This is a genomic window from Muricauda sp. MAR_2010_75 (assembly GCF_000745185.1).
Classification (GTDB): Bacteria; Bacteroidota; Bacteroidia; order Flavobacteriales; family Flavobacteriaceae; genus Flagellimonas.
This window is the reverse complement of record NZ_JQNJ01000001.1, coordinates 4384116-4424696: the sequence shown is the minus strand read 5'-3', so window position 1 is coordinate 4424696 and position 40581 is coordinate 4384116. Positions and strand designations below refer to the sequence as shown.

Genomic DNA, 40581 nt, shown 5'->3' with positions numbered 1-40581 from the left:
CCAATTTCTTCGGCATGAAAGAGGTGGAACAAAACAGTCTTGGTATGAAAGACATCAAGGACTCGCTAAACATACGTCATATGATGTTGCAAAACTTGGAGCAGGCAGCCATAACCTGTGATGATGAAGAACGCGATGCGCTGACCAATTTTGTGATTGTGGGCGGTGGCCCGGCCGGTGTCGAAATGGCAGGTGCCTTGGCGGAATTCTGTAAGTACATCCTTCCAAAAGACTATCCCGAGTATCCGAATAGCATAATGAACATCTACCTGATCGAAGCATCGGACGAACTATTAGCCTCAATGTCCAACAAAGCCTCGACAAAACACTTCGGTATCTAAAAAATCTAAATGTGCAAGTGTTGTTGAACGAGGCCGTGAGCGGTTACGACGGTAATGTGGTATCTACCAAAAGTGGAAGGAAAATCATGGCGAAAAACCTGATTTGGACGGCAGGTGTAACAGGCCAGGTTCCAGCGGGCATCAATCAAAAACATATAATTAATGGGAACCGTCTAAAAACGGATACCCATCTAAAAGTGGAAGGCATGGATAATGTTTTTGCCATTGGGGACATTGCCGGGGTAATCACCGACGAGACCCCTAAGGGCCATCCACAGGTAGCCCAAACCGCCATTCAACAGGGCGGTCATTTGGCCAAAGTGCTATTGAACACCGTTCAATCAATGCCTTCCAAACCATTTAGGTATAAAGATAAAGGTTCATTGGCCACAGTTGGTAAAAGAAAAGCGGTCGCTGATTTAGGAAAGCTCCACTTCGGCGGGTATGCTGCCTGGCTTTTATGGTCCGTGGTTCACTTGCTTTCCATCAGCGGGTTTCGAAACAAATTTTTGGTGGCTTCAATTGGGCCATCAGTTATTTTACCTACGAAAAAGCAACCGGGTAATCATAAGAAGTTTCAAACGTGATGCTTATATGAAAGCCTCCTTAAAATATAGTTCCAATAATGAATGGGAAAAGGATGTAAATCCCAAAAAATCCAGGCATTGATGCCTAGCCATTATTCAAATAACAGTATTATGAAATTCTTCGGCAGCTCGATCAAAAGACTGCACAACTATGGCATTGTGCTCTTTATCACTGTTGTTATTGCTATGGTGTGGGCCAACTCGCCATGGAAGGGATATTATGTCGGCCTAATGCAAACCGAATTTGCCTTTAGTGTGGGTACATTTCAGCTATCTGAGTCGCTACTGTTATGGATCAACGATGGCTTAATGGCACTATTTTTTATGCAAGTCGGTCTAGAGCTGAAACGTGAAATAATCGGTGGTAAACTGTCGTCCCCAAAGGATGCAATACTGCCCATCGGTGCAGCAATAGGTGGTATGGTGCTCCCTGCCCTTATTTATTTTATGTTCAACAACTCGGGCGAGGCTTCCAATGGTTGGGCATTCCCATGGCCACGGATATTGCATTTTCATTAGGGGTTCTGGCCCTTGTCGGAAAAAGACTTCCTTCGACCTTGAGGGTTTTTCTTATTACACTGGCTATTGTGGATGATCTAGGTGGTGTCTTGGTCATTGCCCTCTTTTATACCTCAGGTATCTCGCAGATGGATCTACTCCATGGACTATTGTTCTTCGCGGCTTTGATAATTGGTAATTATGCGGGAGTAAGAAGCACATGGTTCTATGCCATTATTGGCATCGGTGGTGTTTGGTTGACCTTCTTTTTTTCAGGGGTACATCCAACCATTGCCGGGATTCTGACCGCATTTGCCATTCCTGGTAGGGGTAAAAATTAAGGAGACTACCTTTTTAGAGCGTTTAGACCGTTTACATAAGAGATTTCAAGAAACCAAGTCCATAAAGGGGACGCTTATCTCAAAAACGCAATTGGAGATATTGGAGGATATAAAGACTGCAAGTTCCGAGGCCGAAACTCCACTCCAAAAATTGGAAAGGACTTTAAACCCAATAGTGGGCTTTGTAATTCTTCCCTTGTTCGCTTTGGCAAATGCAGGAATACATCTTCATGGAGATTTGCTGAAAGTACTATCCAGCCCGGTTAGCTTGGGGATTGGTCTAGGTCTCATTTTTGGCAAGTTTATCGGTATTACTGCTTTTTCAAGACTACTCGTTGCATTTAAACTCGCCAAGCTTCCGGAAAACGTGAATTGGAAAATGATTTATGGTATAGGTTTTCTTGGCGGTATCGGTTTTACCATGTCGTTGTTTATAACCGAACTGGCTTTTACGGACGAGTCCCTAATATTTACGGCCAAGGTAAGCATCCTATTCGCTTCATTGACAGCGGGGGTAATGGGTGCTCTATTATTATACAGAAACAGAAAACAATTAAGAACAGTTAAACATAAAAGAACATGAAAAACATTGCAGTAGTAGGATACGGAGTTATCGGGAAAAGAGTGGCCGATGCCATTAATGTACAAGATGATATGAGCCTTATTGGGGTTTGTGATGTCATCAGCGATTGGCGCATACAAAATGCGGTGCGAAAAGGGTATGCAGTTTATGCGGCCACACCCGAAGCCGAAAAAGAAATGAAAGCAGCCAATATTGCCATTGAAGGAAGTATGCAAGACATTTTAGAAAAAGTAGATCTTGTAGTGGACTGTACGCCAAAGAACATCGCCGCGAAAAATGTGGAAATATACAAAGGGCAAGGGATCAAGTTTATCGTACAGGGAGGTGAAAAACACAAGACCACAGGCCACTCCTTTAGTGCCGAGAACAATTATAGCACTGCGGTAAATCTAGATGCTACCCGGGTGGTTTCCTGTAACACCACATCTATCTTAAGGACATTGACCGCTTTAAAAAAGGCAGATCTATTGGATTATGCACGGGGAACATTATTAAGAAGGGCGACCGACCCATGGGAAAGCCACTTGGGCGGCATCATGAACACCATGGTGCCGGAAAAGGACATCCCGAGCCATCAAGGTCCCGACGCGCAAAGTGTCGATCCGGATTTGGATGTCATTACTTCTGCGGTCAAAGTTCCCGAGACTTTGAGCCATATGCATTACTGGAACGTTAAGCTACGAAAAAAAGCCTCAAAGGAAGAGGTGTTGAACGCCCTCAAAACCTCAAGTAGAATCAAGTTCATTCACTATGATCAAGGCTTGGTCTCCAACAATACCATCAAAGAAATGTTTTTGGATATGGGTAGGCCTTGGGGCGATATGTACGAGGTGGCCCTATGGGAAGACATGCTCAAGGTTGTGGGCGATGAACTTTTTTATGCCTACGTGGTCGATAACCAAGCGATTGTAATCCCTGAGACCATTGATGCCATTCGGCCCTCACGGGTATTGAGACCGATGCACACAGATCCATCGAAAAAACCAATGCAAGTTTAGGAATCGGATAAAATTTCATTATGAAAACTTATGATAACATAGTCGCGCATTTAGGGACAAAGCATCTTCTATTTAGATCATGTAAGCCAGAAGGTCACAAAGATGAACTGCAGTTGCCGATAAGAATATTGTGGACACGTATTCGTCAATAGTAATCGAATCAACAAGTACTCCGAAGCCTTTCGCAATTATATGGCCATGGTAATCTGGGAGGTACGGGGTATCTCAGCATTTTACCGGTAGATCAGGGAATCGAGCACAGTGCCCTTTTTCGGCCCTCACGTACCCCGAATACGTTGTCCACAATATTCTTATCGGGCAACTGCAGTTCATCTTTGGTGACCTTCTGGCTTACATGATCTAAATAGAAAGATGCTTTGTCCCCTAAATGCGCGACTATGTTATCATAAGTTTTCATAATGAAATTTTATCCGATTCCTAAACTTGCATTGGTTTTTTCGATGGATCTGTGTGCATCGGTCTCAATACCCGTGAGGGCCCGAATGGCATCAATGGTCTCAGGGATTACAATCGCTTGGTTATCGACCACGTAGGCATAAAAAAGTTCATCGCCCACAACCTTGAGCATGTCTTCCCATAGGGCCACCTCGTACATATCGCCCCAAGGCCTACCCATATCCAAAAACATTTCTTTGATGGTATTGTTGGAGACCAAGCCTTGATCATAGTGAATGAACTTGATTCTACTTGAGGTTTTGAGGGCGTTCAACACCTCTTCCTTTGAGGCTTTTTTTCGTAGCTTAACGTTCCAGTAATGCATATGGCTCAAAGTCTCGGGAACTTTGACCGCAGAAGTAATGACATCCAAATCCGGATCGACACTTTGCGCGTCGGGACCTTGATGGCTCGGGATGTCCTTTTCCGGCACCATGGTGTTCATGATGCCGCCCAAGTGGCTTTCCCATGGGTCGGTCGCCCTTCTTAATAATGTTCCCCGTGCATAATCCAATAGATCTGCCTTTTTTAAAGCGGTCAATGTCCTTAAGATAGATGTGGTGTTACAGGAAACCACCCGGGTAGCATCTAGATTTACCGCAGTGCTATAATTGTTCTCGGCACTAAAGGAGTGGCCTGTGGTCTTGTGTTTTTCACCTCCCTGTACGATAAACTTGATCCCTTGCCCTTTGTATATTTCCACATTTTTCGCGGCGATGTTCTTTGGCGTACAGTCCACTACAAGATCTACTTTTTCTAAAATGTCTTGCATACTTCCTTCAATGGCAATATTGGCTGCTTTCATTTCTTTTTCGGCTTCGGGTGTGGCCGCATAAACTGCATACCCTTTTCGCACCGCATTTTGTATGCGCCAATCGCTGATGACATCACAAACCCCAATAAGGCTCATATCATCTTGTACATTAATGGCATCGGCCACTCTTTTCCCGATAACTCCGTATCCTACTACTGCAATGTTTTTCATGTTCTTTTATGTTTAACTGTTCTTAATTGTTTTCTGTTTCTGTATAATAATAGAGCACCCATTACCCCCGCTGTCAATGAAGCGAATAGGATGCTTACCTTGGCCGTAAATATTAGGGACTCGTCCGTAAAAGCCAGTTCGGTTATAAACAACGACATGGTAAAACCGATACCGCCAAGAAAACCTATACCATAAATCATTTTCCAATTCACGTTTTCCGGAAGCTTGGCGAGTTTAAATGCAACGAGTAGTCTTGAAAAAGCAGTAATACCGATAAACTTGCCAAAAATGAGACCTAGACCAATCCCCAAGCTAACCGGGCTGGATAGTACTTTCAGCAAATCTCCATGAAGATGTATTCCTGCATTTGCCAAAGCGAACAAGGGAAGAATTACAAAGCCCACTATTGGGTTTAAAGTCCTTTCCAATTTTTGGAGTGGAGTTTCGGCCTCGGAACTTGCAGTCTTTATATCCTCCAATATCTCCAATTGCGTTTTTGAGATAAGCGTCCCCTTTATGGACTTGGTTTCTTGAAATCTCTTATGTAAACGGTCTAAACGCTCTAAAAAGGTAGTCTCCTTAATTTTTACCCTACCAGGAATGGCAAATGCGGTCAGAATCCCGGCAATGGTTGGATGTACCCCTGAAAAAAAGAAGGTCAACCAAACACCACCGATGCCAATAATGGCATAGAACCATGTGCTTCTTACTCCCGCATAATTACCAATTATCAAAGCCGCGAAGAACAATAGTCCATGGAGTAGATCCATCTGCGAGATACCTGAGGTATAAAAGAGGGCAATGACCAAGACACCACCTAGATCATCCACAATAGCCAGTGTAATAAGAAAAACCCTCAAGGTCGAAGGAAGTCTTTTTCCGACAAGGGCCAGAACCCCTAATGAAAATGCAATATCCGTGGCCATGGGAATGCCCCAACCATTGGAAGCCTCGCCCGAGTTGTTGAACATAAAATAAATAAGGGCAGGGAGCACCATACCACCTATTGCTGCACCGATGGGCAGTATTGCATCCTTTGGGGACGACAGTTTACCACCGATTATTTCACGTTTCAGCTCTAGACCGACTTGCATAAAAAATAGTGCCATTAAGCCATCGTTGATCCATAACAGTAGCGACTCAGATAGCTGAAATGTACCCACACTAAAGGCAAATTCGGTTTGCATTAGGCCGACATAATATCCCTTCCATGGCGAGTTGGCCCACACCATAGCAATAACAACAGTGATAAAGAGCACAATGCCATAGTTGTGCAGTCTTTTGATCGAGCTGCCGAAGAATTTCATAATACTGTTATTTGAATAATGGCTAGGCATCAATGCTGGATTTTTTGGGATTTACATCCTTTTCCCATTCATTATTGGAACTATATTTTAAGGAGGCTTTCATATAAGCATCACGTTTGAAACTTCTTATGATTACCCGGTTGCTTTTTTCGTAGGTAAAATAACTGATGGCCCAATTGAAGCCCACCAAAAATTTGTTTCGAAACCCGCTGATGGAAAGCAAGTGAACCACGGACCATAAAAGCCAGGCAGCATACCCGCCGAAGTGGAGCTTTCCTAAATCAGCGACCGCTTTTCTTTTACCAACTGTGGCCAATGAACCTTTATCTTTATACCTAAATGGTTTGGAAGGCATTGATTGAACGGTGTTCAATAGCACTTTGGCCAAATGACCGCCCTGTTGAATGGCGGTTTGGGCTACCTGTGGATGGCCCTTAGGGGTCTCGTCGGTGATTACCCCGGCAATGTCCCCAATGGCAAAAACATTATCCATGCCTTCCACTTTTAGATGGGTATCCGTTTTTAGACGGTTCCCATTAATTATATGTTTTTGATTGATGCCCGCTGGAACCTGGCCTGTTACACCTGCCGTCCAAATCAGGTTTTTCGCCATGATTTTCCTTCCACTTTTGGTAGATACCACATTACCGTCGTAACCGCTCACGGCCTCGTTCAACAACACTTGCACATTTAGATTTTTTAGATACCGAAGTGTTTTTGTCGAGGCTTTGTTGGACATTGAGGCTAATAGTTCGTCCGATGCTTCGATCAGGTAGATGTTCATTATGCTATTCGGATACTCGGGATAGTCTTTTGGAAGGATGTACTTACAGAATTCCGCCAAGGCACCTGCCATTTCGACACCGGCCGGGCCACCGCCCACAATCACAAAATTGGTCAGCGCATCGCGTTCTTCATCATCACAGGTTATGGCTGCCTGCTCCAAGTTTTGCAACATCATATGACGTATGTTTAGCGAGTCCTTGATGTCTTTCATACCAAGACTGTTTTGTTCCACCTCTTTCATGCCGAAGAAATTGGTCTTGGTTCCGGTGGCCAAGACCAGATAATCGTAGGTGAGCTTGCCTTTGTCTGTTACAACTGTGTTGGAAGCGGGTTCGATTTGCGTCACTTCGGCAAACCTAAAGCTCACATTACCATAGCCCTTGAACTGTTTTCTGAAGGGAAATACGATACTGTCCGGTTCAAGACCGCTGGTGGCCACTTGATAGAACAAGGGCTGAAATTGATGGAAGTTGTTACGGTCTATCAGCACGACCTGTACCTCCTTGTTTTTAAGGCCTTCTACCAGGGCCAGCCCTGCAAAGCCACCACCCACAACCACTATACGCGGCAAAAATGTTTTGGGCAAACAAACAGACTCCATCACTTCACAGTTGGCATCGGTATTGTTCTTTGATATGCAGGTATTCTGATTTCCCATGATCTGCTCTTTTATTTTTCTACGGACAAAATTTATCCTGTCACATTGTAAGTGGCCATATTTTATTTTTGATGTTTTTTTCTGACAATCAAAACAGAACAATGCGCGTGCATGGCAATGGATTGGGCGACCGAACCAAGCAAAAAGCGCGAGAATGCGCCATGGCCTTGTGATCCCAATACGATAAGATCCACCTCCAAATCAGTTGCCTTTTCCAAGATTGCATTTTTGGGAAACCCTTCTACAATATTGGTCGTTATCGACAACTTGCCGTTCTTTTGTTTTAACGACTTTGCAGCATTGTTAACGATGGTTTCAGCCGATTTTTTCGCATTTGACATGGCTTCTTCTTTATAATGGCCGATACCACTTAAGGGGAAAGCCCCTGGTACAGTTAACATTGGATTTTCATAAACATTTAGAACATGTATTTTAACTAATTTTGGCAGCGACATTGCCGCTAGTTCATCGATGGCATCTTTGCTGAATTCAGAGCCGTCAATTGCGAGTAATACTTTCATCTTCTTCGTTTTTATTTATAGACTTAACTTAAAAATTTTGATTCAAAACAATTGGGTTGATTAATTTTCTCCAATACAAATGCTCATAGAGGCCTGACCAATACATGCCAAAAGTGAAAGCGAACAAAAGCTCTTCGATTGGTATGCCGGCCACTAGAATATCACTCAGGTTTTCCAGATTCCAAAACAATGTTACGTAGTCGGGGTAAAACGGGAGAATACTTCCAAAATAAACAAAGTACAATGCCGTGAACAGAAATCCACTTATCCAGATTTTGGTCTTAAGGTCTGGGCGGCAGTACAGCGTGGCCATTCCACCCAAGAACATGGCCAATATTCCACAGTAAATATGGTTCATGGGAGTGAAAAGGGCCAATATCAAAAACACGACCGCCGGTACGAAAAGGATATATAGATGCAACCTATGTCTATAATGGTTACGCTCGGTATGCGGTATTTTAACATACCTTCGCTTGAAAATAAGATTGTAAAGTACGGTGCCAATACCCCCGATGGCAAAAGAGAAAATGATGCTTTCAATATCGAACCCGGTCTTTATCGCCAAATCGAAGAGCGATGGCGGGTGCCAATATTCGGGAACGAACAGCGGCTCGGTTAGCCCAAAGGGCATGGTTATCCAACTCATCCTCAACATTTCTTTACGGGAATCCTTCTTCAAAAGATAGACCACGCCCCAAAGGGCCAGTATGATAAGGGACCATATAAACCAAACGTATTGCATAAGATTATAATTTTCTGGTTTCTAAATAATCAACCGCTTCCTTGACCGTCAAGGGGTAGGTGGCATTCCCCGTTCTGACATAAAAGGTTGTATTTTCGGTATCGCTGACATAGATTGGTTTTTTAGAAGGTTCGACAGCTATTACGCACACATCTTCACCATTTAATTTGTAAAATGAAATGTGATTGCTAAAACAAGCCTCGTGACCTAACTGTGTTGAAATTATCCTGAAAATTTCACGCTCATATCCATCTTTGTTCTTGTGCTTTAGGGTCTTGAAATCTTTTTCAAGGCCCACAATGTTGCCATCATCGTCAACGCCAATGATCAATTTTCCACCTTTTGCATTCATAAAACCAGTGATGGTCTTGGCAATGACCAGTTCCAGTTCGCGGTTCGTGGTTTTCCTAAAATAATCGTAACGAATAGATGACTTGAATTCTACCCGTTCATTCTCACCCGCCTCTATCAATTCTTCTAAATCACGCAGTAACAACTGCTGTTGTGTGCCTATAAGCTTGTTCTTTCGCCTGAGGGTTATGAAAAATAGACCGGAAACTATCCCTAGGAAAATGCCAAGGATTGTAAGCGAGACGCTCATCCCTCTCATATCAAAAGTGAAAGATTCTAAAAACTGCGACTTTAAGACGTCCCAAAACAGGGAAAATGAAAATGGTGTATTGCTAAATTCAAACCAATAGAGCACCATGGTAAAAGGATGGACAAGGAAATAGAAAATGCCCCCCATATTGCCGTTTGGGTGAAAATTGTTTTGATATTTCTTGCAGTACTATTCACTTATTCTACTTTATATGGTTGTACTCTAGGTTCAATTCCGGGATTCTATTGTCAATTGCTCAGTTCTTTGGCACTTTCCGCCAACAAATTGCCTGTGGTCGATGCGACACCGGTTCCTAAAAAGTCTCTCCGATCTTTTGTTCAGATTATCTACTCTTAATCTGTGTGTTGTAAAATGCTGCAATCAGGGCACCTGTGAGCCAAGCAATGATAAATGTCTGGACAATGCCAATAAGTGCCTCCCAAATTGGCACGTCTACCCGTATTATACTGGTAGTGTCCAAGCCGTGCAGCAGGCTGTTGAAAAAGGTTATGCTTCCTTCTTGTCCTGCTGTCGCCAAAACAATCATGCAGCCGGCGTAGAGGATTGCAGCGGTCAGCCCCATGGCAAAACCGAATTTTTTTACATTGATACGATTCATGATTCTTGTTTTAATGTTTATTGTTGTTATTATTCATTTATGAGTTTGTTCATGTGCAAAAACCAAAGTTGGAGTCAATGGTTGCGCTCAAGGCTCTTTTTGTATTCCATTTTATTGTGCATGGCCTTGGCGAGATCCTCGTGTTCTAACGTGTGATCACAAAAAGAATCGGTCAAAAGGCTGTCCGAAGCAATGACCGGCATAAAATGGTGGGTGGTCAGTAGCATAAGGTCAGGATATCTAGTAATCATATCGCTCAATTTGTTCGCTAGTATGGTATCCTTTGCTGCTGCTTTTACGAGTTCGTCCACCATCATTCCCATGGCATGGTCGTTATCCATCATGTTGGCAATGTATTTTTTGCCCAGATCGTGATTTTCGACAAGTGCGGACAATACCTCTTCTTGCTGAGAGTGGTCCTCGAGCATATCCTTTACAGAACTACCCTGTTTTTGTGAGCAGGCCGAAATGAGTAAAGTAGCCAATACCATTATGCCTGTCTTATAAACTTTTATCTTCATTTTGACTTTTTTTAGTAATTAATATTTGCCCTACATTCCTTAATTTGATTTCAAGATCTTTTTTGATTCTTCATATTCCTCCTTAGAGATTTCGCCATTGGCGAAGCGCTTTTTTAGAACTGAAAGTGGGTCTTCCTTCTTTGATTTTCTGTAAGGGATGTCATATGGCACCAAGAATATCCATATCAAGAGGATCAACCATATGACCCACCAGATGACGTGCATGCCGCCCCAATGTCCGTCGAAAAAATGCATAGTTTTAGTTTTAAAGGTTATACATTACTTGTTTTCGGACTATTTGTCCGATTGTAAAAGTTTCTTAGATTGCTCGTATTCTTCTTTGGAAATCTCGCCCTTCGCGAAGCGGATTTTGAGCAACATTAGTGGGTCATCTCCCTCAATCTCTTCATAGGAGGAACTGGTTGGGGCAAAGAAAATCCAGCCCAATGCCACAATCCAAATGGCCCACCAGATCAGGTGCATGCCCCAAAAAAATCCATCTTTGTAAAACATATTTTTAATTTGAAGGTTTTTATGATTTTAACTAATCTCTGCTATGGTATAGCCCTCAAGTTTGTTGAGTTGCCCTTGCAGTTCTTCTACCGTAAGCTTCTTGTTCATTGTTACAATGGTTGCGCCCATAGGCTGTAAAAAAACTTCTACTTGCTCTACTTCAGGATGTTCTTCCAAGGTCTTCTTGATTCTTGTGATACAGCCACCGCAGCTTATTCCGTTAATTTGATATCTGTACTTCATTTCGAAAGTATATTTTAATGGTGCCGATGCCCCCGGTGATCTTCTTGGGTCTCAGTGGAATCTTGCTCTTTGTCATGATCATGGTATTTACTGTTATCAGATTTTCCATGATCACCATGCCCGTGACCACCGTGAGGTATGAAAAGGTGTATCAAAAACATCACGATGATAAAGGAAAAAAGCCCATTGTACCCTGTAATGCCAAATGCAGGCGCAAAAAAAATCAACAATAGCGGGAGACCACAACCGATGACCATCCAAATCCAATGTCCTTTCATGATTTTTATTTTTTCGTTACCTATTATGTGTTAATGGTGCTCAGAATGGTCATCTCCTTTTGATTTCATTGTACCATCATCCATCATTCCCATTCCTTCCATATCCATTCCCTTTTCCTTCATCATATTCATGCACGACTCCATACAATCATTGCTCATCATCCCTTTGTCTTGCATCATTTGCATCATTTCGCCCATCATCTCGCCATCCTTTATCATTCCGTTCATCATGGAATGCATCATTTGTCTGTTGCCCATCATTTGGTTCATTATGGTGCTGTCGCCCATCATCATTTGCATGCCTTGTCCCTTCATCATGGTGCCCATCATTTTTTTGTTTCCCTGCATCATTTGCATGGCATGGTCGCTCCCTTGCATCTGTTCCATGAATTCCATCATATAATCATGGTTTTGTACCAGATCTTTAAGGATCTCGCTTCTGGTTTCCTCGTTTTGAAGCAAGGTTTGTACATCGGTTGATTGTTTGCAACCGTTCAAGGACAAAAGCCCTATCACAGAAAAAATAATTACTAAATTTCTCATTGTATATGAATTAAGGATTAATCGTCAATTGGCTGATTTCAGAAAGGATTCGATTTTGGTGATCTCCTCTTCCGTCAGATTGGCCCTAACCCGCATGTGCAGGCTTATGGTTTCCCAATCGGTATCGTTGTAATCCGCGGGTGAAGGGGCAATATGACATCGGTTGCACACCTCGCCCCAGAGCTGCGCCCCGGATTTTTCAATTTTGAAATCCACTTCACTCCCCGCCACCTCGGTCGCGGTATCCGTCGCAATGGGTTTTTTATTGGAGGAGCAGGCGACCATGATCGATGCCATGACGGACAGGATTATTGCTGCTTTAAAATTCGTTGTTGTTTTCATTTCACTTTCTTTTTTTGATTTTAAAATCCAATGGCCCAATGCACAAACAATCCATTGGTACGGGTCGTGCCATCACTGTCATGACCACCTTCCATCTTGGTGGTTTGATAGCTGAATTTGACCACGGAACGCCAACTCAGCCAATAGTTCAAACCAAAAGCGTACTGCGTTGACTTCTCTTCCCACTCCGCTCCTTCAGGTGCGTTGAAATCGGAATATCGACCCACAAATTCAAGTTGTTTCATAAAGTCGCTTCCCGACATGATGGGGCGATAGCTCAATTGTGTATAAAAGGAGCTGCTTTGGTTGTCAAAGGAGTAAGGTTCGGAAATCCCATCTTCGATTTCATAGTAGGTGGCGGTATCCACATTGGAACTGTTGTACTGGGCCTTGATGTCCACAACCCCTTGTAAGGGGGTGATCGATTTTACATAGGAAAGATCCAGCGCCCAAAGAAAGGCACCCACATCCTTGTAATCGGAGTCCTCTGCACCGGTACTGTTGGTGGTATAGGCGGAAATCCCCCATTCCATGGATGAATCCGAGAGCGGGAGTAGGCCGATCCTGCCACCCAAGGCCTTGGCCAGGTTCACATCTTCATAATAACCGAAATCCAGCATACCCGCTTCTTCAGGCTCCTCACTTCCATCTTTGATGCGCGGACCGTTGGTCACATAAACCGCATAGTTCAGTTTGGGACCGCCCAGATCGAATGCCCCCCTGAGTTCGACGCCGATATCGGAGGCCGGTGCAATTCCGTCGTGACCAAATCCAAGGGGTCTGCTTGGAAGTCGGTTGATCCATGCAGGGTGCAAACGCTCCATAAAGGTTCCAAAGGGAAGCAGGAATTTACCGGCCCTTACGGTCATGTGCTTGTTGAGCACATACATCACATCGGCATATTCCAGTCCCGTTTTCAATTCATTTCCTTCGAGCTCAAACTCCAGTTCGGCCTCGAACATGAGCTTGTCGGAATGCTTGTAGAGGAATATAGGGGCGAATGTGGCCCCTAGAAAGGTGGATTCTTGTTCACCACCGGTATCCAAATATTCAAATCCGGTGTGTCCGTAACCACGCAGCATGAACTGCGTCTTACTGGGTTCAAAGGTGTTGTAGGTCTGGGCCAAAGCCGAAGATCCCAACCCTAAGATAATTAGGGTCATTAGTAGTTTTTTCATTTTTTCAAGGTTCTGATATAGTTGATCAATTCCCATCTCTTGTTTTCGGGAAGTGCGGTTTCATAGGAAGCCATAGGGGGCTTACCGTTGGTCAATTTCCAGAATAGGGCACCGTCCGATTGGGACTGTACCTTGGCACTGGTCAAGTCGGTGGGTTTTGGGGTCAATCCGGCTCCGCCCATGCCGTCTCCCTTACCCTTGGCCCCGTGGCAGATCACACAGAGCATTCTGAAGGTCCGTTTGCCGCTTTCTGTCGCCGTGGCATCATTTTTTAAGGGATTGTTCAAATTGTCCGCACTGGCCGGGGCTTCCCATTGGGTCTGTGCTCTGGTCGCCTGTAGGGCCAAAAGGGTCATTAGGAACGTTAGCATTATGGGTATTGATTTTTTTTGTGTAAGTTTCATTTTATTATTTGTTAGGTTGTTGCGTTAAAACTACTGTTTGACCTGACAGGCCATCTTCATAATATTCCTGGATTTTTATATTATTTCGTCAAGAAAATCCCTTTGCCACATTTGTCCGTTTTTGTAATCCGTCATGCTCATCCCCATAATTTCCTTGAACTGTGCGGACAAATGGTTGACGCTGCTGTAATCGAGCATATAGGCGATATCGGAAAATGAATATTGTCCCAGTTGGATAAGCTCCTTTACCTTTTCGATCTTGAGCTTGATAAAGTACTTTTCGATCGTGATGTTTTCATTTCTGGAAAAAACCTTGCTCAGTACTTTGTAATCGCGATGCAATAAATCGACAAGGTAGTCCGAGGTGTTCCCTTTGTGGTTAATCGGGACGTTGGTCACTAAGGAAATCAAGCCTATCTTGATTTTCTCAACGATCATTTCCTCTTCGCTTTTGGCTATTTCAAAGCCATTGGAATGTAGGACGTCCACGACTTTTTGGTCAACTTCGGCAATCCCTATTTCCGGGGCATTTACCGTAAGTTTCCCCAGTTCAAGGGATAGAACCTCAATGCCCAGGTCATGCAATTCTTGTCTTATGACCTTGAGGCATCGCCTACAGACCATATGCTTTATCCAGTATTCCTTTTTGGAATCCATGGTGTCTGAGTTATTGTTAAGCGTAAATAATATCGGGTCAAAACCCGATAGGAGAATCGATCAGGATATGCCGTCGTGGAGATAGCACACGACAAAAAAGGTCATTTAGTGGCCATGACCAATGTGAAGAGCGAACGATTGCATTGACGTTCCGCCAGTGTAAAAATCAAATTAGGAAAGTTTCATGAAGGACAAGGAGATCCTGTTCGATCCACGGGGGATCGTAGTCTTTAAAAGGGATTATGTTTTCCTGTAGCCCTTCGAAACGATCGATATGGTAAAAAATAAAGGCATTTAGAAATACAAGTGTGCCGAAATCAAGGTCAAAGGAATCCAGCATCAGGTCATCCTTGCCAATATTGGCATAGGTATCGGTGCTGCAGCAATCCTTTTGTTCCAAAGAGCACTTCCTTGAGGTGTTTTTGGGATTTTGAAGCTTTTGGTCGCAGGGTTTTGCTTTGCCGGTCACAGAAAAACTGACCAACTTGTTACAGCAAAAATGGGCATTCGATGCAAAGGAAGTGGTACTGATCAATACAGAACAGGCCAGAAACAGGGACAATATTTTCGATGTGGTTTGCTTCACTTCCTAAAGTTACTAAATTTTGTTTAACTCGCTAAAAATCAAACTGTAATCAATTATGCAGTTATCCATATGATTACTGTTTGTGTGTGATTTCAGCAGGATTTGGTTCCAAATGTAAGGTATGGGATTCGGAAAAAACATGACAAATATCAGGTTTACCAAAAGTACTGGCATTGGGCCACCACAAGGATCACAATACTATACTGGTATACAATATGTGGGGAAAGGAATGACCGTCAGCTGTCCAACGATCGGATTCGGTATCGAGGAACTTTAAGGTCTGTTATGGTTCGATTGAAGACAAGGGTTCCACCTTTAATCGGGTTGAAAATACAATGCTATTGGTCAGGGTTCCATCCGTTGCCAGTAAGGAGGGCCTTCGAACCACGATGTGCTTTATACCGTCCCGGACCAGATACGATGGTCGTATAAATGATTGATGGTCAAAAGTATGGGGTGCCATGGTCGGTACTTTGAAAAGCAGGGGCTTTATGCGGAATCCTTGTATAAATTGTGTTAAATTTAATGAGGTTGTTAAAATTTTTGTAGTTTTGTAACCGCTATGAGAATATTTTGGTTCAAAATATTATCTTGTTTTATGGCACTCAACGTGCTGGCATCCACCTTTTCCTTTGCGGTGGCACAACACTATTGTGGGGAAGATCTTGTTGATTTTTCCTTCTTCGGTAAAGCGGAATCCTGTGGAATGGATATGCAGCAGCCATCGGATTCACACCAGCACAAGCTGCAGAAAAAACAGTGTTGCGATGACGAAACGCTTTCCGTACAAGGAAATGGGGATCTATTGCTTTCCGTTGAAAATTTAAGTGTTGGGGAGCATCAGTTCCTGGTTGCCTTCACGTACAGTTACATCAATCTTTTTGAGGGATTACAGGAAAATATAGTTTCTGTCGTACATTACCCTCCGCCCCTTTTGGTCAAGGATATTCAGATTCTTGATCAAACTTTCCTTATTTAAGAGCATATCGATGACGTTTGGCCGTGCTATGGTTTTTGGCATGGCCCTAGGTATTTATTGCCTTTGGAACATTTTCACTATTTCCAACACAATAAACTCATGATATGCTTAATAAAATCATAAAATACTTTTTAGAGAACAAACTGGTGACCGTTCTCGTTTTAATAACGTTGGTTACCTGGGGGATTGTCACTTCCCCCTTCAATTGGAATACGGGCTTTCTCCCAAAAGACCCGGTGCCCGTGGATGCCATTCCCGATATTGGGGAAAACCAGCAAATTGTTTTCACGCAATGGCCCGGGCGATCGCCACAAGATATCGAGGATCAGATTTCTTATCCAATGACGACCTATTTACTTGGAATTCCAGGGGTGAAAACGATCCGTAGTTCATCCATCTTTGGATTTTCCAGTATCTATATCATTTTTAATGATGATGTGGAATTTTATTGGTCGCGCTCCCGGATCCTTGAAAAATTGAATTCACTTCCCGCAGGGCTGTTGCCCGATGGGGTAACCCCGACTTTGGGTCCTGACGCCACGGCATTGGGACAGGTATATTGGTATACCCTGGAAGGAAGGGACAAGGATGGCAACCCTACGGGAGGATGGGATCTGCACGAAATACGGACTGCCCAGGATTTTTATGTGAAATACGGGTTGAATGCCGTGGACGGGGTGTCCGAAGTGGCTTCGATCGGTGGTTTCGTCCAAGAATATCAAGTGGATGTAAATCCAGATGCCCTGAAAGCCTATAATATTCCTTTATACAAGGTCATGGAGGCCGTACGGAAGTCGAACAGGGATGTGGGCGCCAAGACCATTGAAGTCAATCAAGCAGAATATTTGGTCAGGGGCTTGGGATATGTCAAAAATACGGAAGACATAGAAAAGGCCGTGGTTGCCGTCTTTGACAATGTCCCGGTTCGGGTCAAGGATATTGGGGTGGTCAGCTTGGGACCGGCCACACGAAGGGGCGTGCTCGATAAAGGGGGCGCCGAAGTGGTAGGTGGCGTCGTGGTCGCCCGTTATGGTTCCAATCCTTTGGCGGTCATCAATAATGTGAAGGACAAGATCAAGGAAATCGCACCCGGTTTGCCCAAAAAGACATTGGCCAATGGTGTGGAAAGCCAATTGACCGTGGTCCCGTTTTATGACCGGACACAGCTCATCCACGAGACCATAGGTACTTTGGAAAATGCCCTGTCCCACGAAATACTGATCAGCATCATCGTTGTACTGGTACTTGTCCTCAACCTGAGGGCCTCTGTGATCATATCCAGTCTATTGCCTGTCGGGGTCCTAATGACCTTTATTGTCATGCAATATGCCGGGGTAGATGCCAATGTGGTGGCCCTTTCCGGGATAGCCATTGCCATAGGGGTGATGGTGGACGTGGGGATCGTGTTCGTCGAGAACATTATCCGTCATTTGGAAATGCCCGAGAACCATGGTGCCAAGGGCAAGGAACTCATTCAGGTAATATATAAGGCCACCGTGGAAGTGGCCTCGGCAATTACGACCGCATTGGCGACCACCGTCGTGAGCTTTGTGCCTGTCTTTGCCATGCAATCGGCAGAAGGGAAGCTATTTAGGCCCTTGGCCTTTACCAAGACCTTTGCCCTGTTGAGCGCCTTTGTGCTGGGAATCGTTGTGCTTCCGGCATTGGCCCATTTTGTAATGGGGGTGGATTATGACAAGAAACGGGTGCGACGGTTTTGGTCCATTCTATTGATATCCACCGGGCTTATTTTTGCATTTTATGCCCAGATGTGGTTGCCATTGGTCATTTCACTCATTGGGTTGAACAATTTGATGGAACCCAAATGGCCGGAGCACTATAAATCGTTTCCCAACTATATCAATTTGGGACTGACCGTTTTTATCGCTTCCTTCTTCCTGACCGAGGAATGGATGCCCTTGGGACCCCAAAACGGTATTGTGGTCAACTACTTTTTTGTGTTGTTCCTAGTGGGCATTATCCTGGCCGCTTTGATGGGAATCGTACATTTCTATACCCCGGTCCTAAAGTGGTGTCTGGAAAACAAAGGAAAGTTCATGCTCATCCCATTCGTGACCCTGTTTTTTGGGGTATTGGTTTGGCTGGGGTTCGATAGCACCTTTGGAATCGTGGCCAAAGGCTTTGAATCGGTAGGTTGGAAAAGTGTCAGACAGACCTCGGGATGGCAGGCAGCTTCCAAGAGATTCCCGGGAATAGGATCCGAGTTCATGCCATCGCTCAATGAAGGTTCGTTCCTGTTGATGCCGACATCCATGCCGCATTCAGGGGTGGAATACAACAAAAGGGTGGTTGGACAGTTGGATATGCTCTTGGGAAGCATACCCGAAGTGGACTTGGTTGTCGGTAAACTCGGTCGCGTTGAATCCGCACTGGACCCTGCACCCATTTCCATGTATGAGAACATCATCAACTATAAACCTGAATTCATTGTGAATGAAGACGGACATAGGGTCCGTTATAAAGTAGATCGAAAGGACAGGTTCATTACCCAGCATAAAGACACTTTGACCAATGAGGAGGCCTTGCAGTTAGGGATTGCCGAGAAGGACCTGATCGTGGATGAGGACGGTGAGTTTTTCCGAAACTGGAGGCCTCATATCAAATCCCCCAACGATATCTGGGATGAGATCGTAAAGGTCACCAAGATCCCGGGCATAACCTCTGCTCCCAAATTACAGCCCATAGAAACCCGGTTGGTGATGTTGCAGACCGGAATGCGCGCTCCCATGGGGATCAAGGTTTTTGGTCCCGATCTGAAGACCATCGAGGATTTTGGGATGCAATTGGAAGGTATCTTGAAGGAAGTGCCCTCGGTCAAGGCAGAAGCCGTATTCGCCGATAGAATAGTGGGCAAACCTTATTTGCACCTCAATATCAACAGGGACGGGATATCCCGATATGGTTTGAACATTGAAGATGTGCAGCAAAGCATCGAAACAGCGATCGGTGGGATGAAAATCACCTCCACCGTTGAAGGTAGGGAACGTTTTCCCGTGCGGGTGCGCTACCCGAGGGAATTGAGGGACGACCCGGAATCGTTGAAGAAAATTTTGATTCCCACACCGGTAGGGGCGCAAATTCCCTTATCCCAAGTGGTGGATTTTGAATATGTCCGCGGGCCTCAGGCCATCAAGAGCGAAAACACCTTTTTGGTGGGCTATGTGCTTTTTGATAAACGGGACGGTTTTGCGGAAGTCGATGTGGTGAACGATGCCCAGGAAGCCATCCAGAAAAAAATCGATGCAGGGGAATTAACGGTTCCCGCCGGAATAAGCTATAAGTTTTCTGGGAGTTATGAGAACCAAATCAGGGCAGTGAAAAGACTGTCCATTGTCATACCGATCAGTTTGATCGTGATTTTCTTGCTCCTGTTTTTTCAGTTCAAGACGGTCATCGCATCCTCCATCCATTTTTCCGGAGTTTTTGTTGCTTTTGCGGGAGGTTTCATAATGCTCTGGCTCTATGGTCAGGATTGGTTCATGAATTTTGCCATTTCAGGGGTCAACATGCGGGATCTGTTCCAAATGCACACGATCAATTTAAGCGTTGCGGTTTGGGTTGGTTTTATCGCACTTTTCGGTATTGCCACCGATGATGGTGTCATCATGGGTACGTACATCCACCAGGTTTTCGAGGAAAAGAACCCTCAAACCGTACCGGATGTAAGAGCGGCGGTTTTGGAGGCAGGGAAAAAAAGGGTCCGTCCCGCCATGATGACGGCCGCCGTGGCCATCATCGCCCTTTTGCCCGTGCTGACCTCTACCGGAAAAGGGGCCGACATTATGATTCCCATGGCCATCCCGACTTTTGGGGGAATGGCCATTCAGATCATGACCATGTTCGTGGTCCCGGTACTCCAAGCCTATTGGAGGGAAACAGTCATTATAAATCGCAACAAAGCATTGAAAAAAATACAGTAAAATGAAAAATGTATTGACCATCATATTTGTCTTGACAAGTATCCTTTCCAACGGCCAGACCTTGGAGGATTACTTTAAGGTAGCGGCTGAGAACAATCCAGGGTTGCTTTCACAGTACAAAGATTTTGAGGCGGCGTTACAAAAAGTACCGCAGGTGAAGGCTTTACCAGATCCAAACCTGTCCTTTGGGTACTTCATCTCCCCGGTCGAAACCCGGGTAGGGCCCCAAAAGGCAAGGTTTTCACTGACCCAGATGTTTCCTTGGTTTGGAACCTTAAAGGCCCAAGGTGATGCCGCTGCACTTATGGCAGAGGCCAAGTACCAGTCTTTTTTGGATGCCAGGAACAAACTTTATTACGAGGTTTCAGCAGCTTATTTTCCATTGTACGAACTTAAGGAGTGGGTACGGATCGAAGAGGACAACATCGCCATTCTGGAATCCTACAGGACGGTTTCCAATACGAAATTCAAAAATGGCCTGGGATCATTGGTCGATGTCTTAAGGGTGGACGTGCTTTTAAAGGAAGCCCGGACGAATCTGGGTATCCTTAAACATAAGGAAATCCCCCTTTTGGCGTCCTTCAATAAACTATTGGACCGTAAGGAAGATGAACAAATAAACATCCCTGAGACCTTTGGGGTCAATGTACTGCCCATTGATTATGTCAAAGATTCCTTGGTAGTGGACCATCCGCTCTTGAATTCCCTGGAATTAAAGGTCAAGGCTGCAGCGGCATCCGAAAGGGCAGCCCTTAAACAAGGCCTGCCAAAAGTGGGGGTCGGACTGGACTATGTAATGGTCGATGAGCGAACGGACATGGTGGTTCCCGATAACGGCAAGGATGTATTGATGCCCATGGTTACCTTGAGCCTGCCCCTATTCAGGGGTAAGTACAGGGCAGCCGAAAAGGAGGCCCAATTGATGCAGGAAAGTTATGCACTGCAAAAAAAGGAAGTCACCAATACATTGAAGACCAATTATGAAATGGCCGTTTTTGACATAAGGCAGCAGACCGATCTGATTTCCCTCTTTGATGAACAGATCATGGAATCGGAACAAGCACTCAATCTGTTGTTCACAGCCTATGGGAATTCCGGGAAGGACTTCGAGGAGGTGTTGCGAATGCAGCAACAATTGTTGAAGTATACTAAATTGAAAATAAGCGCATTGACGCAATATGAAATAGCGTTGGCCAAGTTTAACTATATCACGGCAAAAAAATAATCAGATGAAATCAGAAACACAAAAAATAGTAAAAATAGCCTTGTCCACCTTGGTTCTTGGACTTTTGCTGGGATGGCTATTGTTCGGGGGCTCCAAGGGCAATGCCACAGAGGAACACCAACATACTTCGGAAGTATCGGGAGAAACCATTTGGACCTGCTCCATGCATCCCCAGATCAGACAGACGGAACCGGGAGATTGTCCCATTTGTGGGATGGACTTGATCCCTTTGGAAAATGACAACGGTTCGGAACTGGACCCCATGGCCGTTAGCATGTCGAAAACCGCCATGCAGCTTGCCAATGTCACTACGGAAATCGTGGGCAAGACCGCCCCGGTCAAATTGATCGATCTTAATGGCAAGGTGGAAGCGGATGAACGATCGATCTATTCCCAATCTTCCCATATTCCCGGCAGGGTGGAACGGCTAATGGTGAATTTTACAGGGGAGTATATCAAGCAGGGGCAGATCATCGCCTATATTTATTCCCCTGATCTGGTCACTGCACAAGAGGAACTTTTTGAAGCAAGAAAGGTGGCGGACACCCAACCGCAGTTTTTTAATGCCGCCAAGGAAAAATTAAAAAACTGGAAGCTTTCCGACAACCAAATCGCACAGATACTTCAATCCGGGACCGTTAAGGAGGAATTGCCGATACATGCCGATGTTTCAGGCTACGTTACCGAAAAAATGGTAAACCTTGGCGACTATGTCAACAAGGGCAAGGCATTATATCAAATTGCCAACCTGAACAGCGTTTGGGTACTGTTCGATATTTATGAGTCCGACATGCCCTGGGTAAGAAAAGGCGATGAAGTGGTCTTTACCATACCCTCGCTCCCGGGCGAAAACTTCAAAGGCAGGATTTCCTATATCGACCCGGTGATCAATCCCATGACAAGGGTTGCCAAGGCCAGAATCGAGATCGGGAACACCGGTTTAAGGTTAAAGCCGGAAATGTTCGCTTCCGGAACCGTAAAAGCAAAACAGCCCATTGCATCAGAAGCGATAACCATTCCTAAGTCGGCAGTGATGTGGACCGGGGAACGTTCTGTGGTATACATCAAGAATACCACATCCAATGGGGTGAATTTTGTGTTGCGCGATGTCACCTTGGGACCATCGTTGGGAAATGGTTTCATTGTCAAGGAGGGGCTGCAAGAAGGGGATGAGATCGCGGTAAACGGGACCTTTAGTATCGACGCGGCGGCCCAATTGGCCGGGAAACCGAGCATGATGAATCCTGAAGGTGGGCCCGCCATGACGGGACATAACCACGGAGGCATGAAGATGGGGGATGACAAGGGTACAGGCGGTAGCGATCATTCGGAAATGGATATGGGGGATCCCGGCTTGGAAAACAAAACAGACCATTCTGATATGAACCAGCGAATGACGGCGACAGCGACTTTTAAAAACCAATTAAAACAGGTGTTGAGCGCCTACTTGGAGTTAAAGGATGCGCTTGTCAATGATAATGCCGCCAAGTCCAATGCCGCTGCAAAAAAAGTGTTGTCGGCCTTGGAACATGTGGATATGAAACAATTGACGGACAAAAAGGCGCACGGCCATTGGATGACGATATCGAAGGAAATCTCCAATTCGGCGAATTCCATTTCAAAGATATCGGATATCAAAGCCCAACGCGATCATTTTAAACATCTGTCCGCCCATCTATCCAAAGGTGTCAAGCTTTTTGGGGTCGATCAAAAGATATACGAACAGTTTTGCCCGATGGCCGATAACAACAAAGGTGCCTATTGGTTGAGTACGACCAAAGAGATCAAAAATCCCTATTTCGGAGAGGCTATGTTGACCTGCGGTGAAATCACCGATGAAATGTAATTGAACAAATGTAAATGAATGAATGATGAAAATATTGAAATCTAAAATCTTGTTTTTTGTCCTAACTGCCTTGACGACCCATGTTTTTGGGCAAGTGGGGACAAATGGTGAGGACAGAAAAGAGGAAGGTAGACCCGTTCGGGAATACAATCTTGTACTGGAACAGAACAAATTGACCCTCGGTGGGGTCACTGCCGATGCAATGACCATCAATGGGAGTATTCCGGGACCGGTCTTGGAATTCAACGAGGGTGACTTCGCCCTGATCAACGTGACCAATAAGATGGATGTGGAAACCTCCGTACACTGGCATGGATTGATCTTGCCCAATTTTTATGACGGGGTTCCCTATTTGACCACACCGCCCATAGAACCTGGCACAACTTTCCAATATCGGATTCCGATCAACCAATCAGGTACCTATTGGTACCATTCCCACACCATGCTGCAAGAGCAAAAGGGGGTGTATGGCTCGATACTGATCCATCCCAAGGAAAAGACGTTGGACTACGATAAGGATTTGGTCGTGGTGCTCTCCGATTGGACGAACGAAAAGGCCATGAACGTGCTCCGAAACCTTAAACGGGGAAACGAGTGGTACCAGGTCAAAAAAGGGACCGCGGTGCCCTTGAGCAGGGTCATCAAGGAAGGTGCACTAGGTGCACAACTCAAATTTTGGCGAGATCGTATGGAAGGAGCGGATATTGCGGATATCTACTACCCCGCATTTTTGACCAATGGGAAAACATTGGCCGAATACCCTGATTTCAAACCAGGGGAAAAAGTGCGGCTCCGGTTCGTCAATGCCTCTGCCTCCACCTATTATTGGATGGATTTCGGTGGCGGTAACCCCATGGTGGTTTCCGGGGATGGTGTCGATGTGGAGCCTGTTTCCAAAAGTCGTTTTCTTTTTGGCATTGCCGAGACCTATGATGTCATCGTGACCGTTCCTGAAGGCACTTTGGAGGTAACGGCCACGGCACAGGACGGCTCCGGGCATACCTCGTTGCATTTAGGGCAGGGAACGCTTTTTCCCGCAACGACCATCGATAGGCCCGACAAAGTGGCGATGATGAAACAAATGGCCCAAATGGACATGAAAATGGGAGCTCCGGCAATGGCCGGCAACAAGAAGAAAAATACACCCGAATATTTGATGCAAAAGTATGGGATGCAGATGGACATGAAGGATGGCAGCATGGATATGGGTATGCACAATGGGATGTCGATGGATAAGACCGAAATGAGCGGTCAAAAGGATAAACCCATTGCGAAGATGGATGATAAAAGGCCTATGAATGCGAATGAAGATCATAGGCACATGGAGATGGATAAAAAGATGGGGGATATGGCAGGAATGGAAAAGGATTCAACGTCAATGAAATCCACCGGACATAAGGACAAGATGGAAAACCCTATGGTTCAGACTATGCCAATGATGCAGAAAGACACTTCAGCTTTTGATTACGATACCCGTAAAACGTATTTCAACTATGACTTCTTAAAAGCAAAGGAAAGTACTACCTATAATGCCGATCTGCCCGTCAATGACATTCTGTTGAACCTGACGGGAAATATGCAACGGTATATCTGGAGTATGAACGGTGTGCCACTTTCAGAAACCGATAAGATCAAGATCAAAGGTGGGGAAGTAACCCGGATCACCCTCAACAACCTGACCATGATGCACCATCCGATGCACCTCCATGGGCATTATTTCAGGGTCATCAATGAGAATGGTGAAAAGTCACCCTTGAAACATACGGTCAATGTGCCGCCCATGCAGAAAGTGGTCATCGAATTTTATAATGAAGAGTACGGGGATTGGTTTTTCCACTGTCATATCCTCTACCACATGATGGGGGGCATGGCCAGGGTTTTCAGTTATGATACCCCAAGGGATCTGAGGATGAAGGATTTTCCTGTTCAAAAGTTGGTAGATGAAACTGACCATTATTATGCTTGGGGTGCTGCCAGATTGGGTTCCAATTTTAATGAACTCTTCCTTGTTTCAAGTAATATCAGGAATGAATTTGGGGTACGGGCAGAATTTGACTACGACCAAAATGCCGAGGTGGAAGTCAATTATAACAGGTATCTCAATGACTGGGTACGGGTCTATGCAGGGGTAAACACGGAAACCTCCATCCCTGATTCCTATGACCGTTTCAATACAGTGGGACTGATAGGGGTCAAGTATTTTACCCCATACCGCTTTAATATGGATGTGAGTATGGACCACCAGCTGCGTCCAAGAATAAGGTTGGATAGGGAACTATTGCTTTTTCCCAGGATTTTCCTCGAGGGGGAATATGAATTTCGGGCCGATTTTGGATGGGTCAACGATTTGGGGAATTCATCCTATGAAAGTGAGACCCAATGGCTGGTAGGGGCCTCCTATATCCTTTCACGTAATTTTTCAATCCAGGCCAATTACAACAACCGATATGGTTGGGGCGGAGGCCTGCTAGCCCGTTTTTAAATGGCAGAATACAAAAAAAATAGCCTGAGTCTGACCAATACCATTGCTTTGGGAACCGGTGTGATGATCGGTGCGGGAATTTTTGCGCTCTTGGGTCAGGTTGCCGAACTCTCCGGCCAATGGTTTCCCTTTGCTTTTTTAATCGGGGCAGTCATCTCAGGTTTCAGTTCCTACACCTATGTCAAAATGTCCAATACCTACCCCTCTGCCGGGGGCATTGGCATGTACCTCAAAAAGGTTTACGGTAAAACGGCCTGGACCGCTACCGGTGCACTGCTGATGGCCCTTTCCATGGTCATCAATGAGAGTTTGGTGGCCCGGACGTTCGGGACCTACGTATTGGAGCTTTTTGATGTGGAGTCGAAAGGATTCTGGCCCCCGATCCTTGGGGTATTGTTGTTGATCACAGCCTTTATTGTCAATGTGATGGGAAACAAAGCTATCGGGGGATCGTCCTTGGTCATGGCCATACTAAAAATCGGCGGGATAGCGGTTTTTGCCATTGGTGGCCTTTGGGCAGCTGGATTTACCTTTGATCAGGTCGTTCCTTCCCAGTCCTTGACCGAGCATTCCCTGGTGGATTATTTGGGGGCATTGGCACTGTCGATATTGGCCTATAAGGGTTTTACCACCATTACCAATAGTGGGGATGAGATCGTCGATCCCAAACGTAACGTGGGACGGGCCATTGTCATTTCTTTGGTGATATGTACCCTGGTCTATCTCATGGTGGCATTTGCGGTCTCTTCCAATCTTTCCATCCAGGAAATCATTGCGGCCAAGGACTATTCGCTGGCCGAGGCATCCAGACCCGCTTTTGGAAAATATGGGGTCTGGTTCACCGTTGGTCTGGCGATCATATCCACCGTTTCCGGGGTCGTTGCCAGCATTTTTGCCGTTTCCCGGATGACCACCATGCTCACTGAAAAGGAATTGATACCACATCGACATTTTGGGATTCCCGGGGACATACAGAAACATATGTTGGTGTATACCGTGGTGATTGCCATAGGGCTCACCATGTTGTTCGATCTGAGCCGGATCGCTGCATTGGGGGCCATCTTTTATTTGATCATGGATATCGGGATCCATTGGGGGGTCCTAAACAATCTACGAAAGGAAATCGGTGCAAATCCCATTATCCTCATTACGGCCCTTGTGCTGGATGTACTGGTGTTGGGCGCCTTTATTTGGTCAAAGGCCGGTAGTGATCTTTTGGTGGTCATTGTTGCCCTGGTATTGATGGTGCTTATTTTTTTCGGGGAACGATTGTTTTTGGGGAAAAAGCGTACGGTCGAGGAAGAATAAGGGTAGAGTGCCTGCGTGGGAGAAATGGAAAATTAGATGAAAAAATTAAAATAGCAACAATAATGGGGGATAATACAAATATGCCGACCCTGGGCAATCAAAATGAGGAATTAATCTTAAAATCAATTACAATGAAAAGAAAAACAGTTACATTAAGTACAATTGCCATTGCGCTTTTGACCATTACCGTGATTTCCTGTAAGGACGGTAAGAAGGAAACAAATGACAAGGAAGGAGCCCATATGGAGATGGGAACGGAAGAGGGCCATCACCATGAGAGCTCTGCGGGGGAAATGGACCACGGGACCATGGACCATGATATGGGTTCGTCCGATGCACAGGGCACATCCGTGATCGATAGCTACCTCCAACTGAAGGATGCCCTGGTGGCGGACAATAAGGATGAAGCGGCCAAATCGGGCCAAGCCTTGGCCAGTGCCTTGGGCAGCTTTGATATCAGCGGATACGATGAACAGCAACAGAAGGAGCTGTCCGATATCATTGAAGTGGCCAAGGAACATGGGGAGCATATCGCCAAAAGTGATATCGGTCACCAACGGGAACACTTTGAGGGACTGGGCAAGGATATGGTCGATTTTATTGCCATAACCGGGACTTCCAAAACCTTGTACCAACAATTCTGCCCCATGTACAACAACAACCAAGGAGGAACGTGGCTCAGCGCAAGCAGCGAAATCCAGAATCCATTTTTTGGAAGTAAGATGTTGACCTGTGGTAAGGTGCAAAAGGAAATCAATTAAATGAAAGTACTGAAAATCATAGTATTGGTAGTGCTGTTGGGATTTGTGGGCATCCAGTTTGTGCCCACAGATCCCAACTTGAGCGATGTGGTTCCCGATACGGACTTCATGTCGGTGAACCAGGTTGCCAAGGATATCGAACACGATTTGCGGGTATCTTGCTATGATTGCCACAGTAACAACACCCAATACCCGTGGTACAATAAGGTCCAACCCATCGCCTGGTTTTTGGAAGAACACATAAAAGAGGGAAAGGAAGAACTCAATTTCAATGAATGGGGCGACTATTCGGATCGAAGAAAAAGGAGCAAACTAAAGTCCATCGCAAGTCAGATCGAAGACGATAAGATGCCCCTATCTTCCTATACCCTGATCCATAAGGATGCAAAATTATCGGTGGAAGAGAAAGAACGGATATTGACCTTGGTAAATGATCTAATGGAAGAATTGGATAATTGAAAATGACATGGAAATTACCCTAAAACCGGGACAAACGATATTGCTATTGTTGTTGGTCATGTCCGGTTACTATGAATGAGGAAATAAAGTCCTGAAAGGGAGGGGAACACCCAAAGTTGATTGGTTGGTGAGTTAGTTAGTTAATCGTTCCCTTCCCTTGTCAGGCACTAATGGAAAAAAAGGATGAAAGATTGTTGTCGTGACAATGGACCTGTGCAGCCGAAAAAGGCCATTTTAAAAAAATGGTTGGCCCATATCCTGTATGGGATCGTCATTTCGATTGTCCTGGGAGCCTTTATCATACAATATATACTAACCTAAACAATGTTAAAACAAACCAATGAAACGTATTACTTTACAGATTTTTCTAATGGCCGTATTTCTCACAGGGACAAGCTTTGGCCAAACAAACCCTAACAAGGAAAACCTAGACCAGGACAGGGCCGCTGTGCTGAGGATATTGGAAAGCTATAAAGAAGCACTGCAAAACTTGACCACGGAAGGTACCTTGGAGCTTTTTGCGGAAGATTCCGAAGTTTTTGAATCCGGGGGCGTGGAAGGCACCTATCAACATTATCACGACCATCATATAGGTCCAGAACTTGGACATTTCAACAGTTTTAAGTTCTCGGATTATACCATTGAAGTGAAGGTGGAGCTACCCTTTGCCTTTACTACGGAAAGCTATGTCTATACCATTGGCCTAAAATCGGAAAATGGAGGTGAGGGCAAAACGATCAGCAGAAAAGGGGTTGCCACCACCATCCTTAAAAAAACGGATGGGGATTGGAAAATTGTAAAGATGCATAACTCCTCACGGAACAACGGGAAGAACTAATGGTCGGAAGAAAAACATCGATGAAGGTCAGAAAGATACATAGATATCTTGGCCTATTTATTGGGATCCAGTTCCTAATGTGGACCATCAGTGGACTATATTTTAGTTGGACGGACATTGACGAGATCCATGGAGATCAATTCATCAAGGAGCATCCGGACCAGTCAGAATTTGGGAATTTAATTGCTCCCAATGGACACGGGAACGTTAAAATCAAATCTTTGGAAATGAGAAATATAGGGGGAAGTCCCTATTATTGGATCAATGGTGGGGTTTTGATGGATGCACAAACGGGGGAGATCAAAAAGGGTATCGATGAACAACAGGCCTTGGCCGTTGCTTCACAGTATATGTTGCCCGAACTTAAGGTCAAAAGTGTTGAAAGACTCACCCAAACAGGTGGGCAGCACGAGTATCGTGGACGTCCATTACCGGCCTATGTGATCACCTATGAAACGGATGAAAACCTTAAAGCGTATGTCTCAGAGACCGATGGGTCGTTTCAACGTGTAAGGCATCGGTCCTGGAGATGGTTCGATTTTTTGTGGATGACCCATACCATGGACTATGAGGGACGGGACGATTTTAACACCATGGTTTTACGGATTTTTTCCCTGATGGGATTGATTACCGTTTTGAGCGGATTCTTGTTGTGGTATGTCAGCTCACCAACGATCAGAAAATTATGGAAAAGGCGATAGTTCAAACACATTGACATACTTATTTGGCAAAGGACTCCTGTTAGGAGCAAATAGTTGACTATTGTGCCAGTTGAACCATTTTGGGAAAAATGAGCGAACTTAGGAGGCAAAGACGAAAGAAAAAAAGGGATCTGGCGAAAAAGAAACGGGATCCGGCCAAGAAAAGAAAGGAAAAAAGAATGAAAATCCTTGGCATATTGGCCTTGATATTGATCATTATATTGGCAGTGGTCGTCATTTTTTTGAAGGCCCTGTGGAAATTCACTGCATGATATGGAAGTTGGGTCCAGTAAATCGAAAGATGTGTTGTACATCAAAAACATGGTCTGTCCGAGATGCATCATGGCCGTCAAAGGTATTTTGGACGATGAGGGCATTCCCTATATGAATGTGTCGTTGGGTGAAATAACCCTCAATGGGAAAATCACGCCTGAAAAACGGGAAGGTCTCAACGAACGACTTGAGAAAATTGGATTTACGATCATCAACGATCGTAAAGGTCAGTTGATAGAACAGATCAAAAACCTAGTGATTGAGGCGATACACTACACCGGACCCATGGAAAAGGTCAAATGGCCCGAATACCTTTCCGATGGATTGCATCTTGACTATAAGTATCTTAGTTCGCTGTTTTCCGCGGTGGAAAGCATTACCTTGGAGCAATATATCATCAACCAAAAGATTGAAAAGATCAAAGAGTTTCTTGTTTATGACGAATTGGGCTTAAAGGAAATAGCGTTTCAATTGGACTATAGCAGCGTTGCCTATTTAAGCAACCAATTTAAAAAAGTTACTGGAATGACACCTACACAATTTAAGAAAAGTGCCATACAAAATAGAATATCGCTTGATGATATTTAACCTCTACCATTAAGGGCGCAATACCTTTCCAAGGAACCATCCTCCTAAACGCTATTTAAAAAACACCTTTCTTCGCAAATGGGTCAAGGTTTGTTTTTTTTCAAACAACGCCCTTATACAGAAAGTGTTACTTTTCCCATACGTGTTGGAACCAACATTGTTGATTCTAGGTGTAAAATTGTTAAAATAAAAAATGATCACAACATGAAAAGAAGATACCAAATAGAAGGAATGACTTGTGATGGCTGTAGGGGGCACGTTGAAGAAGCTCTTTTCAATGTGGCCGGTGTAGCCGATGTAGCGGTCGATCTAAAAAACGCAGAAGCTACAGTGGAGTCGCAATTTGAGGTCCCCCCTTGAAAAGCTACAAAAGGCATTGGAAAATAAGGGGGGTCAATATAAAATACAAGCGATGAACAAAGCCAATTGAACCGATATACGATAACTGGGACAGGTAAATTGTCAGGCCTACAATTGGAATGGAACAATACAATACTCGAAAGTCAAGGAATAATCACAATAACCAGATAAAATTTGCACAATGGAAGATAGTCAAAGGAAATCCAATAATTATTTAAAGTTTTTTGCGATGATTGGTACTTCAATGGTCGCCATGTTTTTTTTAATGTACACCCACTCATATCAAATCATTGATCATTTTTGGTATAGTGAGACTAGATTTTTCATGACTTTGATAATGGGGGGATCGATGATCATTATTATGCTGCTATATATGCTACAGATGTATAAAGACCGACGCAAGAACATGTCAATTTTAGCCTTGGGTGTTTTGTTGATTGCAGGTGGGATATGGCTGGTCAGGAGTCAGGTTACCGTTTCAGGAGTCGACTACATGGAAGGAATGATACCCCATCATTCCATTGCTATTTTGACCAGTAAACGTTCTCAAATAAAAGATGTCAGGGTACGTGAGCTTGCCAATGAAATTATCAAGGCGCAACGCAGGGAGATAATGGAAATGCAATGGTTGATAAACGACATCAAGGAAAATGGAATAGTGGAAACCGAAGCTGGGAAAGAAAAGCGGCCTATTCCTAAATTCGAGGGATCGCTTAGCGAAGAAACAAAGAATCTGGCCGAATGAGAGGCGATTATTTACTACCAATGTTCTTGTTTTGCCCCAAGTTCACTACAATGGTTTGTCCTATCGAATATATTCTAAACTGATCGGGGCAAATTCTCCAAAAAAGATTGACGTGGGCGAACCTGATCTCATAGATGTTGCCGAATTCTATAAACCACTCACCAATTAAGGTTAAGTACTTGACGAAGAAAGATAAAAGTTGATTTTTCGGAAAATTCTACAACTCTTTCAGTAAATAACGTAACAGTGCATTTTAGGTCTATTCTGAAATTTGTACCATACAAATCGGAGTAGAAAATGGATGCAATCGATATTATTGAGGACACCGAAAGGAAAGCGAAGACGGTGTCAAAAAAATCTTTCCCGGTCACTGGAATGACCTGTGCTGCCTGTGCATCCAGCGTGGAATCCATGCTGGGCCATACCGAAGGGGTCTACAATGCCAGTGTCAACTTTGCCAATAGTACGGTCCTTGTGGAGTATGACAGTGCTATGGACCTAAGCGATCTTCAAAATGCGGTACGTCAAATCGGTTATGATATAATTGTGGATGCCGAGGATCCTACCGAAGTACAGGAAGAGCTTTCGAAAAAGCATTATGTATCCATAAAAAAGCGAACCCTTTGGTCCGCTATTTTGACACTTCCCATTTTCCTTCTGGGGATGTTTTTTATGGATTGGGTCCTGGGTAGGTGGATTTCGTTGGTACTTGCCGTTCCTATCCTGTTCTGGTTTGGCCGAAGTTTTTTCATAAATGCCCTCAAACAGGCCAGATTCGGTAAGGCCAATATGGATACCTTGGTCGCACTCAGTACGGGCATTGCCTTTTTGTTCAGTGCATTCAATACCTTTTTTCCTGAATTTTGGCTCAGTAAAGGCATGGAACCCCATGTATATTATGAGGCGGCCACAGTGATCATCACCTTTATTTCATTGGGGAAATTATTGGAAGAAAAGGCGAAATCAAATACATCCTCCGCCATAAAGAAATTGATAGGGTTGCAGCCCAAGACCTTAAAGGTGATAGCAAATGGGGAGGAAAGGGAAATCCCTATTTCTTCGGTCAAGGTAGGTCAAACGATATTGGTCAGACCGGGAGAGAAAATCCCTGTGGATGGAACGGTGTCCAAAGGAAGTTCCTATGTTGATGAAAGTATGATCACAGGCGAACCCGTCCCTGTAGAAAAGACAAAGGATGAAAAAGTTTTTGCCGGTACCGTAAACCAAAAAGGAAGCTTTCAGTTTGTAGCTGACCGGGTGGGAGGGGAGACCCTTTTGTCCCAGATCATCAAGATGGTGCAGGAAGCACAGGGGAGCAAAGCGCCCGTACAAAAATTGGTGGACAGGATTGCCGGTATTTTTGTTCCCGTGGTAATGACGATTTCACTGGTGACATTTATCACCTGGATGTTCCTGGGAGGTGAGGACGCTTTTACCCATGCACTGTTGACCGCAGTTGCCGTATTGGTAATAGCTTGTCCCTGTGCGCTGGGTTTGGCAACCCCCACGGCCATCATGGTGGGAATCGGCAAGGGGGCCGACCACAATATTCTCATCAAAGATGCGGAAAGCCTGGAGTTGGGTTACAAAGTGAATGCCATTGTCCTGGATAAAACGGGTACCATAACTGAAGGAAAGCCTGTGGTGACCGATATGGTCTTTGCGGACCATGTGACCGATCACAGGGCCCTGGAGCAAATTTTATATGCCATGGAAGGACAGTCCGAACATCCCTTGGCTGAAGCCGTGGTCTCCTTTTTAAAAAATAGAAAGGTAAATCCGGTCGAAATTTTGAACTTCAATAGTATTACAGGAAAAGGTGTTCGCGCTGAGGCATTGGATGGAACCCAATACCTTGTGGGCAATCATAAGTTGATGGTCGAAAAAGGAATCGCCATGGATGACAACCTGGGGCACATGGTCGAAGGGTTAGAGCAGGAGGCCAAAACGGTCATATACTTTGGCGGTGGAGGCAAGGTGAAGGCGATTTTGACCATTATGGATAGTATAAAGGAATCCTCAAAGGAAGCCATACGGGAAATGCAGGGGAATGGTATGGAAGTTTACATGATGACCGGTGATAACAAGATGACCGCCGAAGCCGTATCACAACAGGTGGGTATCAAAAGCTATGAAGCCGAAGTACTCCCATCAGAGAAAGCTGATTTTGTGAAAAGGCTTCAAGAAAGTGGAAAGGTGGTCGCCATGGTGGGCGATGGTATCAATGATTCGCAGGCACTTGCCCAAGCAGATGTCAGTATCGCGATGGGCAAAGGGTCCGACATTGCCATGGATGTCGCGAAAATGACCTTGATCACCTCTGATTTAAATGCCATTCCCAAAGCGTTGAAGCTCTCCCATAAGACCGTTATAGGTATAAGGCAAAATCTTTTTTGGGCCTTTATATACAATATCATTGGAATTCCTATAGCTGCAGGGCTGCTGTATCCGATCAATGGATTTTTGTTAGATCCGATGATAGCTGGTGCCGCTATGGCTTTTAGCAGTGTATCGGTCGTATTGAACAGTTTGAGGCTTAAAACGATTAAACTATAGTAATTTTCTAATTTAAAATCGATGAACATGAGTACATTACAATTCAAATCAAATATTAAGTGCAGTGGGTGTGCCAATACCGTAAAACCATTTTTGGATAAGGTGGATGGCGTGACCGATTGGTCTGTTGACTTTGCCTCCCAAGACAAATTGTTGACCGTACAGACTACAAGTGCTACGGAAGAGGAAATCACTTCTGCTGTTGAATCGGCTGGATATCATTTGACCAAGAAATAAAGGAATGTCCAGAAGAATATATTAAATGGTTCGAATGGGATTGGGGGTTAACTTAATCCTATTCGGGTTGTATAAGTTTATTGGATTTCTGCCTCACGATTGTGTGATGACCGAGGAGTTCATTGCTGTTTACAAAGGACTATTGGCCAATAAATTTATAATGCCAGCAGTGGGTGTGGTGGATTTGTTACCAAGTATACTTTTGGTCGTTGGTAGATGGGTAATTGTTGCATTGTTAGCTATGATTTCTATTGCTTTTGGAATCATGGGTTTTCACTTTGCAGTGGATATACAGGGCATCTTTTGGGGGAATTTTGATAGCTTTTGGGCTTGTTTACCGTCTTTCAATGCATTTTTCTAACGTTGGATACCTAATCAAGGAGGTGGATACCAATGGTTGAATATCGTGATTTTCCATAAACCGCAACCAATATTTGAATTTATTGGTTTTTGAAAATTCATTTTACAATAATATGTAAAGTTCAATTTTTTGTTTGTGATTGCCCCAAGGTGTCTTTAGCTTTTAAATTAAAGGGATATCAATCCGGAATATAAAGGGTAAGCGATATTTGAGGAAGAACGTTTCAATCTTTCATGGGTAAATTCCCTTACCTTGAAGGTGTATAGGATACGTAAAGTCAATGGTCTCAAAAATCATTAGTATGCGTTTTACCAAGTAGGGTTTGGTTCTCTGGGTGGTCAATATCCCGCAGCGGTATCGTCCCCTCGTTTATCCGCCCCGCCCTCTAGTCTGCCGTCTTCCAGCACTCGGATGGCGTCTACCTTTCCTATGATCCGGGTCCTGCCCTCATTGATTTGGTAGCCTTTTGCCTTTAGGGTTTCAATGGTTTCCAAAGGAAAGCCTTCGGGTTCGAACACGACTACATCGGGCATCCATTGGTGGTGGAACCGCGGAGCGTTCACGGCATCCTGCATGCTGAGATTGAACTCGTGGACATTCAGTATGGTCTGGGCCACGGCCGTGATGATCGTGGAACCTCCGGGGGTGCCGACGACCATGTACAGCTGGCCGTCCCTTTCCACTATGGTCGGTGACATACTGCTCAACATTCGTTTCTCGGGTGCAATACTGTTGGCCTCGGAGCCAGGAAGACCGAACATATTGGGAACACCGGGCTTGGTACTGAAATCATCCATTTCATTGTTCAGGAAAAATCCCAAGGCATCAATATAAAGTTTGGAACCGTATCCACCGTTCAGGGTCGTGGTCGCACTGATGGCATTGCCCTCCGCATCGATAATGGAGTAGTGGGTGGTCTCGCTGCTTTCCACAATTTCCACCGTTCCATGGCCTACTTCCGAGGACAAGGTGGCCCTATCAAAAGTGAAATCGGCCATTCTGCCCTTTAAGTAGTCAGGGTCCATGAGCCCCTTATAGGGAATGTCCACGAAATCGGGATCGCCAAGGTAATGGTTCCGGTCCGCATACGCTCTTCTCGAAGCTTCGGTGAACAATTGGATGGCCCTAGTCGAATTGTGGCCATAACTAGCTATATCATAGGGTGCTATCATGGTAAAGATCTGATCCATGGTCATACCACCGCTGCTGGGGGGACCCATCGAGATGATTTTGATGTCCTTGTAGTCGAATACAATGGGCGTTCTCCACTTGGCCTCATACCTGGCGAGATCCTCCTCCGTGATCACACCTCCCTTTTCCTGTACATAGGCCGCTATTTTTTGGGCCACTTCCCCTTTGTAGAATCCATCCCGTCCCTCGTTCATGATCTTTTCCAAAGTGGTGGCCAATGCTGGGTACTTGATGGTATCACCAGCTTTGTACACGGTCGCGAATTTGGTGCTGTCACTATTCGTTTCAATGAAGCGTTTTCGGGTACCTTCCAATCTTTTGGCCTGTTTTTCGGTCACCACGACCCCTTTTCTCGCCAAGGCAATGATGGGTTCCATGATTTCGTCAAGGGGCAGTTTTCCGAATTTCTTGTGGACTTCCAGAACCCCGGCCACGGTACCTGGGACACCTACGGCGGTTCCCCCGGAAGTACTCAGTCCAGGGATGACATTGCCCAGGGAGTCGAGATACATATCCCTGTGGGCGGCCAATGGAGCCTTTTCCCTGTAATCGATACTTCCCAATTCACCATTGCTCTTGCGATAGACCATAAAGCCCCCGCCCCCGAGGTTTCCCGCAAAGGGGTAGGCCACTGCTAGGGAAAGTTCGGTGGCTACCATGGCATCGAAAACGTTCCCGCCTTTTTTCATGATTTCAACGCCTATCTCCGAAGCTTCCCTACGTGCAGAGACGACCATGGCATTTTCCGTGACCAGACCTGTAGGCTCGGCAGGTAACTCACGGGTACAGTGGGTAAATAATAGTAAGGGAAGAAAATATAGAATTCTTTTCATGGGTTTATTTTTAAGGTACTTAATATTGCTTTTCTGGATTCCGGGTTTTGCCCTTTTGGCCGGGTCATGGCATGTCCTTGATACGCTCCAACATGATCTCCATAAGTGCTTCAGCGCCCTTCTCGGCCTTTTCCCTTAAAAAATCCCTTGGGGTATTGTCCCCGACCTCAAAGACCAAGGCCTCGGCACCATGTTTTACGAAGAAATAGTTCCTTGATACCGTGGTAGGGACCAAATCCCCATTGGGCTTGATATTGGGGTCGTATCCCTCGATGCGCTCCATTAAGCCATCCAGCCAGGTGGAGACCAAATTGGGCATGTTTCCATGGAGCTCCGGATCCACAGTATAGTAGATATCATCCCAGGTGGAATGGAAATCTATGCCGAAATAGAACTTCCCTTGTGTCTTCTCGACCATCCCCTCCATGAAATCCTTGACCGCAGAGGTCTCCGGTTGGTTAAAATTGGCCCAATCCCGGTTGAGGTCTATCCCGCCTGTATTATGTCTCCAAAACCCATTGTCGACCCCGTCAGGGTTCATCAAGGGGACCACATAGATGGCAAATTCCTTTCGGAACTTTTTGGCCAATTTGGTATCCGAGGAAAGGGTCTCCACAAAGGATTTCATGGTCAGGTACCCTGTTACCTCAGGGGGATGCTGTCTGGAAATGATCATGATCATATTTTTGGAGTCCGTATCACCAATGCTGAGCAAATTGAGGTTCCGGCCCTCACGGCTCTTTCCAATGGTGCTCTTGGTCACGAACTTTTTCTGGGAAATACTGTCCATCCAGGCATTGACCCGGGCCGAATTTTCCAATTCTTGGCCAGCGACCCAGAGCGTATCGGGGCCCACTTCCAAACGCATTTTGACCTTTTCAGGCAAGGAGCCTGGGCCAAAGGCCCTATCTCCTTTACCGATCTCCTCATAACGAAGGGAATCCAATGCGGTCCAGTGCACCCCGTCATGGCTCAGCTTTGGATAGTATCTGTGTTTGTTGTTCGCTTGATAGGTCAGCCATACATCAATGGTCTTGGGACGCTTTCCCCAAACCTTGAACGCATACCATGGACTGGTATTGATCGGAGTGTTCTCCGAAGTGATCAATAGGGTATAGGTACTGTCATTGTTCTGGACCAAGCCGTTCAACCGGGCACCGTCGAACTCATTGGAGAAGGTAATACCTTGATCCGGAAAGGCAAACTGTCCCTTCCATTGCTTTTGGACCGGTTTGGAATCCGTTGGTACAGCGTTCACAGGGGGTTGGCCCTGGAACCGTTGTTCTTGGCCAAATAGGTTCGCTATGGCCAACAGGCTTAGGAGTACAAAGATTCTTTTCATAATAGGATTTTTAAGCTAGTTGTTTTTGCAGTTCAATTTTCTTGAAATAGGATGCAGTGGCCGCATTGATGCGCGGTGCCAATAAAATCGCCGAAACCATGGTGGGGATGGACATTAGGGCAAAGCTGATATCGATGATGCCCACGACACCGGCCAAGGAGGAAACCGAGCCAAGGAATATGCCCGCGATATACAGGTAGTTATAGGTGTTCCGATATTTGGATCCAAACAGGAATACCACACATTTCGATCCATAATAGGAATAGGTGAACAAAGAGGTCAATGCGAATATGGCCACAATAAAGATCAACAACGGGGCACCTATTCCAGGCATGGCAGAAACGAAAGCATCCAAGGTAATGGATACACCACTGAGGTCTGAACGCTGCCAACTTCCCGTGACCAAGATAGCAATGGCGGTCAAGGTACATACCACTATGGTGTCAATAAAGGGTCCCAACATCGCTACCAGTCCTTCCTTGATCGGTTCGGTGTTCTTTGAGGCACCATGTGCCAATGGGGCAGTGCCGATACCTGCCTCATTTGAAAAGGCGGCCCTTCGTACCCCCATGATGATGATTGCACCAAGGCTTCCCCCCAACACCGCATCGCCGGTCATGGCATCTCTAAATACGTCCATTAGGACCGGAATGATCCTACCATGGTTGACCACCAAAATATAGCTGACCGATAAAAAATACAAGGTGACCATAAAAGGCACCAGTCGACTGGCCAGATTTGCTATGCGCCTGATCCCCCCAAATATGACCAGACCCACCAAAATGCAGATGACGATCGCCACCATCGAAAGGGTCAGTCCCTTGGATGGTCCCATAAATGAGAGGGGCATTACCTCCACGACGATCTGGGTCAACTGGTTTGCCGTAAAAATGGGAAGTGAGCCAAAGATCCCTGCCATTGAAAAGAAAATGGCCAGGGGTTTCCATGGTTTGCCTAGTCCATTGACGATGACATACATGGGGCCCCCTTGGGATTCCCCTGAATCATCGGTACCTCTGTACATGACGGCAAGGGAACAGGTATAATATTTGGTCGCCATCCCGATCAATGCACTGATCCACATCCAGAAAAGGGCACCAGGCCCACCCATCGTAATGGCAATGGCCACTCCTGAAATATTACCCATGCCCAAGGTGGAGGACAAGGCTGTGGTCAATGCCTTGAAAGCACTGATCTGTCCAACATTCGAGGCCGTCTCGTACTTTCCCCTGATGACCTGTAGGGCATGCCAGAAATGCTTGAACGGCAATAACCTGGAATACACCAAAAGATATAGTCCGCCACCCACCAACAGCAGTAATAGGGGAAATCCCCAAATCCAGTCACTGATCCCGGTTATCGTTGCTTCAATTTTTCCCATCTGCTTATTCGTTCTGGTCGAATTTGGCGGAATAGCGTTTGTAGTCCAATTGTTGTGGTCCTTCCAAATCGATCTGCTTGCCGCCAATAAATGCCAAGGTCAAGGCATTGGTCTGTATATCGAGTGCATCCCCCTTGGATACAAATAGACTGGCCACCTTGCCCACGGCAATGGATCCCAGCTTATCGTCAATTCCCAGAATTTTTGCGGGATGCAAGGTAATGGTCTTCAGGGCTTCCTCCTTGTTCATCCCAAATGCCACCGATGTCCCCGCATAAAAGGGCAGATTGATGGAGTTGGACAACGATCCCACATGGTACATGGATACCTCGATGCCCATCCGTTGCAATTGTGTTGGCAAACCATAAAAGGCATCATAGTCCATATCATCGTTTCTGGGGAGGTTGTAGGTAGGGGGCACAATCACCGGAATTTGGTTTTCCTTGAGAAAATCGACAACTTCCAGGGAACCCTCAGAGGCCACCAAGGAGATTTGGTCAATGCCAAAGGACTTGGCAAAGGTGATGCTCTCTATGATTTCCTTGGGTTCATTCGCATGGATGACAAGTACCCTTTCTTTTTGGAACAGATCCGTTAAGGCCTCCAACTTCAAATTGGTTTGGGCAGTGGGCATTTGTTCGTATTGCTTGGCATCGGAGAACAATTTTTCCAATTCACCGGTAATCTTTTCGTAAGAAGTATTGGGGCGGAGCATCCTGCTGTTCGTCTCGGCATCATAATAACTCGATAAGGCAGAGGGCCAATCGAGGTGTATGGCCGCAGCCCTTTTGAATACGGCTTCCTCCCAGTTCCAGCCATCCAAGGACATTACCGATGAGGTGCCTGGAATGACACCTCTTGATCGAATCGATTCAATATAAAGAAC

The 40581-nt window shown here is 45.2% G+C and carries 43 protein-coding genes and 2 pseudogenes (1 of these 45 cut by a window edge); 21 read left to right on the top strand and 24 right to left on the bottom strand.

The features are described from left to right. The 5 genes and pseudogenes from FG28_RS21065 to FG28_RS19920 form a co-directional block, all read left to right on the top strand. Window positions 1-341 (top strand): FAD-dependent oxidoreductase (locus FG28_RS21065; RefSeq protein WP_262491879.1); only part of this gene is annotated, 341 nt, incomplete at its 5' end. 11 nt (window positions 342-352) lie between these two features. Further along, window positions 353-928 carry an NAD(P)/FAD-dependent oxidoreductase gene (locus FG28_RS19930; protein ID WP_262491878.1) on the top strand — a complete coding sequence of 192 codons (576 nt, stop codon included), beginning with the start codon at window positions 353-355 and terminating at the stop codon, window positions 926-928. Between the two features lie 42 nt (window positions 929-970). Further along, a pseudogene (nhaA, locus tag FG28_RS21150) lies at window positions 971-1767 on the top strand (Na+/H+ antiporter NhaA). Between the two features lie 91 nt (window positions 1768-1858). Beyond that, window positions 1859-2350: a Na+/H+ antiporter NhaA gene (locus FG28_RS21010; RefSeq protein ID WP_231562662.1), complete on the top strand. Its 492-nt coding sequence runs from the start codon at window positions 1859-1861 to the stop codon at window positions 2348-2350. Then, window positions 2347-3359: pseudogene (locus FG28_RS19920) on the top strand (type II glyceraldehyde-3-phosphate dehydrogenase). Before FG28_RS21010 ends, FG28_RS19920 begins: the two are co-directional and overlap by 4 nt. 233 nt (window positions 3360-3592) lie before the next feature. Here the strand turns inward: FG28_RS19920 and FG28_RS20720 are convergent. From FG28_RS20720 to FG28_RS20715, 20 genes are all read right to left on the bottom strand, one after another. Then, window positions 3593-3766, bottom strand: a complete 174-nt coding sequence (locus FG28_RS20720; RefSeq protein ID WP_156102337.1) for a hypothetical protein — start codon at window positions 3764-3766, stop codon at window positions 3593-3595. 9 nt (window positions 3767-3775) lie between these two features. Then, entirely contained in the window at window positions 3776-4789 is a 1014-nt protein-coding gene (locus FG28_RS19915; RefSeq protein ID WP_036378943.1) for a type II glyceraldehyde-3-phosphate dehydrogenase, read from the bottom strand. Further along, on the bottom strand, window positions 4786-6096 hold the full coding sequence (gene nhaA, locus FG28_RS19910) for a Na+/H+ antiporter NhaA (RefSeq protein WP_231562577.1): 1311 nt from the start codon (window positions 6094-6096) through the stop codon (window positions 4786-4788). Before nhaA (FG28_RS19910) ends, FG28_RS19915 begins: the two co-directional genes overlap by 4 nt. Before the next feature lie 22 nt (window positions 6097-6118). Next, complete coding sequence (locus FG28_RS19905; RefSeq protein WP_051947539.1) at window positions 6119-7483, bottom strand: NAD(P)/FAD-dependent oxidoreductase; 1365 nt, start codon at window positions 7481-7483, stop codon at window positions 6119-6121. 119 nt (window positions 7484-7602) lie between these two features. Continuing rightward, window positions 7603-8061 carry a universal stress protein gene (locus FG28_RS19900; protein WP_036378941.1) on the bottom strand — a complete coding sequence of 153 codons (459 nt, stop codon included), beginning with the start codon at window positions 8059-8061 and terminating at the stop codon, window positions 7603-7605. Between the two features lie 28 nt (window positions 8062-8089). Continuing rightward, a complete protein-coding gene (locus tag FG28_RS19895; protein ID WP_036378939.1) occupies window positions 8090-8803 on the bottom strand; it encodes a lycopene cyclase domain-containing protein in 714 nt (237 codons plus the stop codon). Window positions 8804-8807: 4 nt separating this feature from the next. Continuing rightward, complete coding sequence (locus FG28_RS19890) at window positions 8808-9551, bottom strand: helix-turn-helix domain-containing protein (RefSeq protein ID WP_051947537.1); 744 nt, start codon at window positions 9549-9551, stop codon at window positions 8808-8810. A gap of 196 nt (window positions 9552-9747) precedes the next feature. Beyond that, a complete protein-coding gene (locus tag FG28_RS19885) occupies window positions 9748-10023 on the bottom strand; it encodes a DUF5676 family membrane protein (protein WP_036378938.1) in 276 nt (91 codons plus the stop codon). A 74-nt stretch (window positions 10024-10097) separates the two neighbouring features. Then, entirely contained in the window at window positions 10098-10544 is a 447-nt protein-coding gene (locus tag FG28_RS19880; protein ID WP_036385892.1) for a hypothetical protein, read from the bottom strand. Window positions 10545-10583: 39 nt separating this feature from the next. Further along, a complete protein-coding gene (locus FG28_RS19875; protein WP_036385890.1) occupies window positions 10584-10799 on the bottom strand; it encodes an SHOCT domain-containing protein in 216 nt (71 codons plus the stop codon). Window positions 10800-10838: 39 nt separating this feature from the next. Continuing rightward, window positions 10839-11057 carry an SHOCT domain-containing protein gene (locus tag FG28_RS19870; RefSeq protein ID WP_036385889.1) on the bottom strand — a complete coding sequence of 73 codons (219 nt, stop codon included), beginning with the start codon at window positions 11055-11057 and terminating at the stop codon, window positions 10839-10841. 27 nt (window positions 11058-11084) lie between these two features. After that, window positions 11085-11300, bottom strand: a complete 216-nt coding sequence (locus tag FG28_RS19865; protein WP_036385886.1) for a heavy-metal-associated domain-containing protein — start codon at window positions 11298-11300, stop codon at window positions 11085-11087. Between the two features lie 14 nt (window positions 11301-11314). Next, window positions 11315-11578 carry a hypothetical protein gene (locus tag FG28_RS20525; protein ID WP_081894146.1) on the bottom strand — a complete coding sequence of 88 codons (264 nt, stop codon included), beginning with the start codon at window positions 11576-11578 and terminating at the stop codon, window positions 11315-11317. A gap of 30 nt (window positions 11579-11608) precedes the next feature. Continuing rightward, a complete protein-coding gene (locus FG28_RS19855; protein WP_036378936.1) occupies window positions 11609-12121 on the bottom strand; it encodes a hypothetical protein in 513 nt (170 codons plus the stop codon). 24 nt (window positions 12122-12145) lie between these two features. Further along, window positions 12146-12463 (bottom strand): hypothetical protein, encoded by a 318-nt coding sequence (locus FG28_RS19850; RefSeq protein WP_147378303.1) that lies wholly within the window; start codon window positions 12461-12463, stop codon window positions 12146-12148. A 20-nt stretch (window positions 12464-12483) separates the two neighbouring features. Continuing rightward, complete coding sequence (locus FG28_RS19845; protein WP_036385884.1) at window positions 12484-13641, bottom strand: hypothetical protein; 1158 nt, start codon at window positions 13639-13641, stop codon at window positions 12484-12486. Next, window positions 13638-14045 (bottom strand): cytochrome c, encoded by a 408-nt coding sequence (locus FG28_RS19840; protein WP_036385883.1) that lies wholly within the window; start codon window positions 14043-14045, stop codon window positions 13638-13640. The genes FG28_RS19845 and FG28_RS19840 overlap by 4 nt, the downstream gene beginning before the upstream one ends. Before the next feature lie 75 nt (window positions 14046-14120). Further along, a complete protein-coding gene (locus FG28_RS19835) occupies window positions 14121-14702 on the bottom strand; it encodes an AraC family transcriptional regulator (RefSeq protein WP_036385881.1) in 582 nt (193 codons plus the stop codon). A gap of 166 nt (window positions 14703-14868) precedes the next feature. After that, window positions 14869-15288, bottom strand: coding sequence for a hypothetical protein (locus FG28_RS19830; RefSeq protein WP_036385880.1), 420 nt, complete (start codon window positions 15286-15288; stop codon window positions 14869-14871). A gap of 283 nt (window positions 15289-15571) precedes the next feature. Beyond that, window positions 15572-15751: a hypothetical protein gene (locus tag FG28_RS20715; protein ID WP_139297725.1), complete on the bottom strand. Its 180-nt coding sequence runs from the start codon at window positions 15749-15751 to the stop codon at window positions 15572-15574. Window positions 15752-15886: 135 nt separating this feature from the next. Here FG28_RS20715 and FG28_RS19825 point away from each other — a divergent pair, with 135 nt between their 5' ends. The 16 genes from FG28_RS19825 to FG28_RS19745 all read left to right on the top strand — a co-directional run bounded on the left by FG28_RS19825 (window position 15887) and on the right by FG28_RS19745 (window position 34948). After that, window positions 15887-16267 carry a hypothetical protein gene (locus tag FG28_RS19825; protein WP_051947534.1) on the top strand — a complete coding sequence of 127 codons (381 nt, stop codon included), beginning with the start codon at window positions 15887-15889 and terminating at the stop codon, window positions 16265-16267. Window positions 16268-16371: 104 nt separating this feature from the next. After that, window positions 16372-20208 (top strand): efflux RND transporter permease subunit, encoded by a 3837-nt coding sequence (locus tag FG28_RS19820; protein WP_036385877.1) that lies wholly within the window; start codon window positions 16372-16374, stop codon window positions 20206-20208. 1 nt (window position 20209) lies between these two features. Continuing rightward, on the top strand, window positions 20210-21433 hold the full coding sequence (locus FG28_RS19815) for a TolC family protein (protein ID WP_036385875.1): 1224 nt from the start codon (window positions 20210-20212) through the stop codon (window positions 21431-21433). Window positions 21434-21437: 4 nt separating this feature from the next. Next, window positions 21438-23279: an efflux RND transporter periplasmic adaptor subunit gene (locus FG28_RS19810; protein WP_036385873.1), complete on the top strand. Its 1842-nt coding sequence runs from the start codon at window positions 21438-21440 to the stop codon at window positions 23277-23279. Between the two features lie 25 nt (window positions 23280-23304). Then, window positions 23305-25761, top strand: coding sequence for a multicopper oxidase domain-containing protein (locus tag FG28_RS19805; protein WP_036385870.1), 2457 nt, complete (start codon window positions 23305-23307; stop codon window positions 25759-25761). Then, entirely contained in the window at window positions 25762-27069 is a 1308-nt protein-coding gene (locus tag FG28_RS19800) for an APC family permease (protein WP_036385867.1), read from the top strand. It begins immediately after the preceding gene. Between the two features lie 131 nt (window positions 27070-27200). After that, window positions 27201-27830 carry a DUF3347 domain-containing protein gene (locus tag FG28_RS19795; protein ID WP_036386934.1) on the top strand — a complete coding sequence of 210 codons (630 nt, stop codon included), beginning with the start codon at window positions 27201-27203 and terminating at the stop codon, window positions 27828-27830. Next, window positions 27831-28289, top strand: coding sequence for a heme-binding domain-containing protein (locus FG28_RS19790; protein ID WP_036385864.1), 459 nt, complete (start codon window positions 27831-27833; stop codon window positions 28287-28289). Window positions 28290-28629: 340 nt separating this feature from the next. Further along, a complete protein-coding gene (locus FG28_RS19785; RefSeq protein WP_036385862.1) occupies window positions 28630-29127 on the top strand; it encodes a DUF4440 domain-containing protein in 498 nt (165 codons plus the stop codon). Then, a complete protein-coding gene (locus FG28_RS19780) occupies window positions 29127-29828 on the top strand; it encodes a PepSY domain-containing protein (RefSeq protein ID WP_036385860.1) in 702 nt (233 codons plus the stop codon). The genes FG28_RS19785 and FG28_RS19780 overlap by 1 nt, the downstream gene beginning before the upstream one ends. Before the next feature lie 321 nt (window positions 29829-30149). Continuing rightward, window positions 30150-30689, top strand: coding sequence for an AraC family transcriptional regulator (locus FG28_RS19770; protein ID WP_081894514.1), 540 nt, complete (start codon window positions 30150-30152; stop codon window positions 30687-30689). Window positions 30690-30893: 204 nt separating this feature from the next. Then, window positions 30894-31049: a heavy-metal-associated domain-containing protein gene (locus FG28_RS20710; RefSeq protein WP_156102336.1), complete on the top strand. Its 156-nt coding sequence runs from the start codon at window positions 30894-30896 to the stop codon at window positions 31047-31049. Between the two features lie 382 nt (window positions 31050-31431). Then, on the top strand, window positions 31432-31794 hold the full coding sequence (locus tag FG28_RS21000; protein WP_231562660.1) for a DUF305 domain-containing protein: 363 nt from the start codon (window positions 31432-31434) through the stop codon (window positions 31792-31794). A gap of 297 nt (window positions 31795-32091) precedes the next feature. After that, window positions 32092-34350 (top strand): cation-translocating P-type ATPase, encoded by a 2259-nt coding sequence (locus FG28_RS19755; RefSeq protein ID WP_036385853.1) that lies wholly within the window; start codon window positions 32092-32094, stop codon window positions 34348-34350. Between the two features lie 27 nt (window positions 34351-34377). Next, window positions 34378-34587 carry a heavy-metal-associated domain-containing protein gene (locus tag FG28_RS19750; RefSeq protein WP_051947607.1) on the top strand — a complete coding sequence of 70 codons (210 nt, stop codon included), beginning with the start codon at window positions 34378-34380 and terminating at the stop codon, window positions 34585-34587. Between the two features lie 34 nt (window positions 34588-34621). Continuing rightward, window positions 34622-34948: a hypothetical protein gene (locus tag FG28_RS19745; RefSeq protein ID WP_156102335.1), complete on the top strand. Its 327-nt coding sequence runs from the start codon at window positions 34622-34624 to the stop codon at window positions 34946-34948. Between the two features lie 338 nt (window positions 34949-35286). Here the strand turns inward: FG28_RS19745 and ggt are convergent, their stop codons facing one another. The 4 genes from ggt to FG28_RS19725 all read right to left on the bottom strand — a co-directional run. Further along, a complete protein-coding gene (ggt, locus tag FG28_RS19740; RefSeq protein ID WP_036385845.1) occupies window positions 35287-36972 on the bottom strand; it encodes a gamma-glutamyltransferase in 1686 nt (561 codons plus the stop codon). 64 nt (window positions 36973-37036) lie between these two features. Beyond that, window positions 37037-38314, bottom strand: coding sequence for a M14 family metallopeptidase (locus FG28_RS19735; protein WP_036385844.1), 1278 nt, complete (start codon window positions 38312-38314; stop codon window positions 37037-37039). Window positions 38315-38324: 10 nt separating this feature from the next. After that, complete coding sequence (locus FG28_RS19730; RefSeq protein WP_036385842.1) at window positions 38325-39695, bottom strand: sodium:alanine symporter family protein; 1371 nt, start codon at window positions 39693-39695, stop codon at window positions 38325-38327. A gap of 4 nt (window positions 39696-39699) precedes the next feature. After that, window positions 39700-40581 carry the 3' portion of an amidohydrolase family protein gene (locus FG28_RS19725; RefSeq protein ID WP_036385840.1) on the bottom strand. 441 nt of this gene lie beyond the right edge of the window, so only the last 882 of its 1323 coding nucleotides appear in the window; its start codon lies off the right edge, out of view — the gene reads right to left on this strand; it ends in the stop codon at window positions 39700-39702.

Coding starts and splice junctions, on each gene's coding strand:
- FG28_RS20720 (WP_156102337.1), bottom strand. CDS start 3,766: ATGAAAACTTATGATAACATAGTCGCGCATTTAGGGGACAAAGCATCT.
- FG28_RS19915 (WP_036378943.1), bottom strand. CDS start 4,789: ATGAAAAACATTGCAGTAGTAGGATACGGAGTTATCGGGAAAAGAGTG.
- nhaA (WP_231562577.1), bottom strand. CDS start 6,096: ATGAAATTCTTCGGCAGCTCGATCAAAAGACTGCACAACTATGGCATT.
- FG28_RS19905 (WP_051947539.1), bottom strand. CDS start 7,483: ATGGAGTCTGTTTGTTTGCCCAAAACATTTTTGCCGCGTATAGTGGTT.
- FG28_RS19900 (WP_036378941.1), bottom strand. CDS start 8,061: ATGAAAGTATTACTCGCAATTGACGGCTCTGAATTCAGCAAAGATGCC.
- FG28_RS19895 (WP_036378939.1), bottom strand. CDS start 8,803: ATGCAATACGTTTGGTTTATATGGTCCCTTATCATACTGGCCCTTTGG.
- FG28_RS19890 (WP_051947537.1), bottom strand. CDS start 9,551: ATGGGGGGCATTTTCTATTTCCTTGTCCATCCTTTTACCATGGTGCTC.
- FG28_RS19885 (WP_036378938.1), bottom strand. CDS start 10,023: ATGAATCGTATCAATGTAAAAAAATTCGGTTTTGCCATGGGGCTGACC.
- FG28_RS19880 (WP_036385892.1), bottom strand. CDS start 10,544: ATGAAGATAAAAGTTTATAAGACAGGCATAATGGTATTGGCTACTTTA.
- FG28_RS19875 (WP_036385890.1), bottom strand. CDS start 10,799: ATGCATTTTTTCGACGGACATTGGGGCGGCATGCACGTCATCTGGTGG.
- FG28_RS19870 (WP_036385889.1), bottom strand. CDS start 11,057: ATGTTTTACAAAGATGGATTTTTTTGGGGCATGCACCTGATCTGGTGG.
- FG28_RS19865 (WP_036385886.1), bottom strand. CDS start 11,300: ATGAAGTACAGATATCAAATTAACGGAATAAGCTGCGGTGGCTGTATC.
- FG28_RS20525 (WP_081894146.1), bottom strand. CDS start 11,578: ATGAAAGGACATTGGATTTGGATGGTCATCGGTTGTGGTCTCCCGCTA.
- FG28_RS19855 (WP_036378936.1), bottom strand. CDS start 12,121: ATGAGAAATTTAGTAATTATTTTTTCTGTGATAGGGCTTTTGTCCTTG.
- FG28_RS19850 (WP_147378303.1), bottom strand. CDS start 12,463: ATGAAAACAACAACGAATTTTAAAGCAGCAATAATCCTGTCCGTCATG.
- FG28_RS19845 (WP_036385884.1), bottom strand. CDS start 13,641: ATGAAAAAACTACTAATGACCCTAATTATCTTAGGGTTGGGATCTTCG.
- FG28_RS19840 (WP_036385883.1), bottom strand. CDS start 14,045: ATGAAACTTACACAAAAAAAATCAATACCCATAATGCTAACGTTCCTA.
- FG28_RS19835 (WP_036385881.1), bottom strand. CDS start 14,702: ATGGATTCCAAAAAGGAATACTGGATAAAGCATATGGTCTGTAGGCGA.
- FG28_RS20715 (WP_139297725.1), bottom strand. CDS start 15,751: ATGGCACCCCATACTTTTGACCATCAATCATTTATACGACCATCGTAT.
- FG28_RS19825 (WP_051947534.1), top strand. CDS start 15,887: ATGGCACTCAACGTGCTGGCATCCACCTTTTCCTTTGCGGTGGCACAA.
- FG28_RS19820 (WP_036385877.1), top strand. CDS start 16,372: ATGCTTAATAAAATCATAAAATACTTTTTAGAGAACAAACTGGTGACC.
- FG28_RS19815 (WP_036385875.1), top strand. CDS start 20,210: ATGAAAAATGTATTGACCATCATATTTGTCTTGACAAGTATCCTTTCC.
- FG28_RS19810 (WP_036385873.1), top strand. CDS start 21,438: ATGAAATCAGAAACACAAAAAATAGTAAAAATAGCCTTGTCCACCTTG.
- FG28_RS19805 (WP_036385870.1), top strand. CDS start 23,305: ATGAAAATATTGAAATCTAAAATCTTGTTTTTTGTCCTAACTGCCTTG.
- FG28_RS19800 (WP_036385867.1), top strand. CDS start 25,762: ATGGCAGAATACAAAAAAAATAGCCTGAGTCTGACCAATACCATTGCT.
- FG28_RS19795 (WP_036386934.1), top strand. CDS start 27,201: ATGAAAAGAAAAACAGTTACATTAAGTACAATTGCCATTGCGCTTTTG.
- FG28_RS19790 (WP_036385864.1), top strand. CDS start 27,831: ATGAAAGTACTGAAAATCATAGTATTGGTAGTGCTGTTGGGATTTGTG.
- FG28_RS19785 (WP_036385862.1), top strand. CDS start 28,630: ATGAAACGTATTACTTTACAGATTTTTCTAATGGCCGTATTTCTCACA.
- FG28_RS19780 (WP_036385860.1), top strand. CDS start 29,127: ATGGTCGGAAGAAAAACATCGATGAAGGTCAGAAAGATACATAGATAT.
- FG28_RS19770 (WP_081894514.1), top strand. CDS start 30,150: ATGGTCTGTCCGAGATGCATCATGGCCGTCAAAGGTATTTTGGACGAT.
- FG28_RS20710 (WP_156102336.1), top strand. CDS start 30,894: ATGAAAAGAAGATACCAAATAGAAGGAATGACTTGTGATGGCTGTAGG.
- FG28_RS21000 (WP_231562660.1), top strand. CDS start 31,432: ATGTATAAAGACCGACGCAAGAACATGTCAATTTTAGCCTTGGGTGTT.
- FG28_RS19755 (WP_036385853.1), top strand. CDS start 32,092: ATGGATGCAATCGATATTATTGAGGACACCGAAAGGAAAGCGAAGACG.
- FG28_RS19750 (WP_051947607.1), top strand. CDS start 34,378: ATGAGTACATTACAATTCAAATCAAATATTAAGTGCAGTGGGTGTGCC.
- FG28_RS19745 (WP_156102335.1), top strand. CDS start 34,622: ATGGGATTGGGGGTTAACTTAATCCTATTCGGGTTGTATAAGTTTATT.
- ggt (WP_036385845.1), bottom strand. CDS start 36,972: ATGAAAAGAATTCTATATTTTCTTCCCTTACTATTATTTACCCACTGT.
- FG28_RS19735 (WP_036385844.1), bottom strand. CDS start 38,314: ATGAAAAGAATCTTTGTACTCCTAAGCCTGTTGGCCATAGCGAACCTA.
- FG28_RS19730 (WP_036385842.1), bottom strand. CDS start 39,695: ATGGGAAAAATTGAAGCAACGATAACCGGGATCAGTGACTGGATTTGG.